This is a genomic window from Gemella cuniculi DSM 15828 (assembly GCF_000425665.1).
GTDB lineage: Bacteria > Bacillota > Bacilli > Staphylococcales > Gemellaceae > Gemella > Gemella cuniculi.
On sequence record NZ_KE384432.1, the window covers coordinates 57,672 to 115,342 of the forward strand.

Consider the following 57,671-nt stretch of genomic DNA (forward strand, 5'->3'; position numbering starts at 1 on the left):
TTCTAATTTTTTTCAAAATACAAATTAAAAAATTTTAGTTTCTTTTATTTCATTTTTATGCTAAGATATTGAATAACAAGATTAAGAAATTTTCATTTTAAATTTTTTTAATATTTTTAACTTTCTTTTTCTTAAATTACCTACTTAAGGAGTGTGTTTTATGGATAAAATTTTTGAACTTATTGAAAAGGAACAACAACGACAAAATACAAATATTGAACTTATTGCAAGCGAAAACTTTGTCTCTAATGATATTTTAAAAGCAACAGGAAGTGTTTTAACTAATAAATATGCTGAAGGATATCCTGGGAAAAGATATTATGATGGTTGTGAAGTAATTGATGAAATTGAAAGTCTAGCTATTGATAGATTAAAAAAACTTTTTGATGCAAAATACGTAAATGTTCAACCTCATTCAGGGTCTAGTGCTAATATTGCTGTTTATATGTCACTTCTTTCACCTGGAGATACTGTACTTGGTATGAGTATGGATGCTGGTGGTCACTTAACACACGGTAGCAGAGTTAATTTTTCTGGTAAACTGTACAACTCAGTGTCATATGGAGTAACAAAAGATACACATACTATTGACTATAATGAAGTACTTCTTCTAGCAAAAAAACATAATCCTAAAATGATTATTGCAGGTGCTAGTGCATATTCACGTATAATCGATTTTAAAAAATTCAGAGAAATTGCTGATGAAGTTGGTGCGTATTTAATGGTTGATATGGCCCATATTGCTGGACTTGTTGCAGTCGGTAAACACCCTACACCGCTACCTTTTGCAGATGTTGTAACGTCTACAACACACAAAACATTGCGTGGCCCACGTGGCGGAATTATTTTAACAAATAATGAAGAAGTTTCTAAAAAAATAAATAAAACAGTTTTCCCAGGTGCTCAAGGTGGTCCACTTGAACATATCATAGCTGCAAAAGCAATTTGTTTTGAAGAAGCGTTAAAACCTGAATTTGAAGTTTATCAAACTCAAGTTTTGAAAAATATGCAAGCCATGGTAAATACATTTAAAGAAAACAATATACCCGTTATTAGTGGAGGTAGCGACAATCATCTATGTTTGATAGACACTTACTCTACTTATAAAATAAATGGTCATGATGCTAGTGAATTGCTTAGTAAAGCAAATATTACTTGCAACAAAAATGGGATTCCTTTCGATACATTACCACCTATGAAAACTAGTGGACTTCGATTGGGTACTGCTGCAATGACTACAAAAGGCTATATTGAAGATGATTTTATAGAATTAACTAATTTAATTTGTGAACTTCTTAAAAAAGGGGAGTCACATGTAGACATAATTCGTAAAAAAGTTTTATCTCTTACACAAAAAGAAAGAAAAGAATTTAGATAATAGATTATAAAAAACCTAGAAATAAAAAATTAAACTTCACAATTATTAATTGTAAAGAAGATAAATTTTTTTAATTTTCTAGGTTTTTAATTTTTCTTTCCAATTCCGTTGTTAAAATATTTTTAGATTTCTTTATAAAGTAAATTTACGAACTTTATTTTTTAACTCTATACCCAATGTACGGTTTTAGAAAAATATTTTTTTAAGTTAGTTTTAAAATATTGACAACGTTCGTTTTATATGTTATATTGTATAAACTTATTAAGGAGATATATGGTTATGACAATAAAAAATATTTTTAAAGCATCTTTTTTCCATAGTTCTAATTATGGGGAGATAGAATTTGAAAAAAATGCCCTTATATTTGTATCAGAAAATGGAATTATTGAGCAAGTTATTAAAAATAATAATCCCGAATACAAAATTTTATTAGAAAAATATTCCAAAACAGAAAAATTTTATAGCTTCGGAGATAAAATCCTTCTCCCTGGTTTTATTGATCTTCATATCCACGCACCGCAGTGGCCTCAAGCTGGTCTTGCTCTTGATGATGAACTTAGCCATTGGTTAAATAACTTCACATTCCCACTGGAAGTAAAGTATGAAAACCTAGAATTCGCCCATGAAGTCTACACCGATTTAGTAAAAACTCTTTTATCAAATGGAACTACCTCTGCAATGTATTTTGGAACAATTCATAATGAAGCTACTCTAGAGCTTGCTAAAATCTGTGCTGAACTTGGACAACGTGGTTTTGTCGGAAAAGTAGTTATGGATGATAAAAATATGAATCCAGAATTTTATCGTGATTCATCTACAGATAGTGCAATTACTAATACAGAAAAATTTATAAAAGATATAAAAACTTTAGGAAAAAATGTTCCTCAAGGGATTTATCCAGTAGTAACACCTAGATTTGTTCCAAGCTGCACCAATAAGGCACTTAACGAACTTGGTAAATTAGCAAAAAAATATAATACATATATTCAAAGTCATTGTAGCGAAAGTGATTGGGAACACAATTTTGTCAAAGATAGATTCAAAAAGCGTGATACTGAAGTTTTGAATAGTTTTGGTTTACTTGGTGAAAAATCAATTATGGCACATTGTAATTTTATCAATAAAGATGATGGAGAAATTTTCTCAAAAACTCATTCCTCTGTCTGTCATTGTCCGATATCCAATTCATATTTTGCTAATGCTACACTTCCTGTAAATTATTTAAAAAATCAAGGTGTTAATATTGGTTTAGGAACAGATATTTCTGGTGGTTTTTCTCCAAGTTTATATGATAATATCAAACACACTGTTATATCATCAAGGATGTTAAATGATGGCGTCAACAACAATTTATTAGCTAATGAGCGTGGGGTAAAAAATTCTAAAGTTTCAATTTTCGAAGCATTTTATCTCGCCACTACTGGTGGTGGAATTGCACTAAAATTACCTCTAGGACTTTTTAAAGAAGGTTACATATGTGATTTCCAAGTTATAGATACACAATTTTCTTCTAATGAACTTAAAAATTATTTAACTAATGAAAAAGATAATCTTCTTCAAAGAATACTTTATCTTTCATCAAAGGAAAATATTCGAGAAGTTTGGATTCAAGGGAAAAGAGTTCTAAAGAAATAGATAATAATATTAAAAATTTAAACATAAATACAAAACTCATCTATAACTAATATTTTAATTTTTTACTTTGTTATATTTATACTGATTTTTAATAATTACAAAAAAACATTATACTGGGATTATCCCAACAATATATTTTTAAGGAGAAATTTTTATTATGACAAAAAAAAATAGTCATCTAACTATAGGCGTTGAAGAAAATATCCCATTTTCTCAGTCATTAATATTAGGATTACAGCATGTTCTTGCTATGGATGTTTATGTCCCACCCTTTATTTTAGCAACCGCTCTAGCTTTATCACCAGGAGAGGCTGCTGGTCTTATTCAATCAACATTTCTTGGTGCTGGATTAGCCTCGTTAATTCAAGTTTTATTTTATTTAAAATTACCAGTATGTCAAGGTCCTTCATTTATTCCTCTTGGAGCAATTATAGGGATTTATATGGGTTCAAAAAATATGGGAACAGTTCTTGGTGCTAGTATTGTCGGAGCTATTTTGGTAATTTTACTTGGCTACTCTGGCATCTATAAATACATTGTGAGAAATTTTATCCCATCTATTGTTAGTGGAACAATTATTATGATTGTAGGACTTACCCTTCTACCATCTGCTTTTGTTAGTAACATTTATATAGAAGGAAATGGATTAAGCATTAAACAAAATATTCTACTTGCGTTTATTACCGCAGCATCATTAATTTTCTTTTCAACTTTAGGAAATTATATTAATAAATTCAAAAAAATTTTTCAAATTTCATCTGTTATAATTTCATTGGCTATTGGAACATTTTGTGCATATTTAATGGGAGGCTTTAGTACTCAAGCAATTAAAGAGGCTAGTTTCTTCAGTCTTCCTAAGATTTTATTTTTAGATTATAGCATTCATTTCGAAGTTTCTGCTATTATTACTATGATTATTATTTACATAGTTCTTCTTGCTGAAACTACTGGAACTTGGTATGCAGTCAGTTCTGTAATTGATGAGCCACTAAGTGATAATCAAATCAATAAAGGAGTGATTGGGGAAGGTATTGGCTGTTTCCTTGCTGCACTTGTAGGAGCTACTCCTGTAACTGGTTATTCTACTAATGCTGGTATTATTTCTATTACAGGTGTTGCGAGTAAAAAAGTTTTTGTTGTAGCATCTGGATGGTTTATTGTACTATCATTTTTAGGAAAACTTTCTGCTATTATTAATTCTATACCTGCAGCAGTTATAGGTGGAGTTTTTTCCGTTGTATGTATTATTATTCTTCTTAATGGATTTAGAGTTGTTAAAAACTTAGATTTTTCTGAAAGAGAATTATATATTATTGGTGTTCCATTAATGTTTACAATAGGACTTCTATTCATTCCAACAGAACTTAAAAATAGTGCTCCTCAATTATTACAATATTTAATAGGTTCTCCTATTGCTGTTGGTGCTATTGTAGCAATCATTATGAATAAACTAATTCCCAATAAAGATTAAACATAAACAGAGCTAGAAAGAAAAATAGAAAATATATATTTATCTTTCTAGCCTTTTTTATTTTAAAAAAATATAGTATAATACTTTTAGAATTTATACTAGAAATGGAGAATACTCATGACAGAAAAGAAGATGAATGTTGAAAGTTTTAACTTAGATCACACAAAAGTTGTTGCACCTTACATTAGATTAGTTGGTGTCTACAGTGGAGAAAATGGGGATAAAATTTATAAATATGATATAAGATTTTGTCAACCTAATAAAGAGCATTTGGAAATGCCTAGTCTCCATTCATTAGAACATTTAATTGCAGAATTGATAAGAAATCATCTGGATAATGTACTTGATTTTGGACCTATGGGCTGTCAAACTGGATTTTATCTTTCAGTAATCAATAATGACAGTTATGAAGATGTAGAAATTGCTCTTACTAAGACTCTCGAAGATGTTTTAATAGCTACTGAAGTTCCTGCCTGCAATGAAATTCAATGCGGTTGGGCAGCTTCCCATTCATTAGAAGGTGCAAAAAAAGAGGCAAAAAAATTTTTAGATAAAAAAACTGAATGGAAAAATGTTTTTTCTAGACAATAATAAAAATCTATAAAAAAATTCGAGATATGAAAAAATCATAAACTCGAATTTTTATTTTATTAATTTACTCAATGGCTCGATAAAGAGCAATCCAAATATTGATTTACAGTTTTTTATCAATATTTTGTTTGTAAAACTTCAACATCATTAATTCGTAATTATAGAATACAATAATTACCATAATTCCAAAAAATCTAAATATAAATTCCCAACATAAACTAATTCAAATTATCTCTACATTGTTCAATATAAAATTTAATTCTTTAACCACTACTGAATAAAGTTAGCTATGATTTGAAGAAATTTTTTACATTAGCGTATTTTTCAACTTTGGCAATTGAGACAAATTGTTGTTATTACTCAACAACGCCAAGTTTCTTAAAGAATATTTTATACTTTGAGTTTGTGCTGGTAAATTTTCACCTTCTTCATACACAAGAATCGGAACTTCTATTTCACTTTCTGTCTTGTCTGGATAAATAATTTTGACTTTAACACTAGCTTTTCCAATTTTTTCTAAGTCTATGTCTTCTGTTATCTCATACTTAGTACCTTCTGGCAGATTTGATTTGTTTATTTTATTTATTATCTCTGAGTATTCTATCTTACTACCTTTTTTTACTGATATAGGATTATCATCAGTTAGACTTACCTTGTATTTTTCAGAATCATTTAACTGTAAATCACCTGTTTTTTCAATAAAATCTAACCCTGCTTTTGCTAATTCTTTTTTTATTTTATTTACATCAGCTTGTGAAGATGATTTATCATCTATAATTTTTTGAGCATCAAGTAATTTTTCAGCTAAGATTCTTCTACTTTCCAAATATTTCTTAGATGATTCTTTAGTTTTATCACTTATGTCTCCATTAATATCTAGTAATTTCCCAACTTCATTCATCACTGAAATTAATTCACTTTTATCCGCTTCATTAACTAAAATAGGTATATCTATCTCACTTTCACTATTATCATCTTGATATAAAACTTTTACCACCGCTTTTTTAGTTCCTGGTGTAGTTAATTCATCTTTTTTTAGTACAGATAATTTTACATTTACTGGTAATTTTGTTTTATCGACTTTATCTAAAATATCTCTATCTTTTACTTTATCTCCCACTGTCATCGAAATTGGTTTTTTATCAACTAAACTTGGAGGAAATGTTGCACTAAGACTTCCATTTTCAGGTGGAACAATTTTTAAATTCCCTAAATTCGGATCTACATATCCTTCTTTATCTAAACCTTGTCTTTTACCAAAATTAAAATCTGGATTCTTATTTATTATACTTTCAAAGTAAGAAGTAGAACTATGTTTACCAGCACTATTACCTATATTTTTCGAATATTTTAGTCTAAGAAATGATGGTATAACGTTATCATTATTTGTAGTATAATTAACTACTGTTCCAATTTGTGCTAGCTTATCTGTTAAATCACTAGCTCTGCCAAATTCTCCTCTTCCCCAAAAATTAAGTATTCCCGAATATATTTTCGGAGCATTAAAAGTGTACGTCCCTTTGTATGCCTGATTATTTTTTTGTACAGCTTCTGCTGTTGCTCTAAGTGATAAATAACCTCCTAAAGAATGTCCTGTTAAATAAAGATTTGTTATACTGCTATCATTTTTAAAACTATTAATTAAATCTTTTGTTGCTATACTTTGATTTGATTCATTACCTAACACCAAAGCTGCATCAGCTTTTAAATCTCCAGTTTGATGTGGATTTGTTCCTTGTATAGCAAGTACCTGAATAGTACCATTTTTTAAAAAAGGATAATTTGACTTTGTCTCAAATAATACTGCATCTAAACCGTTATTTTGATGGAATACTTTCTTTACTTTCCAATAAGGAGAAAGCTCATTATGCATAACTCTATGTGACTTTTTTTGAAAAGTTATAATAGATTTTTCTGGATTTAAAATATCATTGATCACATTATCCTTTTCATAAACTAAATTCATAAATAACGCCATATCTCTTGCAGATATATTCCAAATAAGTTTATCATTATCCTCCTTATCATTTCTCCCATCTCCATCTGTATCAGCTAACTTAGGATGAACATCATAGCCAAGATATGTTCTACCATCTTTTTTATAAATATAAATTTCATCTTTATTTAAGATACCATCACCATCGTCATCTCCATTTGGATCCAGTGGTTTTTTCTTATACAATAGACTATCATACTTTCCACCTTCTAATCCTATATAACCTTTAGAAATCAATTCTGCATACTTTGGAGTTAACCTTGATATTATTTTTGTCCCTTTTTCCTCACTACTTTCTGTAATATCTTTTTTTTCATCAACAGTTGATTTTACATCTTCATTTTTTTTAATAATATCATTTAATAAATCTTTTATACTTTTAATATCGTTTGATTTTTTATCTAAGACATTTAAATTTGTTTTATCATTTTTATTTTTTTCTAAATCTGAATTATTTCCTTCACTTTTTTTTACATTCGAATCTTGTTTTATAGTATTTTCTAAATTCAATCTACTATAATTCTGATTTGCTTGTATCCCTGGATTAAAAAATAAAAATGTTCCTACAGCAACTGAAATTATCCCTACACTAAATTTTTTTATTGAATATTTTACAATTTTCTTTTTATTAAACATATTTTTCTCCTTATTTATTATTTAGTAAATAAAAGTATTATTTCTAACTACTTCATAAATTTCCCAAATTAAAAACTCAATACAAAATTAAAAAATAGTTTCTAACCTCCCATATAATTAAATTTTACTTCTTATTCTCAAAAACTATCTCCTCTACAAAAATTAAATTTGTATGTCTTGTTTTCAATATGTTATATTCATTAACACTTGATATAATAAATAACTTTAATTATTATATAAAAAAATTACAAAATAATCAATCTTAAATTATAAAAAATAATTTCTTTTTGAAGTTATTTTTATAACACTATTATTTAAGATTAATTATTTTTAATGTATTTTAGATAATAAAAATCTCCCATTCGATTAAAATTTATCTAAAGCTATCTATCTTTAAATTCTTCATGAATTTTTCATTATAATTTTATATGATGAGTTATACTCACCTCTAATATTTTTAAATTTTCTTAGTTATTCTAATCTAATAAAAATTTCCAAAAAGATTTAAGTTATAACTTTAGCCAAACAAAAAATTATATATACTATCATAAAATTAAAAATATTTAACGAAAAATTTTTTGAAAAAATCTTTTCTACTATCATTTTATTTTTTATACAATAAAATGAAAAAGAACTAAATTTTACATAAATAAAATTTAGTTCTTTTTCTAATTTATTCTTATTTAGTTAAGTACTTTAAATTCCTCTAAAAATATCTATCTTTTATTCAGAGTTTCTAATTGTTTTCCTAAAAAAGCACCTAGCCCAATCAATACTAAAGGAATTAAATTAAAATTACTATTTAATCCAGTATTAGGCAGTCTTTTCATCATTTCTTTTTTATCAAATTGCTCATCATTTTTTATTATATTTTGTTTTTCTTTTTTTATAGATAATTGTGTCCTTTTGACATTTGAATTTAAATTAAGTTGATTATGTTTTTTTTCGTCACTATTAAGAAAAATATCATTTGATTTCTCTACTAGAGCAAATAAACTGAAATGATTAATGTTAAATTCAATCGTTCTATCAATTATCTTTGAAGATAATTTTGTTAAATTACCATTTTTCACATAGTACACACCAACATTATTAGTTTCAGAATCTAATAATTTTATACGAACTGTCCTTTCATCATTTAAAGTAGCTACCTTATTATTTTTTATAATTTTCAAATCAAGAACTCTTATGGAAATGCTTTCTCCCAATTTTTTCTTAATATTACTTATTAACATATTATTATATATCTTTTCAACTTTTAATTTTAAACCAGTCAATGACTTATTACTAAATTTAACTACTATACCATCTTCTGTTAATACTATATCTGTTCCTTCATCTAACGAACGATTTTGTAATACTGATAATTGTGATGAATTCTTCTCTTCTGCTATCCTTCCATTTACTGCTGGTACTTTATCCAATGGATATTCTTCTAATTCCCGCTGTGTTGTACTTTCTCCTTTTTCACTTACTGTTGGTACTCTATCCAATGAATACTCTTCTAATTCCTGTTGTGTTGTACCTTCTCCTTTTTCTTCTCCATATACATCAAAGGGGATATTTACTTTATCTATTGTTTTATCTGGATAGATTACCTTGACACTAACATTAACTTTTCCTACATTTCCTATATTAGAAATATCTTCCACCTTATATTTAGTACCTTCTGGAAGATCTGTTTTATCTATCTTGTCAATAACACCTGTCAATTCTATTTTTTCTCCTCGCTTTACAAGTGTAGGAGCTGTAGTAGTCAATTTTGGGTCATATTTTGCAAAATCTGCCAATTCTAATGCACCTCTTTTAGTAATCAAATCTAATCCTAAATTTGCTAATTCATTTGTTATATTACTAACCAAATTTTGCGAAGATAGTTCACTACTAACTATATTATGTGCTTCTTCCAATTTCTCAGCTAAAACATGCTTACTTTCTACATAAGAATTCACAGTCTTTTTTGTTTTATCATTTAACTCTACAATAGTATTCACTAAATTCTCAGCTGCATTTATCACAGATTTAAGTTCCGTTTTATTCGCTTCATTGACTAAAATCGGTACATCTACTTCATTAGTAGTATTATCATCTAAATATAAAACTTTAACTTTTGCTTTTTTCACTCCTAATGTATTCAATTCTACATTTTTTAGTATTGATAATTTTATATTTACTGGCAATTTACTTATATCAACTTTTCCTAAAATTTCTTTTTCTTTCAGAGTATCTCCTACCATAACAGAAATTGGATTATTATCTTTTAACACAGGTAAAAACGTTGCACTTAGTGTCCCCTTTTCTGGAGAAATTATTTGTAATTTTTTTAAATTAGGATCAATATAACCTACACCATCTACACCTTGGCGTTTTCCAAAGTTAAAATCTTGATTATTATTTATTCTAGACTCAAAATAAGATGTAGAACTATGTTTACCTGCACTATTTCCTATACTTTTTAGATTTTTTAATCTAAGAAATGATAAAATTACATTATCATTATCAGTCATATAGTTAATAACTTTACCTTCCTCAGCTAATTTGTCTGTAAGATTACTTTCTTTTTGCATTTCACCACCACCCCAAAAATTAAATAATCCTGCATAAATTTTTGGAGCGTTAAAAGTATACGTTCCCTTATACGCATTAAATTTATCTTTTTCGGCTTGAGCAGTTGCTCTTAATGATAAATATCCTCCTAATGAGTGACCCGTAATATATAAATTAGTTATACTTTCATCATTTTTTAAAGCTTTGATTAGATCTTTTGTTGCTATACTCTGATTTGACTCATTTCCTAATACTAATGCCGCATCTGCTTTTACATCGCCAGTTTGATTTATATTAGTACCTTGGATAGCTAATACTTGTATTGTATTATTTTTTAAAAATGGATAATTCGCTTTGGTTTCAAATAATACAGCATCTAATCCATTATCCTGATGATATGTTCTCTTAACCGTCCAATATGGAGAAAGTTCATTATGCATAAATTTAAATTTATTTTCCTTAAATGAATTTACAGACTTACTCGGATCTAATATTTCTTTTATTAACTCATCTTTTTCATAAACAAGATTCATAAATAATGCCATATCTCTTGCAGTTATATTCCAAATTAATTTATCTTTATCTTCACCATCAATCTTACCATCACCATCTGTATCGGCTAATTTAGGATGAACGTCATACCCTAAATAAGTCCTACCATCCTTTTTATAAATATACAACTCATCCTTATTCAAAATTCCATCATTATCATCATCTTCATCAGGTTTTAGTGTAGGATTTTTGTACAATAGACTATCATACTTTCCACCTTCTAATCCTATATATCCTTTCGAAATAGCCTCTGCATATTCCGCAGTTAAACGCGAAATTATTTTTGTTCCTTTTTCTATCTCAGGTGTTTCTTCTTTTTCTGCATCATCTGTTTGTATTTTTTCTTTATTCTTTTGAATTATATTTGTCAATAAATCCTTTATGTTATCACTATCTGTTGTACGTTTATCAAGCACATTCAATGCACTATTTTTATCGACAACATTTTCTTTAGACACATCCTCTTTTAAAACACTATCTTTTTTTTCTATTTCATCTTTAACAGATGTTAGATTACTTCTATCGATTGTATTGTTAACTGTTATATCATTCGTAGTCCCATTTGTATTTAAACTATCTTCAACTGTTGTCAAAACTTTAGTTTCTGTTGCATTTTCAACTTTATTACTAGCATCAGCATCTGTTCCTAAAAATATAACTGAACCCACTGCAACTGAAACTATACCTACTGTGAATTTTTTTATCGAATATTTCATAATACTTTCTTTATTAAACATTTTTCTTTTCTCCTTTTACAAAGACGAATTTATATATTCATCCTCAGAATAAATTCATAGTACAATTTAAAGATTTTATTTTATCATATATAAATAAATTACATATGAATATTCTAAAAAATAAAATAATAACTTTATTATATTGTAAAAATACAAATTAATCAAACTTAAATTTTAATCAATAATTGCATTTTATTAATGATTAAAATTTAAATTTTTTGAAATTCAATATGTTTTTTATGTATTTTCTCTATTAAAAATCTCCAATGCAGCTCTGTAAATCAGCTAAATTACAAAATTAACCAATTAACATTTAATAATATTAAAATAATTTTCTATATAAAATTTATTGTTATATTTTTATACTATGAACTAAAGAAAACTCTAATTTTTTTAAAATTTTTTTAAAAAAAGTAGATTGAAATTATTTTCAATCTACTTTTTTCTATTATTTTGCAACCAAACTGCGAATTGCGTTTCTATCTAATTCAATCTCAACTTTCGGAGCAATTCTAACTTTTACTGTTAAAGTTCCAACCTCTACAATTTCTCCATAAATCCCTGCAAAAGTTACGATTCTATCTCCTTCTTTTAAAGAATCTTGCAAAAGTTTTAATTCTTTATTTCTTTTTGATTGTGGTCTTATTATCATAAAGTACATAAATCCAAAAAGAAATACTATCATCAATATGTTTATATATGAACCTTGCATTTTTTACCTCCATTTTTTTCTATATATTTATTCTACTATATCATTATAAAAAAATAAACTGTTTGTAATCCTTTTTTTTATTTTATTAGAAATTTTTTGGATTTTTTTCATTTAAACCATATTTTTCAAAAAATTCTTCTTTATAATCTAGTAATCTATCTTCCATTATTGCTTGTCGAATATTTTTCATCATGTTTACTAAAAAATGAATATTATGATAGCTTGTTAATCTTGCCCCAAAAATTTCATCAGCTTTAAATAAATGTCGTAAATATGCTTTAGTATAATTTTTACAACAATAACAATCACACTCTGGATCTAAAGGAGTAAAGTCTTCTGCATATTTTGCATTTTTTACTACTACTCTCCCACTTGAAGTCATACAAGTTCCATTCCTTGCAATACGAGTTGGAAGAACGCAGTCAAACATATCCACACCTCGCAACACACCTTCAAACAATGCATCCGGCGATCCCACTCCCATTAGGTATCTCGCTTTATTAGCTGGAAGAAGCGGAGTCACTTGCTCTAAAACTCTATACATCTCATGCTTTGGTTCTCCTACTGATAATCCTCCGATAGCATATCCTGGAAAATCTAAACTTACTAAGTCTTTTGCACTTTGAGTACGAAGATCATCATATCCTGCACCTTGAACTATTCCAAATATACTTTGTGTTTTCGGATTTTTATGAGCTTTTAAACATCTTTCTGCCCAACGACTAGTTCTCTCCACTGACTGTCTTATATACTTATAATCATGATTAAAATCTGGACATTCATCAAAAGCCATCATTATATCTGAACCTAAAGCATTTTGAATATGCATAGCTTTCTCAGGTGATAAAAATAATTTTTCACCTGAAAGATGATTTCTAAAATGTACACCTTCTTCTTCTATTTTCCTCAAATCACTTAACGAAAATACTTGGAAGCCTCCAGAATCTGTTAAGATACTTCCATTCCAATTCATGAATTTATGAAGTCCTCCAGCTTTTTCAACAATATTTTCTCCTGGACGTAACCAAAGGTGGTATGTATTTGATAAGATAATATCTGCCCCCATACCCTTTATCTCCTCTGGTGACATCGCCTTTACTGTTGCCTGAGTTCCTACTGGCATAAATACAGGTGTCTCAAAGCTACCGTGTGGGGTATGCACTATCCCAAGTCTTGCACCTGATTGTTTACAAGTTTTTATATGTTCGTACCATACTGCATTTTCTTTAACATCTCGCATACTAAAATTCCTTTCGTACTTTTATTCATTACTTTTATTTTTTATCTTCTATACTATTATCATTGCATCACCAAAACTAAAGAAACGATATTTATTTTCTACAGCTATATTATAGAGTTCTAAAACTTTTTCTCTATCATAAAAAGCACTCACTAACATTATTAGTGAAGATTTAGGAAGATGAAAGTTTGTAATAAGACCATCAACACATTTAAATTCGAAACCAGGATAAATAAAAATATCTGTCCAACCAGAAGACGGTACTATTTTTCCGTTGTTATCTCGTGCAATAGTCTCCAATGTTCTTGTTGATGTAGTACCAACTGAAAAAATACGTCCCCCTAGCTCTTTTGTTTTATTAATTACATCTGCAGTATCTTCATCTAGTTCGTAATATTCTGAGTGCATATTATGATCTTCAATATTTTCAACCGAAACAGGTCTAAATGTTCCAAGTCCTACATGCAATGTTAAATGTACGATGTTCACACCTTTTTCTTCTATTTTCTCTAGCAACTCAGTAGTAAAATGTAATCCCGCAGTCGGAGCTGCAGAACTCCCTATCTCTTTTGAATAAACAGTTTGATAGCGTTCTTTATCCGTAAGTCTTTCTTTTATGTATGGTGGTAATGGCATAGTCCCCAATTCATCAAGGCGTTCTTGAAAAATTCCATCATATTTAAATTCAAAATATCTGAAACCATCATCTAATATTTTAATACATTCTGCCTCCATTATACCATTACCAAATGATACAATACTTCCTAATTTGATTCGTTTTGCAGGTTTTACCAAACATTCCCAAATATTATGTTCTTTATTTTTTAATAATAGAACTTCTATCGCCGCACCAGTATCTTTTTTTTCTCCATAAAGACGTGCAGGCATTACCCTTGTATTATTTAAAACTAAAGTATCTCCTGAATTAAAATAATCTATAATATCAGAAAAAACTTTGTGTTCATTCTTTCCAGTTTTTCTATCAACACAAAGTAGTTTACTTGTGTCACGTTTCAATAATGGAGTTTGTGCTATCAACTCCTCTGGCAAATAAAAATCAAAATCTTCTAATTTCATTTAATATCTCCTTTAAAAGTTACTTTACTATTATAGCTTGAATAGTTCAACTTAGCAAGTTTATAGATACTTTTTTATTAATTTAAAATAAAATATCATGTTATTCTTAAATAAAACCAAGAAATTTAAATTCCTCTTAATTACATTAGTTCGCCTTCATTAATAATTTCAAAAAAATAAAATGAAACCCAAAACTATACGCATTAACTATAAATACATATTAATTTTGAATTTCATTTTGTGTTACATTAGCAGTATTTACTTATTTTCTCTTAAATATTTTACATGCGACAGTATATTAGTTACGATACCTAAACCAATACTTAATATAAGAAGAGAACTTCCCCCATTACTTATAAATGGTAAAGGCACACCTGTCATAGGAATAGATGCTGTTACTCCCCCGATATTAACCACCGACTGAACTACAAGCAAACTAGCAAAACCTAATGAATACATTGCTGAAAATGTATTTTTTGATTTTGTCCCTGAAAAAATTGCTTTTCCTACCAATATACATAATAATGAAATTACAAATAAAACCCCTATAAGCCCTAGTTCTTCAGCAATAATTGCTAAAATAAAATCAGTATGTGCTTCAGGTAAATATCCTAATTTTTGAATTGAGTTTCCTAAACCACGCCCAAACAATCCACCATTACCAAATGCAATATAAGAATTAATAACTTGATCTGCAGCAGCACTTAGATTTTCTGAGAATGGATTTAAAAATACTTTAAATCGATTAGTTCTATAAGAAGATCCAGAAAATATTCCCGAAATAAAAAGAAATCCTAAAACTATAACACCTGCAGTTATTGCTATCGTTAATATTCTTTTTATATTTTTGAAATGCATATTAGAGCACAATGTCATTATTCCAATAACTGAAAGTGTAATTAAAATCATCCCTGTATCATTTTGTAGCGCTATTATTCCGATTAAAATTAATGGTATTCCAAAAATACTGACCAATTCATTGCTAGTACAAACCTGACGCAATTTTGTTTTTCTTGTCTCAAATATAAACGCCATATACATTATTATAAAAAGCTGTGCTAATGTTGATGGTTGGAAACTAAGTGATCCTAATCTTATCCATGAACGTGCTCCATTAATTGATGGCAGTAACAAGGGTATAATTAACAATCCCACCATTACCCAAAAACCATACTTTAATAAATTTTTATCCTTGAATATCTCAAATGGGACTGCTATAGAAAAAATTAAAAATACTAAATATGATAAGGCTGCCCAAGCTCCTTGTCTTTTTAAAAAATAACTAGCTTCTACTGGAATCGAAGATGTAAAGGTTCCATATTTATTCCCTATCATACTAGCACTATATACCATAATACAACTAAGTATTAATAATAAAAGTAACGAAAGCGCCACTATCAAATCAAGTCTAACATGACGTCTTTCATGTTTTATAGATTTTTGTATATTCCTTATACCCATACCTAATTCACTTTTCTACTCTGTGAATCTGTATTATACATAGCATCTGCCTTATCTTCAAGACTTTCTAATATTTCACGACCAGCATCATGCGACATACATCCTATTTCCACAGCTAAATTTATTTCTTTAGTCAATCCATATATTTGGGTATCAATAACATCTTGATAGAGTGGGCATTTTTTTTCACCTTTCACAGATAAACATGCTTCAATCATATCTTCTATTTGCATAACATCTTCTTCTATTCTTTTTCTTACTTTAATAAATATAAGATCATTCTCCATTTTTCTCACCTATCCTTCTGATAACTCATAATTAATCTCATGTTTTATTATCGCCATCGCTCTTAAAAAATCTTCTTTTGAAATTAATTCTAAACGTCTTAATTCCCTCACTTCGTATTCAACCATACTCAACGTGTGCATCCTATCCTTCATATATATTATTATACCAAAAGATTTTAAAAATTGCTGCAAATCATAAAAATTTATCATACAACCACCCTTAATAATTACTAAGTTCTTCAACTAAATTTTTATACTTATCTATTTTGTTTAGATCATATGCTTTTTGTGCATACTCTCTTCCTTTATTATAATTCCCCTCTTGCCTTTCTATTAATCCAAGATTGTAATATATAGGGGCAAAGGTTTCATCGAATTCTACTCCCTCTAAAAATACTTTTTTCGCATCTTGAATAGAAGAACTCATCATTTTAATCATTCCTAATTCATAATAAGTTAAAATCGATTTATTCTTGGAACCCAATTCTCTTTCTAAATTAAATATATCTTCATCAGTATGTGGTTTAATCAATCTTTTCTCTACTTGGCTTAATCTATAGTTATTAACCATAACTTTTGTATTTATTTTCGCTACTGACACAATAAAGCCTAATACAACAACTACAGCTATCGAAGTAAACAATACATAAATATTACGGTTACCTAAAATAAACAATTGTAAAAATGCTCCTAGTATAAAAGCAAATAAATATAAAATTATAGCCGTATCAAAAAATACAAACATACATACTAAGTATAGAAATGAAATTACACAAGAATACATAAATTTTAAATTATCATTTCTTTTACTTAGTTGATTTAAGAAAATTGATCCTAACACGCTAAAATACGATACTAACATTATATCTAATTGTCCTGAATATCCAAATATCAAAAGTAAATTAAAAATTAACGATGACAAAAAAAGTATACTCACTGTGTGCAATATATTAAGAGTTTTATTGAATAATATTGAACTTATAAATACTGTAAGCACTATAATTCCCAAACTTTTTATATCATTAACAACTAATGAACTTGTAAAGACTCTATAAAACTGCCCACTAATTATCCCCTGATAGCTATAATCAAGATATTTATAAAGTGAAAATTTTCCTTCGGTTAGATATATCAATAAATAATTTATTATAAATAACAAAATATATAAACCGGATAAAATATTAAACTTCACGTCAAATATATTTTTTTCTAAAGTTTGCTTTTTATACAATTCTACAACTCTATTTTTATACCTTAGTGTATCAGGTGTATCTTCAATAAACTTTAAATCCTTTTCCTTAATAAAAAGTTTTTTATTCTTTTCATTGTAAAGTACTCTTTCGATGGCTAAACTATCAGAAATTTTATACCTTTTATAATCTGATGATATTTCATCAAATTCAGGAGAAAAGTATAAAATTTTTATTTTCAAATTATTTAATTTAAACATTTTCTTTAGTCTAACTTCATTTCTTATAACATTAGATACTACTGTATCAATTTCAATTGTCTTAAAACTTTCACTATATATAAATCTTATTAACTCATTATCTTCATTAATAAGCCACACATCTTTTTTTTCTGGTCTATAGTAAAGTATATTATAATTATATTTAATAATGTATAAATATATTATCTTCCAAAATTTTTTATCATTCATAATCATAACACTAATATTAAAACTTAAATAGATTTAAAATCTATTTAAGTTTTAATTTTGCTACCTCTTGCATAACATCTACAGTTTCGTTAAGTTTTAATATATCTATGTTTTCTATAGAATCCATATTTGTTATTACACAAGGTGTAATAATATCCTTAGCTTTTTCTTTTACTAATTCTAAATCGTAAGTTAATAGAGTTTGTCCTACTTCAATAGTGTCTCCAGCTGATACTTTCACATCAAAACCTTCACCTTTCATAGAGACAGTCTCCAATCCTACATGTATAAGTAACTCCACTTCTCCAACTTTAATACCAAATGCATGTTTTGTAGGAAATACTTGAATAACTTCTCCTGCCACTGGTGATACCAATTTTCCTTCTTCTGGGATAATTGCAAATCCATCACCCATCATCTTTTGAGCAAACACTGGATCAGGCACTTCTGTAATATCCACTACTTTCCCTTTCATATAAGAATTTAAAACTAATTCTTGTGTTTTCGCTTCTTCTTTACCGAATAATTTTGATAAAAATCCCATCGTTATCCTCCATTAAATTATTTTCCATCTTAAGTCTTAATATATCTATTATATACTTTTATCAAAGTTTTGTAAATTCTTTTCTTGACAGATTTAAATTTTATTTTCAACCTACTTTTTTAAATTTCAATAAACTAATTTTATTTAAAATTTTACAAAATAATCTTTTATATTACAAGTTTATTTATTTTTTACTAAAAAAATTGAAGTAAAAATTTATTAAAATAAATTTCTACTTCAATTATTTATATGCTTACTCTTCTTCATTACTTTCTGAATCTTTTTCCTTGTAAAATAATCCATAAATATATTGTTCTGGATCAAATACTTCTAAATCATCAATATTTTCCCCAAGACCTACCAACTTAACCGGTATTCCTAGTTCTTTTTTTATTGCAATCACTATTCCACCCTTAGCTGTTCCATCAAGTTTTGTTAAAATTACTCCTGTTACATCACTAACTTCTTTAAAAGTTTTAGCTTGAAGTATCCCATTTTGTCCAGTAGTAGCATCAATCGTTAGTAAGACTTCATGTGGACCATTTGGAACTTCTTTTTTTATCACTCGAACAATTTTCTCAAGTTCTTTCATTAAATAATCCTTATTTTGAAGTCTTCCTGCTGTATCACAAAGTAACACATCATAACCTTTTGCTTTGGCAGATTGAACGGTATCAAAAATTATTGCAGCTGCATCTGCTCCCTCATGTGATTTTACAATATCTGCTCCACTTCGTTTCGCCCATACATCAAGTTGATCTATCGCCCCTGCCCTAAAGGTATCTCCGGCTGCTATTAATACTTTTTTTCCCTCTTTTTTTAGATTATAGGCCAACTTCCCTATTGATGTGGTTTTTCCAACACCATTTACTCCAACAAATAAAAATATGGAAAGTTCCTTTTTAGAAGCATAATTTAATTCAGACTTTACAGTCCCGTCCATATAAACATCTACTAATTTTTCTATGATCATTTCCTGAAGTTCACTTGGTTCTTTTAAATTTCTTTTTTGTGATTCTTCTTTCAAATAATCAACTAACTCTAAAACCGTATTGTAACTTACATCTGATTGAATTAGTAATTCTTCTAAATCTTCAAAAAATTCTTCATTTATTTCTCTATATGAACTTATTAGATTGTTCAATGCATTTGAAAAATTATCACGTGATTTTTTTAAACCTTTTTTAAATTTTTCAGTAACAAGTTGAGTTTCAACAAACTCCTCATACTCATCCAAAGAAATTAACTCTTCATTTAATTCTTCCTTAGTTGAGAACTTATTTTTTAATTTTTCAAAAAAACTCGCCATTGTATTCTCCTCATATTATTTTAAATTTATTATTTATATATTACAGAGCTATGCAAAAGAGGAAAATTTTTCTTTTCCCCTTCTACATTTTATTATATTATTCTCTAAGAAAATATCCAATAAAAATCTTTTCTTACTTATGCTTCATATAAGGGAACAGAAGAACGTCACGAATTGAAGCCGAATTTGTAAGTAACATTACCAATCTATCTATTCCGATTCCTAATCCACCTGTAGGAGGCATTCCATATTCTAACGCTTCAACGAAATCTTCATCCATCTCATAAACTTCTTCGTTGCCTGCATCCTTTTCATCCATTTGAGATAAAAATCTTTCCTTTTGATCAATTGGATCATTTAATTCGCTGAAAGCATTCGCATGTTCACGTCTAACTATAAATAATTCAAATCTATCAGTAAACCTTGAATCTTCTGTATTTGTTTTTGCTAGTGGTGATACTTCAACTGGATGACCATAAATAAATGTTGGCTGAACTAATGTTTCTTCAACAAATGTTTCAAAAAACTCATTAATAATATGCCCAACCTTCATATCTTTTCTTACTGGAACATTGTGTTCTTTCGCCAAAGAATGTGCTTCTTCATCGGTCATCTCCTTCCAAAAATCGACACCTGTTACATCCCTAATAGCATCTACCATATGAACTCTACGCCATTTTGGAGTTAAGTCAATTTCATCTTCCCCATACATAATTTTCGTAGTTCCATGCAATTCATTACAAATATAAGCAATCATAGACTCTGTCAAATCCATAATATCATTAAAATCAGCATATGCTTCATATAATTCTATCATAGTAAATTCAGGATTATGTCTTGTTGAAACACCTTCATTACGGAAAGCTCTACCTATTTCATAAACTTTTTCCAATCCTCCAACGATAAGGCGTTTTAACGGAAGCTCTAGTGCAATACGCATAAATAGCTGCATATCTAACGCATTATGATGTGTTACAAATGGACGAGCTGCCGCCCCACCAGCTACACTATGCATCATCGGCGTTTCAACTTCTAAATATCCACGTTCATTTAGATAACTACGCATAATTTGAATAATTCTTGAACGTAGGATAAATGTTTCTTTACTTTCCTCATTCATAATTAAATCAACATATCTTCTTCTGTAACGTTCTTCAACATCCTTCAAACCATGAAATTTATCTGGAAGTGGTCGAAGTGCTTTTGTCAAAATAACAAATTCATCAACCTTAACAGATAATTCACCAACATTAGTCTTAAATAATACTCCTGTTACACCTACAATATCACCAAGATCTAATGTTTTAAAATACTCATAAGAATCTCCTACTCTGTCTTGGCGTACATAAATTTGGATTTGTCCTCCTAAGTCCTGAACATGAGCAAAACCTGCTTTTCCTTTCCCACGTTTCGTCATAACACGACCTGCAACTGTAACAGAAATATTCTTTTCTTCTAATTCTTCTTTGCTATATTTATCAAACTCTTCTACCAATTCATTAGAAAGGTGCGTTCTCTCAAATTTTGAACCAAATGGATCAATTCCATTTTCTCGCATTGTTTCCATTTTTTCACGACGAACAAGCATTTGATCATTAAGTTCTTCTATATCATTTACTTTAATTTCTTCTGTCATCTTTATTTCCTCTCTAGTAATAATCTAGTTTATTCAGATACATTCTATTATAACATAATTTCAAGCATTTTGTTAAAACTTTTTTATTTTAATTATATTTATCAACAGCATATCTATCAAATTTTAAAACAATTATATTTCAAAATTTTCCATCTTAAGATAAATCAAAATTTTTTGTCAAATTTACGTTAGATAAATTTACATTTTTTTAATAAAAGTATTGTTAAGTAATTAAAAATAATATATAATTATTATGCAAGAAACCATTTTCAATATTTTTATGCTTAAAATGGATAAAAAATAAATTATTATATAATCTTTATCAATTTTAGTTTTATTATTAAAATTTTATTTTTAATTTTTCTCTAAATTAATTACAAGATATTTATATATAATATGTTTGCATTTATTTTATATTTAAGGAGGTTTATTATGGATAATTTAAAAAAAGATCTTGGTTTTCTCCCAGCTTTTTCCACTGTTGTAGGAATAGTAATTGGTTCGGGAGTTTTTTTTAAGGCTGCAATTATTTATAAAACAACGGGAAATGTTAGCCTTGGCATGATTGCTTGGATTTTAGGGGGAATTATTACAATATGTGCAGGTCTTACAGTTGCAGAGCTCGCTGCTGCCATTCCCGAAACTGGGGGAATGATTGTTTGGATAGAACGTGCTTATGGTCGCCCATTATCTTATCTTTTAGGGTGGGCTCAAACTGTTATTTATTTTCCAGCTAGTATGGCAGCAGCTGCGATTATTTTTTCTACACAGTGTGTAAATTTATTTCAATTAAATAAAATGTATAGTATACCTATTGCCATTATCGTAGCTCTTTCAGTTACTGGCTTAAATTTACTAGGCAGTAAAGCTGGTGGTCTTGTTCAAACTGCAGCTGCTATGTGTAAACTTATCCCAATATTTGCTATTGTAATATTCGGATTGTTCCAAGCTAATCCTCATACAGTAGAATTATTTCCTAATTCAAATACATTTTCTAATGACAATTCTTTCACTGCATTAGGATCTGCACTTTTAGCTACAATGTATGCATACGATGGTTGGATTGCTGTAGGAAATATTGCAGGTGAGATGAAAAATCCAAAACGCGATTTACCTCGTGCAATATTTTTAGGTTTATCTTTAGTGATGGTTGTTTACCTTTTAATCAATGTAGCATATCTTATGACTATGCCTATGGAACAAATTTCCGGAAATCAAAAAGCTGCTAGTGAAATTGCAACACTATTATTTGGTGGGGTAGGTGGAAAAATTATTACTATAGGAATTTTAGTAAGTGTTTATGGAACATTAAATGGATATACTATGACTGGTATTCGTGTTCCTTACGCTATGGCCATAAAAAATCAAATTCCTTTTAAACAAGTTTGGACTAAATTAAATAGATTTGCTATTCCTCACTATTCAGCATTTCTAATCCTAGGAATTACAATAATAATGATATTTTCAGGACAATTTGATGCCTTAACTGATTTTTTATTATTTACAATTTGGTTTTTCTTTGTAGCAACCTTTATTGCTGTCATTATACTTCGAAAAAAGGAACCAGATTTACAAAGGCCGTATAAAGTTCCTTTGTATCCTACAATACCTATTATCGCAATTTTAGGTGGTAGCTATATTTTAATCAGTACTTTATTTGCCCAATTTTCGCTTGCCATCGGTGGTGTTGGATTAACCCTTGCAGGATTATTATTCTATAAAGATCTTTATACAAAATTTAAAAAATAATTTAATAAAAAAGCAGATTAAAATTAAAATTTTTAATCTGCTTTTTTATTTTTTACAAATTTTATTAATTACTATCTTCTAAACAATATTAAACATTTATTTACTATTAAATATTTTTTATGAATTCTTCCACTTGAGTATCAAGTTCTAATTTTTGTGAATCAGTTAACTCTAAAATTCCTGTTGAAAAACTTTCAGGTTGAAGTACAATTCCAGTACCTTCTCCACCTATTAATTTTGAGTCAAAACCTAAAAGAGTTGCTAATTGACTACGAGAACCAGAAGCTCCAGACTTACCAGCAGCCCCACTAATAGTTACTGGTTTATTTGTCAGCACTTTTGGTGATTCAAAATCAAATGCCACTAATGGTCTTGATAACCAATCAAGCAAGTTTTTTAATACTCCTGGGATAAAACCATTATACTCTGGAGTTACAAACCAAACACCGTGTGCTTCTTTTACTTTGTTGCGAATATCTGCAACTGCTGTTGGTGCAGGATATTCTATATCTTGATTTAAAAATGGAACATTTGTGTAATCTAAAAATTTAGCTTCAATCTCTTTTTCTGATAATTTTTTAACTACATAATCCCCTACTTGTTTGTTAAATCCGTTATTTCTTAATGATCCCACTACTACTAATATTTTTTTTGACATCTTATTGCCCTCCATCATCTTTAAATTTTTTTAAAATAGTTATTAATGTTTGCTTTTCCTTATTAGTAAGCACTCTAAATGTATCTTCAATATTTTTTATATGAATAGGTAAAACCTTTTCTATGATATTTTTTCCTTTACTAGTTAATCCAATTTTAAAAGCTCTTTTATCTTGTTCATCTTTTTTTCTATAAACAAGCTCTGCATTTTCCATATTTTTTATAACACATGTCATATTCCCAGAAGTTGTGAGCATCTTTTCTATCAATTCACCTATTTTCAACTCACCTTTATTGTATAAAACATCTAACACTCCAAATTGTGTAAACGTCAAGCCGTTTTCTTTTATACTAATTATCAATTTCTCATCAATACTTTTTTGAGCCTTTCTAAATACAACCATCGCATAAGTATTTAAGTTATCTTTTAAATCATATTCCATACTTACCTCCTTAAAAACAACAAACATTTATCACTAACTAGTAATATATTATCACTAATTAGTGATAAAGTCAAGAAATAATTTTCTCTACTATTTTTTTTATTTTTATGTTACTATGGAATTATAAAAATTCAGCAGGAGATTATTATGGATTTAGTATTTAAAAATAAAATAAACTTTATTAATACAATTTACAATTTAATTTTTATTTTTACACTTACAAAAATTTTTTTCTTATATTTTTATGCTGATATAACTATTAAGAATTTTATTTATCTCATCTTAATATTTATTATTTTTATTAATAGCTGGATGATTGAAATTATTCACTTAAATAGATATGGAAAAAACTCTTTTCTAAATTTGGTTTTTATGTTAGCTCAAGGAATTACCCTACTTTTTCTAATTATAAAAAATAACTTTGATATAAAATATTTATTAGCATGTCTTGTTATTTTTTCTGCTATACTAAGTATTCAACACATATTAGAATACATATTCACTGAAAAAGAAAATCTAATTATAAAGAAATTAACAGAACCATTTTGTTATATACTTACTTGCAGAACATTTTCTTTGTTATTAGGTTTGTGGTTTACTGATTATTCTTATTTTTTTATTTTTATTAGTTTTTTAATCAGTCAATTGTTACCAAGTTTTATTTCTAGAACCCTACATGTCAAAACTATAAATTTTCCAAACTTAACATTTCAACTTTGGAAACTAATAATTACCCTGATTATTACATTGATTATATTTAATTATTTTAAACTAGGTTTTGGAAAAAATTTACTTGTAACATGTTTTTCTTTACTAATACTACTCACTATATACCAGTACAACTTTCATAATATTAATAAAATGTTAGATAAAGAATCGGGGAATAGTTTTATTTTTGCATCTTACCTTATCATTCTTTCCATATATATTATTAATTTTTCTTTTATAAAAATTGATAATTTTTGGCTTATTATGAATTTATTCTTTGGAGGAGTATTATTTTTTTCAGGAATGAAAATATATAAACAATATAGAAAATAGAGAATGACTTAAATATAAAATTAATATTTAAATCATTCTCTATTTTTTATCTAGCTTCTTCATAATCTAGTATTTCAGAAACCTTACTTGAAATATATTTCGCCAATTTCTCATGATTTTTTTCATCTAAATGGATACAATCTATAAGTGAAGCCTCAGCAACTCTTCCCGCATTTAAAAAATCAACTTCATACTTGTCACTTACTTCTTTAAATGTTTGTGCTAAAAATTTTGATTGCTTTAAACTATTTTCATCAAATTCACCAAATAAACTTTGTCTTTCTACTATTTCATCACGAAGTGGAACCGGAGATACAATTAGAATTTTTGGAATCTTGTAATTTTCTACTAAATGAGGATTTCTTATGTATTTTATAAATTCCTCTATTCCTCTTGCTAAATGCTTTGCACTTGGATTAAATTGTTTTTTTAAATCATTAGTTCCTAACATAATTATCACTAAATCAACTGGGATATGACTGTACATAATTATAGGTAAAGTATCTATTCCACATCTAACAGGTATTATAGTATCTTTGGCTGTTATAGTTCGTCCATTTAGCCCCTCTTCTATAATTGTATCGTTGGGACGAGATTCTTCCAAAATTTTAGTCCAGCGTTTTTCCATTCTAATTCCATTATTTTCAGGGTTATATCCCCAAGTATTACTATCTCCTATACACAAAATACGCATGACTACCTCCAATTTAAATTAATTTTTTCTAAACTTTTCTTAATTTTAACAAAGCAAATCACAAAAATCAATAACAAATTAAATACCTTTACTTTGATATATGAATTTGCTATATTTTTATTAATTCTGTTATTTTCTTTATAATATATGTTGGGTTATATTCTTTAGTATAATTTTCACTACTGTTTACCCAACAACTATCTATTCCAATATTATTAGCCCCCTTTATATCAGACGTCAGAGTGTCACCTATCATTAAAATTTCTTCTTTACTTACAATATTTATTTCTTCGAAAATTTTTTCAAAAAATTCTTTTTCAGGTTTGTTGCAACCCATTTCTTCTGAAATAAAAATTTTGGAAAAATATTTATTTAGATTGCTATTTTTTAGATGAGTGCGTTGGGTTATACCAACTCCATTGGAAGCAATATACAACTCATGAGATTTTGACAATTTTTCTAACATATCTATCACTCCATCGAAAACTTGATTTCCTTCTGAAAGATAAGCTCTATATCTTTTGTCATAAATTTCGCCATCAATCTTTTTGGAAAAAAGACTAAAAAATTCAATAAATCTACCTTGAGTAACTTCTTTATTACTTATTTCTCCAAGTTCATATTTTATCCACAAATTTTTATTTATAGTCTCATATTTATCAAAAATTTCTTTACTATACTCTATACCTTCCTCGAACAACAATTTTCTAAACGCTAGTTCTTGTGCTTTCCCAAAATCTAACAAAGTACCATCTAAATCAAAAAGTAAATATTTATATTTTTCTAAAGCCATACATTCCTCCTACATAATACAATAATTATAACATAGAATTTAATAGAAAATAAACTTTCTTAAAATTTCTTGAAATAAAATAATAATGTTATTACTAAAAAGAAATATGGTCTAATCATACCCCATATTTCTTTTACGATTTTATTTTTGTATAATTGTAGTTAGATATATCAATAACTTTTTTTTATAAAATTTTGTGTAATGATATTACTTATCTTTTTTGGCAAAATACTCTCGAACTTTCGGTGCTACTTCTTTACCAAATAATTTTATAGATTTCATTATGTCCTCATGTTCCATTGAACCTAATGGTAAGTGTAACATAAATCTATCCAATCCTAAAGTTTCTATCATATCAATAAGTTTATTTGCTACTGTTTCAGGACTTCCTACTAACATAGCACCATCTGACCCCACACTATTTAAGTATTGTTCAAAAGTTAATGGTCTCCAAAACGGTCTATCTTTAGATATTGCATCCACTACTTGTTTAGTTGGATGGAAATATTTTTTTATCGCTTCCTCATCAGTTTCTGCCACAAATCCCCACGAATGAGATGCAACTTTTAATTTTTTTTCGCTATGTCCTGCATTTCTACCAATTGCTCGATAATAACCCACTAACCCCTTAAACCTTTTGTATTCTCCTCCTATAATTGCATATGCAATCGGTAATCCTTTTTGAGCAATCTTAATAGTTGATTCTGTATTACCTCCTGTAGCTACCCAAATTGGAAAATCTTCTTGTACTGCACGCGGATATACTCCTTTGCTATCTACACTTTGAGCAAATTTTCCTTTCCACGTAAGTTTTTCATTATGTTTAATTTCTTCAAGCATTGCTAGCTTTTCATCAAATAGTTCTTCATAATCAGCTAAATCATATCCGAATAACGGAAATGACTCTGTAAATGATCCACGTCCTACCATTACTTCACTTCTTCCACTTGATATCGCATCAATAGTAGCATACTGTTGATATACTCTTACTGGATCCGATGAAGAAAGAACAGTTACTGCTGAACTTAATCTTATATTTTTTGTGACTGCTGCTCCTGCTGCAAGTAAAATTTCTGGTGCTGATACTGCAAAATCTTTTCTATGATGCTCTCCTATTGAGTAAATATCTAACCCCACTTCGTCTGCAAGTTTCATCTCTTCTATCATATTACGAATACGTTCATCATGTGTTGGTGTTTTACCAGTTCCTTCAATTTTTGTTGTTTCTCCAAATGTACTAATACCTAATTCTATCATTTTATTCCTCCTAAATTTATCTCGATTTTGAGATTTTTTGTTTTAATATTCAGGTTGGATATGCCAACCTGAATTTATTTTTTTATTTTTATTAATATGTTTCTCAAAGCTTTCAATTCTTCTTTTGTTAAATCTGAGAATACTTTTTTTGTATGTTTCTTATGAATAGGAAAAATATTTTCCATCAAATTTTTCCCTTCATCAGTTAACTCTATGTAAGTTACTCTTTTGTCGTCTTCATAAATTTCACGAGCTGTATAACCTTTTTTACATAGATTATCTACTACATATGTAGCACTTCCACTAGCTAACAAAATTCTATCTCGAATTTCTTGAATATTTTTTTTTCCTTTACTATACAAAAATTCCATAACTGAAAATTCTGTTGCATTTATCGGATAAGTCTTTAAAGTTTTCTTTAGATCATCTACTAATAGATTGCTTGCCCTCATTATACTTATTACAGCTTTGAATTCTTCGCCCATGATACCACCCCTTTTTACTTACTTAAATCAAAATTATTTAAATAATTTATAGTATTCTAAAAATATAAATTTCTGAATTTTTATTTTTAGAATACCGCTTCTTCATCTCAGAAAATATTTAATCTCGATTTCGAGATTATTATATCAAATTCGAGATAACATGTCAACTTTAAGTTTCTACAATATACAAAAAAATTATTTTATCTTTATTTCTTAGTATAAAAAAGAAGCGTTTAGTCTTTTACGTACCAAACACTTCTTCTAGTTAATTTATTATTCTGCAAATTGACTTTGATATAATTCAGAATAGAAACCTTTTTGTTTTAATAATTCATCATGATTTCCTTGCTCTATTATATCCCCATCTTTTAAAACTAATATTTTGTCAGCATTTCTTATTGTTGATAATCTATGAGCAATAACAAATGTAGTACGCCCCTGCATAAGTCTATTCATCGCTTTTTGAATTAAAACTTCTGTACGGGTATCTACACTTGAAGTTGCCTCATCTAAAATCAAAATTGGTTTATTTGCTAAAATTGCACGAGCGATTGTTAACAATTGTTTTTGTCCTTGAGAAATATTGGACGCATCTTCATTAAGTTCCATATTATAACCACCTGGCAAAGTTTTTATAAAATGGTGAATATGGGCCGCTTTTGCTGCTTCTATAACTTCCTCATCAGTTGCATCTAATCTACCATAACGGAGGTTCTCCATAATAGTTCCTTTGAACAACCAAGTATCCTGTAATACCATAGTAAAATATGAACGCAATTCTTCTCTATTCAAAGTTGAAATATCTTTTCCATCAATAGAAATTTTCCCACCATTAATGTCATAAAACCTCATAAGGAGTTTGACCATAGTTGTTTTACCAGCTCCAGTAGGTCCCACTATTGCAATCATTTCGCCTTTTTTCACATCACTAGTGAAATTTTTTATAATAATTTGATCTTCTACATAACCAAATTTAACATGATCAAAAATTACATTACCTTCTTTTATTCCTGATTTTTGAGGATTTTCTACTGGTTTTTCATCTTCTGCATCTAAAAATTCAAATACTCTTTCTGCGGCTGCTGCCATTTTTTGTATTTCCGTCATCGATTGAGCGATTTGACCTATCGGTTGAGTGAAGTTGCGAATATATTGAATAAAAGCCTGAATATCTCCTACTCCTATAGTTCCATTTGCCACTAACAAACCACCAGAAAAAACGATTCCTACATAACCTAAATTACCAACAAAATTAATCACAGGAAACATTAATCCTGAAAGAAATTGTGATTTCCATGACGAAGTATACAATTCTCCATTTTTACCATTAAACTCTTTTATACTTTTTTCTTTATGATTAAATGCTGCAATAATATTTTGGCCTGCATAGCTTTCTTCTACTTGACCGTTAACATCAGACAACGATTTTTGCTGTCCTGTAAAATATTTTTGACTCATTTTTGTTAGAGTCCCTAAAAGTATTGCTGAAATTGGTAAAAGTGCCAATGCTATTAACGTCATCAGTGGACTAATAGTAAACATCATTACTAAAACTCCAAGTACCATCGTTACGTTAGCAATAATTTGTGTAAAACTTTGATTTAATGATTGACCAAGCGTGTCAACGTCATTAGTAACTCTTGATAAAGTTTCACCCACTGTACGTTGTTCAAAATATCCCATTGGTAATGTATTTATTTTCTTACTGATATCTTTTCTTATATCATAAGTTAGACGTTGTGATATATTACTCATAAGCCAGCCTTCTATAAACATAAATATAGAAGATATTATGTATAGGGCTAGTACAGTTAGAAGTATTCCACCTATTTTTTCAAAATCAATTCCCCCAGTATTATTAACCTTTGCTACTAACCCATTGAACAATTCAGTAGTTGCTCTTCCCATAATTTTTGGTCCAACTATTCCAAACACTGTACTTATTAAAGCAAATGAAACAACTAGTATACTTGATACAGTATATTTCGTAAACATCAGTTTAATTACTCGCTTTAAAGTTTTTCCAAAATTATCAGATCTTTTTATTTTTTTCTCATTACTCATGATGTTTTCCTCCTTTCGCTAATTCTTCTTCACTAAGTTGACTTTCCGCTATTTCTAAGTATGTTGGACAATCTTTTAGAAGTTCTTCATGTCGCCCTACTCCGACAATTTCCCCTTCATTCATAACGATAATTTTATCTGCATTTAAAATTGTTGCTATACGCTGTGCTACGATAATTGTAGTAGTATCTTTCATTTTTTCTTGTAAAGTTTTTCGTAACTTTACATCAGTCTTATAATCAAGTGCCGAGAAACTATCATCAAATAAAAGTATTTTAGGGTTTTTTGCTAAAGCACGTGCTATAGAGAGACGTTGTTTTTGTCCTCCTGATACATTAGTTCCACCTTGCGAAATTTCACCTTTATACTTACCTTCTTTTTCATTAATAAACTCTTCTGCTTGAGCTATTAATGCAGCATTTTTCATTTCTTCATCTGTGATAGATTCATCACCAAATTTAATATTTGATTCTATATTTCCACTAAACAAAACACCTTTTTGTGGAACAAAACCTAATAAACTTCTTAATTTATTTAAACTCACATCTTTTATATCCACATCATCAATAGTAATTCTACCTTTTGTAACATCAAAATACCTTGGGATTAAATGTAATAATGTTGATTTTCCACTTCCCGTACTTCCGATAATTGCAGTTGTTTTCCCTGCTTCTGCTTCAAAACTAATATCACTTAACACTGGGTGATCAGCACCATCAAATGTGAAACTTACATTTTCAAATTTAAGAGTTCCCTTTGCATTATCAAGTTTACTATCGTCAATATTTTCTCCATCAAGTACACTAATTGGTGTATTAAGCACCTCATCAATACGACCAGCTGCTACCGTCGCACGTGGCAGTTGCATCATTAAGAAAGTGAAGAATAAAAACGACATAACTATTTGCATAGTATATGTAATAAATGCCATCATATCCCCTACTTGAATATTACCAGCATCAACATTTTTTCCACCAACCCAAATTATAAGTAGTGCAATTCCATTCATTAATAACATTATTGCTGGCATAAGTGCTGCCATAGTTCTATTTACAAACAATTGATTATCACGTAAAACCACATTTTCTTTATCGAATCTTTCTTCTTCATGCTTCTCACGACCAAAAACACGAATAACAGAAATACCAGTTAAAAGCTCACGTGTCACTAGATTAACCCTATCCACTAATTTTTGCATAATTTTAAATTTAGGCATAACTAGAATGGTAATCATTCCAATAATTAAAGCTAAAACACCTACACCTACCGCAATAATCCAACTCATGCCTGTATCAGTTTGAGTAACTTTGTAGATTCCCCAAAGTGCCATCATTGGTGAATATAATGCGATAAACAATAGCATATTTAAAGCATTTTGGATCTGTTGAATATCATTTGTACTTCTCGTAATTAACGACGCTGTAGAAAATTTATCAATATCTTGCTTTGAAAATGATAATACTTTATTATATAACTTTTCACGAAAATTATATGCGACCTTTGATGATACTCTACTAGAAATAAAATTAGATAAAATACTTGCAATACCCGAAATTAGAGTTACTAATATCATCTTTAACCCAATATTTTTCAAATAATTATTTCTTATATCATTAGTATCAATTCCTAATTCTTTATATTCTTCTTTAACAAAAGAGATACCCGCTTGTTTGGTCATCATATCAGCAGTCTGACCTAATTTTTCAATAGTTTGTGTTCTTTGTTCTACTAAACTATCTTTGTTTATAACTCCTGCTTGAACACCTTGTGATAATTGTTCGAGATTTGTGTTTTGTGATTTTGCACCAAGGACAACACTCATAGTTTCTTTAAAAATTTTATTCAACTCTAATCTAGTTTCTTCTGATATGCTATTTAACTTATAGACACCATCTTCTTTTGTAAAATTATCATTAACTTTTTTTACTTCATCATCTGACATAAAAAGTTCTAAAGTTTTTAGTGATTTCTCACTAATTTTATTTGGAACTGAATCCTCAATCCCGTTTTGTTGTATTCCTGTATCTACTATACTACTTGTATAAGTTGGTAGTTCTAATTCTGCCACTACTCTAACACCAAGTAATGCTATTAAAAATATCATTGGCAATGTGAAGCCCTTTAAATATTTTAATAATTTCATTTATTTTAATCCTCCTACTATTCTTGTAATTGTTCTTGCAATTCTTCTAGCATAATTTCATTAATTTTTTTTAGACTAAGTTCAACCGCATCTTTCTCTTCCTTATCCAACTTAGACCAAAACCTTTTAAACCAATTTTCATAATTTTCCCATCTTTCTTTCATATATTCTTCAGCTTTGGGAGTTAATTTCAAAACTTTTTTTCTTTTATCTTTTTTATCAAAACTTTGCTCAACAAACCCCTTATTTTGAAGTTCAGTAACTATCGCAGTAACTCGTGATTTCGTAACTCCTAACTCCTCTCCTAGCCTTTGCATAGTTAAATCTTTTTTTTCTAATATAAGGAGCATTGCCTGAAACTCCGAACGTCTATAAGGACTCTCATCTTTTTTATGTATTTTCTTCATTGTTAGTCGCAATTCCTCTAATAAGTTCATTGCTTTTTTATGTTCTTCCATTTTTACTTTTACACCTCCAAAATAGTTCACAAAGTTTACTTTTTAGTTAACCATGTGAACTATTATATTAAAATTTTATTATTATGTCAAGAAGATTTTTTAATTTTTAAATTATAATTTAAAAATTATCTATCTACACTCAAAAAAAAAATTAATAATTTTTTTTAATATTCTATCTCTATCTTTGTTATACAGTTTATTTTATAATCTTTCATCTTTTCATTTTTTGTAAGTGAAAATCTATCTTTTTTAAAAATTTTTCATAAAAATTATAAATTTACTAGTTATCTATTTTTCTATACTTCTTGTTATTCTTCGTATAAAATACTAAATAGTTGCATTTTTTCTATTTTCCCTTGCACCTAGTATTTATCACCAAACTATATTATTTTATTAATTTACAACAAAAAACTGAACTCTATGTTACTGAGTTCAGCTTTTTTTAAATAAATATAGAATAAAAATGTATTGTAGATCTTTAATTAATTTTATCTCCTTAAAATTACTTTTTCATACGATAATAAATATTTTAACTTCAGAAATTCCACCATTATATTGTGTAAAATAAATGACTTTTCTTGTTAAAATATACTTTCAATATCTTCAAAAGCTAGTCTATAACTCTCGTTTATATTATTTTTATTATTTTATACTAGAGTCTTTTCTTCTTTATTCACAGGCTATTATAAGCTAGAACAACAAGAACAAAAAATTTTTAAAATTAACAAGCCTCGTTTAAAAATTAATTATGTAATAATTTATTTCATTCATGTTCATAAACACTTATTGCGTTAAGATATTCTGTCAAAAAATAAAATAAAAATCAATACAACTTTATTTTTAATAATGGGGGAAAAGTAAACAGAAAATATCAAAAAACATTTTTCTGTTCAATACTTTTTTATTTTAATATCATTTTTATACTTAAAAACAAAGATTGCATAATAAATCTGTTCATGTTTTTTCATGTTCCACATTTATCATACAACCTCATTTGTAAGTTTTTAATTTATGTTAGACAAGTAAATTACTTCATTGCATAAACTATCTATGTCTGTTTTTATATGCGAAGTCAAAATTATTAATCTACTCTCGTTTATGTAACTTTTTAATAATTCTCTTGTTTTATTTGCAGATTCCTCATCAAGTCCATTAAAACATTCATCCAATATTAAAGTATTTGGATTAGACATAAATGCTTGAATAAGTAACATTTTTTGCTTTGTTCCTAAAGATAAACTTCTATATTTTTTATCTTTGTGCTGTTTTAAATTATAAAAATCTATCCAGTAATCTAAATTTATATCTTTTTTATTATCGGATAACTCTCTAATAATATCTAGATTTTCATATAATGTATAATCTTCCATAAATTTTGGATTTTCTATTACAATACCAGCATTCTCTATAAAATTATTTTTATTACGTATTTTTGTACTATCTTGCCAAACCTCGCCGCCATTCAAAGTCGTATAACCACAAAGACACTTCATAATTACAGTTTTTCCGCTACCATTTTCCCCAACTAGTCCATAAATTTTTCCATTAGAAAATTTCAAATTCAAATTTTCAAAAACAATTTTTGAATTATATTTTTTTAAACCATTTTTTATTTCTAACATAATTTCTCTACACCTCTTCTTTACTAACAACAACCTTCAAAACTACAAAAAGTAAAAATAAAATATCCACAAAACATATTAATTTAAAAAATAAATAATTAACAAAAAATATATAAATAATAATTGAAAAATAGCACATACTAAAAATCATTATTTTATTAAAATTATAGGAAACAGAGATCAAAAGTACTATCAACAATAATAATGGTAATTTTAATAGATCAGCTATCCCAAAAATATAATCAGAAAATTCATAATTCTTTGTTATAAATATATATATTGAAACTACTGCACTTATCATTACTACAGTATTACTTATTAAAAATTTCAAAAAAAATATAATCGTCTTTCTTTTTAACTCAAAAACTCTTTTACTTTTATAACGAATCATCTTTTTAAAATCATTTATATGCAGTGATAACAGCTTAGTATAAACAACATAAAAGGCTACGTACATACAAATAAGTAAAATGATTTTTTCTACATCCAACCATTTATCTTCTTCATAAATTTTATGCAAATTATAGCGAATAAAATCATTAAAATTTTCTCTAGGGAGTTCTTTTATTTTAAACATCAATCTCAGATATACTGCTATTCCTATAAAATAACCATAAATATTCTTTATTTTCATAACTAAAACTCTTTTCTTCTAGTAAATTTTAAAAATAAATATACAAATAACATATAGATATAGGATATAATAGTTGTTATATTAGATTCTCGTCCAGAAATCCAAGATAATGAACCTGATAAACTAAGTGATCGTGATACATGCATCATTATAAAGTCATTTACAATATACGACAGTAAAATATATGAAATTATAACATAAATATATCTATAACCATAATCAGTTATTGTTAAAAGTAACATTGTAGTCCAAAATATATATAGTCCAGAAGATAAAAATAATAGTATTAAGTATCCTGAAAATGAACCATTAAGAAAACTAAAGACATTTGTAGGTAAAAAATGGTTATCAAAATTAGCTCCCGCCCTTATCTTAAAATGCGTAAGAACATAACTTGCAATTGTATAAGCCCCAAACACGACATATAAAATTATTACAGGAATTATAGAAACCTTTATCTTAATTTTAAATAAGTATTTATTAAAATTTTTACTTTTTCCTATTACATATTTTAAACTTTTATTTTTTATTTTATTATAATAATATAAAGGTACCCCAAACACAACTGGTAAAACAAGCAATACATATCTTAACAAAGTTCCATACAATATTGCTGGATCGTAATACGAAGCAAAAAATTTATTTCTTAACTTTACACCATCAGATGTTAAATCAGGGGCATTCACATCAGAATTATAAAATTCTATAAGTTCTTTCAAGTCACGTAATACAAAAAATACTAGTAAAAATACAAATGATCAACTAAGTATTTGTTTAACTTTAATATATCTTTTCATAGTAACCTCCATAAATTCAGGGAGACAAGGGATAAAAATTTTAAATTATAAATTTTCTTTTATATCATTAATAATGATCTGGTGACCAAGTTCCATAAATATCGTCAAAACCTGAATTACCATTTTGCAATTTTAATCTATATAATTTCTTTCTAATAAATAATATATTTTATCTCTTCCTCAAATAAAATTATACTATAACAGTTTTTTTCTTATCAATACTTTTTTTAATATATATTTTTCACCAATACATACAAAAAATCAAAGGGAATTTTAAAAAATTCCCTTTGATTACTTTTTATTATTTACTAAACACCCATGCTTGTGCTAAGTTGTTTTTAACATCATTTTGAGTAAAACCATTATAACTAGTTAGTTTGATATCATCATCATTTGGATCATTGATATAGAATTTTTCATCTTCATATCCTCTTATAACTTTGTAGGTCACTTTGTTTCCAAATAGTCCTGATTTAAACCTCACTAATACTGGTTTATTTTCTTTTAATGCTTTTTCTATTTCTTCTGTACTATTAGCCTGAACTCTCTCTACTTTTAAACTATATTTATCAGCAAATGCCGATACTATAGTAGGTTGTGTCCCTTGATGTCTTATATAATATTTATTTCCAGCCCAACTTGCTATGTCATCCACATTAGAATTCTCTACACCTAAATAACTTGATATCATTGCTAAGGAAACTATCGCGTCTCCATTGTCTTCTATAGTCTTCTTGCCATCTAAACCATAAGATATGTTTTTATAAGCATCTTGTTTTGTGTAATACATTGGAATATTAAGTCCCTTTTGTGGAAGATTTAGAAGTTGTTCTTTTCTTTTACTGTTGTAATTATCAATATTAATTAAATAGTATAAGTAACTTTCTATACCTTCTTTCAATGTTTCCACATATTGCTTATTAGCTATTCCATCATTTAAAATATCAACATCTACTTTATCTCTCAAATTTGCTGAAATAATTTTAACTTGTGGTAGTTTTTCACTAAGTTGATCAAAATTATTAAGTTTTTCTGATGAAGACACTTTAGAAATATAATGACCTGATAAATTTTTCTCTATACTTCTTGCAATACTCGCTGATTCAGCTGTTCCATAATATACCTTAACTCCGAAATTATTTTTTGTTTCCGTATTAATAACATCTAAATCTATTAAGGCTTCTGCATTATTATCAGTTACAATTTTTTTTATCTCGTCTCTAGTTGGAATTGTATCATCATTTTCTCTAGTCAAAATCACTTTTATTCCATCTTCTGACAATTTTTTCTGAAGTTCTTTTGCTATTTTTAAATTATAGTTTTTAGGATAGTTTCCCCTATCGTCTGGAATTTCATTTTGTTTTATTATGGGATTTAAGACTATTGAATATGTTGAAAGCTTCTCTTTATTTTGATCTTCAGGACTTTTCACTCCACTTCCAAGAACACTCCAACCAGGTATCCAACCAACATAGCTATCTTTTGTTTCTATCTCATACCAAGTATCACTTTTGCTAAGCATAGTAACTACATCACCTGCCGATACTTTTCTTAGTGATGGGTAAGAATCATCAGGTCCTGTCCTCAATTCGATTTCCTTTGAAATTGTTATACTATTTTCCGCACTAGCAGTTGGATTAACTTTTTTTGAAACATAATACATTCCACCTGCTAGTAAAAATAATACAGTCATACTTGTTATTAACCATAAAATTGTATTATTACTTTTCTTTCTTCTTATTCTCATATACTACTAATTCCCTGCTGTTAATTTTTCATAAATAATCGTCACTGGTCCATCATTAACAATATTTACTTCCATCATAGTTTGAAATATTCCTGTTTGCACTTTAATCCCCTCAGCCCTCAAATATTCATTAAAACTATTGTAAAGTTTATCAGCATCTCCTGCTTTTGCTGCATTGGTAAAACTAGGTCTTTTCCCTTTTCTTGTATCTGCATAAAGTGTAAACTGCGAAATAGATAGAATACTTCCACATACATCTCTTAAACCTAAATTTAATTTCTCGTTTTCATCTTCAAATAATCTAGCCTCTGCTATTTTTTTAGCAAGATATTTTGCATCTTCTTCACTTGAATTCTTATGAACTCCTACCAATAAGCAATATCCTTTTCCTATTTCCCCTACTATTTTATTATCTACAGTTACACTAGCTTTTTTTACCTTTTGTAATACTATTTTCATATTTCACCTATTTTACTATTCTTTCTACACTATAAATATCTGGAATTTGGCGAAGTTTTTTTATCATAAATTCACACTCATTAACATTTTTCACATAAATTCCAATTGTTATTACACATGTTTTATCAATTTTTGATTCGGAATTTAATTTTTTTATTTCTACTCTGCTTTCACTAAGTGTCAATAATACATTTTGTAGTAACAAATCTCTATCAAACGCATGAAGTTGTAGTGTTACACTATATCTTCTAGCATTAAGACTTTCTACCCATTCCACATCTAGCAATCTGTCTTGATCTTCTTCACTTAAATTTGGACAATTACTTCTATGAACAGTAACTCCTCGTCCTTTTGTAATAAATCCTACAATACTATCACCTGGAATAGGTTGACAGCATTTTGATAATCTTACCAAAATATTATCTACACCTTTTACATATACTCCTGTTTCAGTAACGATTTTCTTATCTTCTTCTGCATTAACCAATTTCTCAAGTTTTTCTTGAGTCAATTTTTCTTTTCTTATTTTTTCAGTTAATCTAGCGAATACTTTATTGGCACTTATACCACCATAACCTATTGTTGCATACAATTCATCAAGATTTGAAAATTTATATTTATTTAAAGCTATTTCTATATTTTCTTCCGTTAAAACTTCATCAATATCAAAATTATTCGCCTTTATCTCATCTTTTAATAATATTTCACCTTTTACTAAATTTTCTTCTCTCGCTGCTTTTTTAAAAAATGCTTTTATCTTTGATTTTGTTTGTGATGATGTTGCAATTTCAAGCCAAGAACGTTTTGGTCCTGTTGAATTTTTACTAGTCCTTATATCACAAATCTCACCAGTAGATAACACATAGTCAAAAGGTTCTATCTTATCATTTACAGTAGCACCTATCATTTTATTACCTACTTCAGAATGAATAGCGTATGCAAAATCAACAATACAAGAACCTTTAGGTAATTCTATAATATCACTATTTGGTGTAAATACATAAATTTTGTCACTTAGAAGATCTACCTTTAATGATTCCATAAAACTTTCTGCAGTAGGCTCTGTTTCATCATTTTCTGCAATTTTTTGAAACCAATTTAATTTCTCATAAAAATTATTGTCTTTTGTTACTTTTTTACCTTCCTTGTACGCCCAATGAGCAGCAATTCCTTTTTCTGCAATTTCGTGCATTTCGTAAGTTCTTATTTGAACTTCTAAAGTTTGACCATCTGGTGCAATTACGGTAGTATGTAATGATTGATACATATTTGGTTTTGGCATAGCAATATAGTCTTTAATTCTTCCTGGAATAGGAATCCAAAGATTATTTACCAGCCCCAAAGTTGCATAACAATCAGCTACACTATCTACTAAAACACGCACTGCTAATAAATCATAAATTTGATCAAATGTTTTATGTTGTTTTACCATTTTTTTATAAATACTATAAATGTGTTTTGGTCTCCCATTTACCTGTGCTTTAATTTTATTTTCTCCAAGCAAAGTTGTAATACTCGAACAGGCCTCTTTAATACTCTCTTCTCTTGCACTTCGTTTTTGTTTCATCATTCCTACGATTGAAAAATACTGAGAGGGATGTAAATATCTTAAAGAAGTGTCTTCTAATTCCCATTTTACAGAACTAATCCCCAATCTATGAGCAAGTGGTGCATAAATTTCCAATGTTTCGCTCGCTATTTCACGCTGTTTTTCTTCTCGCATATACTTCAAAGTTCTCATATTGTGAAGTCTGTCTGCAAGTTTTACAAAAATAACTCTAAGATCTTTAGCAATTGCTACGAATAATTTTCTATGATTTTCAGCTTGGGATTGTTTTTTAGAACGATATTTTACTTTATCAAGTTTAGTAACACCATCTACTATTACAGCTATATCTTCTCCAAATTCTTCTTCGATATCAGAAAAAGTATATTTTGTATCCTCTACTACATCATGCAAAAAACCTGCACAAATTGTGGCATAATCTAATCTAAGCTCAGTTAAAATTCCTGCAACTTGAATTGGATGTAATATATATGGTTCTCCTGATTTTCTAAATTGTCCCTCGTGAGCAACCTTTGCAAACTCATATGATCTTCTTATAACTTTTACTTGTTCTTGTGTTAGATAGTTACTCGCCATGTCTTCTACATTTTTATAATCATAAGGGTATTCAAGATTCACAGAAATTCCTCCTTTTTTAATTTTAATCTATCCTTATTATAATACCACAAAACAGAAAAAATTTCCTGAAATTAATATAAATATATCTAATAGTTGAAAATTTATTTAATTAAATACCATTAATTATGGATAATAGATTTTATCATAACTTAAATTCTATATAAATTAAAAATAGAAGTAAGATGAAACTTAATGTTCATTCTTACTTCTATTATATTATTTAGCATCTTGTGATAAATCTACTTTATCCAATGGAATGACTTTTGTTTTATATTTTATTTTGTGATACAAGTAGAAAAATAGGAAAATTGGAACTCCCATATATGTTGTTAAAATTCCTTTCCAATTTACTACACCTTTTGTTATAAGTTCTGTATCTTGTCCAATAATTACGACAATACAAAGTATTAATGCAATGATTGGTCCAACTGGAAACCATTTTGCTCTATATTTCAAATCTTTTAAGTCTTTTCCTTGTGCAATATATGCTCTTCTAAATCTATAATGACTCAATGCAATTCCCAACCAAGCTATAAATCCTGTAAGTCCACTAGCTGCTACAATATATGTATACGCATTGGCGCTGGTAAGTTGAATTAAGAAAATTATAAATACAACCGCTGATGTTGCTACTAGTGAAATAATTGGTGTTCCATATTTAGTTACTTTACTAAATACTGGATAAGCTAATTTTTCTTTACTCATTGCATAAAGCATTCTTGTTGAAGCGTACATTCCAGAATTACCAGCAGATAAAATTGATGTCAAAATAACAGCATTCATAACACTTGCTGCAAATGCAAAACCAGCATTTTTAAAAACAATGGTAAATGGAGATTTTGCGATTTCTTCAGCACTTTCTGCACCTAATAAATCTGGTGAAGTATACGGAATTAATAATCCAATTACCAAAATAGCAAGTACATAAAAAATTAATATTCTCCAAAAAACTTGTTTTACTGCCTTAGGAATACTTTTTTCTGGATTTTCACTTTCTCCTGCAGTAATACCTATAAGTTCTGTTCCTTGGAAAGAGTATCCTGCAATTAAAAATACCCCAAGTGTTGCAAGAATTTGTCCAGATAACGAATTATTTTCTCCTATAAATGGTGCATCACCTATAGTTAGATTTTTAAATCCAATATATTCTCCACCTAAAATTCCAAAAATTGTTAAACAACCTATGATTAAGAAAATAATTACTACTACTACTTTTATTAAAGCAAACCAATACTCGCTCTCCCCATAAACTTTTACACTAAGTGAATTTAAAGCGATAATAATAACTAAGAATAATAAACTCCAAGCCCAATGAGGAAGCACACGCATTGGTTCCCAATAACTAATAGCCAGTGCCGATAACTCAATATCAGCTGCTACTGTAATTACCCAGTTAAACCAATAATTCCATCCAAGAGCAAATCCTAACGATGGATCTACATAACGAGTTGCATAAGTACTAAATGAACCTGATGTCGGTAAATATGTTGCCATTTCTCCTAAAGATGTCATTAAAAAATACACCATAAGTCCAATACAAAGATATGCAACAATTGCTCCTCCAGGTCCTGCACTATGAATTGCTTGACCACTTGTCATAAAAAGTCCGCTACCTATACACCCACCGATAGCAATCATACTTATATGTCGTGATCTTAAATTTCTTTTTACTTCAGTTGCATTGTTGTTATTGCTATTTGTCATAATAAAACCTCCTTGATAAAAAATAAAAAGCATAACATCTACCATATTTTGCGGAGTTATACTTATACATTATCTCTCCAAAACAAGATATTAGTAGCGCAACATAGCCATAAAGCTATGACAGTCCTATACTTATTAAATATAGTCCCAACAGCATTAATGTAGGATTAATACCATTTCGGCGACGTTTCCTTTCAGATAATATCACAAAGCCCTACACTTTCAATTAACCTACTCTTAAAAATCGCAACCTCTACCTCACCTATTTTGTGAGGCATTTATTCAATTAACTTTATTGATTATAATACAGTATAGAATAAATGTCAATAAAAAAGTTTTTACATTTTCCTACTGATTTATTTTATAATATTTTACCTATAGCAATTTGTTATTTTTTAAAATATTAAACTTATCTTCAAGCATCGTTGCTAATAATCTATATGTAGTAAATGCCCATAACACAGTATTTTTATCACTTTCATTCCAGCCATCAGTACCACTCATAAGTAATTTCCAATCAAACATATATAAAAATGCCATTGCTATTATTATTCCCCATGTCATAAAAATCTTAGCAAGTTCTCCTTTATGACCAAAGTACTCCCAAAGACCAGTTTTAGGAATAATAAAAGTTACAAGTTTATCAGACAATATCATAAAAATTACCATAACCGGATAATAAACATTAAAACTTTTAAAAGGATTTATTGTACTTATTATTTCCCCTACTTGAAACGCTAAAAGTATCATAGTCAAAAGTAAAATCGAGGCTACAAAAACTACAAGTACAAATAATCTATATTTTTTTTTAACAAAAATAAATATTATTCTTAAAGGTAAAGCCATTATTCCAATATACAAAGCCAAAGTTTTATTAATAAGTTTCTTCTTGTATAATATATATTTTATAACTACTATTAATGTATATACTGTAAAAAATCCAATTGTATCTATAAGTGCATATTCACTCAAATTAAAATTTGTACGTTTTTCTATTATTTCATAAAATATTAACGATATTACTGTCGTCCATAAAAAACTATCTAGTAAACTATTCGCAATTTTTGCCAAAAATAATTTTTTACTAGATTTTTTTGCCATGATAGATATTAAGACTTTTCCTATTATACTCAATAAAATTCCAACTAATATAGAACCTATTCTCGCAAAATAAGTAACTTTCTCTTCTGCATAAAAATAATAAATTCCACCTACAATAAAAGCTATACCAGCAAGTTGAATCAAGTATCCAATTATATTTCCATACTCAAAAGGCTCAACCTTTTTTATTATATTTTCTAATTCTTTATTAACTAGCTTAAACCACTTTTTTAACACAAAAACCTCCTTAATTTATAACAACTTTCTCTTAATTATAGCAAAATATATTTTTTTAAACAATTTTTATTAAGTAAATTACAAAAAGAGTACAGAAGTAACTTAAAAATGAACTAACCCTCTGTAATTTGCTTAACTTTTGAGGGCTAGTCCATTAATCTGTACGAGAAAGCTTTGCAAAGTTATCTAAATGAATACGAGCAAAGGTAGTAGATTCATTTGCTGACGACTACCTCCCAACTTACTTTTTAGCCAATGAGCCAAGAAAAAAGTTTAGTTTCACTCTTCAACTAAGTAACTCTTATAAAATCCTTGTAAGTCTTTTCCTTTTGAGTCACCATCACTATCTCTTCATAATATTTTTTACTTATTTAACTGATAATTAGCAGAACAAATTATCCTTGTTTTAAAATTTTTCTACCATTGTTCCTTTGCGGTATTCTTCTAACAATAATTTTAAAACTTCTATTTGTTTTTTTGTTCTTAAACCATTGTCCGTATCAGAAACTTTTTTTCTAGATAATTTTTTATCTACGACTCTTCTTGTAGAAACTATATCCGTTTCATCCTTCAAAGCTTTTTTCTTACTTTGAAAAATATCATGACTCATAATCTGCAAACCATAGGAATTGTAAGTAAGCGTATATCCACCATGTCCTGTTGTTTTATGATACGCTTTAGACATTCCACCATCTATAACAATAGTTCTACCATTTGCTTTGATGGGATCTTCTCCTTTTGTTTCTTTCACAGGTGTATGCCCATTTATTATATGTCCTTCTCCTGACAAACCAAATTCCTTTAGTAATTTTACACAAAACTCCTCATTGTCACGTAATTTATAATATGCATTTTTAACTTCTTCATGAGTAGTTTTATCTTCTACAAAATATCTTTCAAAAGTTGTCATATCACGTTTCCCAAAAAGTGGTGAACATTCTCCTTGCCACAAATAAAAGAATAATCCATTATCTTCTCTTCTATCGCTATAAAAAATACTTCTGACTTTTTTATCAAAAAAATCTAACAATTCTCTACCAGAATATTTTTTCTTTTCATAAATAAATTCTTGAAAATTCCCTTCTTTATCAACTGGCATGCAACCATGAATAAGTAAGTTTCCATTATAACACTTATACATTGCTCCTTTATTGATAAATAATTCAATATGCTTTTTTAATTTTTCGCTTGTAATAAATAACTCTTTAAGTTTGGTAACTACCTTTTCTTCTTCTTTTGTTAATTTATAAGGATTTTTTATATCGATAGTTGGAAAATCACATGAACTCATTGGATAAATTTTCCCACGAATTAAAACAGTCTTCTTATTAAAATCAATATTCCCCAATAACGCTCTACTTTCTAGATTAAACTCTGGATATTTATCAATAATTTGTTTTTCTAGCTTAAACTGAATTATTGCCATCGCTTTGTGCATTCTTGCTATTTGCATTATTTCATGTTCACTATATTTTAATTCATCATTTTTTGATAATTTTGGTAAAAATTCCTTACATGGATCATCTTTGTAAACTGTCTCACTAAGATTTAATAAACTTCTTAAAGATATACCGTACCTATCTTCTATAATATCTAAATTATCGTATCTTGCACAAATACGAACCACATTGGCTATGGAAATTCTATCTCCCAAATATGCACCTATCCACAACATATCATGATTTCCCCATTGAATATCTACAGAGTGGTATTCAAGAAGTCTATCCATAATTTTATCTGGAAATGGCCCTCTATCATAAATATCACCTACTATATGAAGATGATCAATTATTAATTTATGAATACTTAATGATAGTTCAATAATAAACTTATCTCCCGCACCTAATTCAATAATATTTTCCAAAATTTTTTCGTAGTAATCTTCCTTATCCCTAGTTTGCATTTTATATAAAAGTTCTTCGATAATATAATCAAAATCTTTTGGCAAAATTTTTCTTACCTTTGAACGAGTATATTTTCGTGCGGCAATTTGTGTGACTTCCAAAAGTCGTAGCAAAAGGATTTTCTGATATTCCTTATACTCCGAGATAGTAAACTCCTTTTTTAAAAGATTCAATTTTTCTTCTGGATAATAAATAATAGTTGCAAGTAAATTTAATTCTTTTTTTTGTAACCTGTTTCCAAAAACTTCTTTTAATTTTTCTTTAATAACACCTGATCCATTTCTAAGTATATGATCAAACGCTTCATACTCTCCGTGTATATCACTTATAAAATGTTCTGTTCCTTTAGGTAGTGATAAAATAGCCTCAAGATTTATAATTTCTTTTGTCGTTTCATTTATATTTCTAAAATTTTGTGATAATAATTCTAAATGCTCCCTTGATATATGCATAATTTTCTCCTTGTAATCGTTTTATAATCATTTAAATTCTACCACTTTTTTTATTTTATTTCAAATAGAAAACATGTGTTAATTAAAACCTAAATCAAGATATACCAACTTAATATATTTTTAAAAATACATTATTCTAATTAAATCAATAATTTTAAAAATAAAAAACACTGCGTTTTAATTTTCAATGCAGTGTTTTTTATTTATACAATTTCTCATGATTTAAAAAATCACACCTCTAAATATAAATTTTTATCTTTTATTGATCAGTAATTTATTCTAAACTACATAATCGGTTTTAAAAATTCTGACCACGTTTCGTAATTTTCTTCCATTTTTGCTTCTGCTGAAGTAGCCCATTTTATTACTAAAGTATCATCTTCTTTAACCTCTATTTCATCTTTATTAACTTCACATTCATAGATAGCACCAATATGAACTTCTCCAACTTCTGAATTATCATCATTTATAAGTCCTATAAAATGTAAATTTTCCAAGGCATAATCTTCTTGCACTCCGATTTCTTCATTAAGCTCACGAGCAGCATTTATTTTTAACATTTCATAGATTGATTTATCTTCTATTTCGTTCATATGCCCTCCAATTCCAACCGATGCTTTTCCATGAAGTCTCGCTTCTCCTCCGCCTACTAATCGTTTATACACTAAAACTTCTTTCGTTTCCTTATCTTTCACTATTACATAGCTGATAAGTTGTTTATAATTTTTATCTTCCTCCATATCACCACGACGTTTCACTTCATACGAAACAAAAGTATTAACAATTTTTTTCACTTTTTCGTCTTCTTTAGCTAGAAATCCATAAAAATGATTTTCTTCATCATTAAAAAGTTCTACTCTATTTACTACTAAAATTTGTTCATCCCATTTACTCATTTTTATTCTCCTTTATTTCGCTTTATAAGTTCCTTCTTTTAACTCTTTAGCTATTTTAGCTATCTTCCTAAATCTGTGATTAAGCCCTGACTTTGATAACTTACCATCTTCAATCATTTCTGCAATCTCTTTTAATGGATACTCTGGATATTTTAATCTAGTCTCCGCTACTACTCTTAATTTTTCATCAAGATTATCAAGCCCCAATCTTTCCTCTATTACATTAATATCTTCAACTTGTTTTGCTGATGCATTAACTGTTTTATTTAAGTTTGCCATATCACAATTTTGCATTCTATTTACAGAATTATTTATATCACGTACAATTCTTTCATCTTCAAATTGAAATAACGCTTGATAAGCACCTACAAGATTTATAAATTCAGCAATTTTTTCAGATTCTTTTATATAAACAATAAATCCTTTTTTTCGCTCTAGAGTCCTAGAATTAAGATTAAATGAATTTAAAAGTTCCATTAATTCTTTATTGTGTTCCTCGTAGTAAGAAAAAATTTCCATATGATAACTAGATGTTCGTGGATTATTTATTGATCCACCTGCCAAAAATGCTCCACGTAAATACGATTTTTTCTTCTCTGCATTATCTATCAACTCTTCTGCTATATCTGTTCTCATCGTATAATCATTATTAAGGATATAAAGATCTGTTAAAATTTCTTTTACATTCTGATCTAAACGACAAATATACACATTATTCTTTTTTAATTTCAATTTTTTTCTAACTGAAATATTTATATGAACATTATAGAAAAACTTTATTAACGAATACACTCTACGTGCTATTGAAGCATTTTCTGTTTGAAAGCTAAGACTTAGTCTGCCGTTAGCTATCGTTAACATACCATTCATTTTTATAAGCGCTGATAACTCTGATAAAAACTCTCTATCTTTCGTTATCTCAATCAGCGTCAATTCCTTTTTCATATCTGAAGCATATGACATACTAAATCCTCCTTGCTTACTTTATTTTAAAATAGAAAAACTAATACTTCTTTTTTCCATAACTTATTTATTTTATCATGTAAAAGAACAAGAAACAACTTATTTGGTAAATCATACTATAAATTTTTGTAAATAAAAAAGTTACTACTATATTACCAAAATAATTAATTTATTCTTGAAATTTATTATATCTTTATAATTTATATGATTAAAATATACTTCATCCATACTGCACAACTCTTCTTTATTACATTATTAATTTCACTATAAATAGCCCTCTAAAACTTTTCTATGTTTTGGGGCTAAATCATATTAACTCATTATTTCTAATATTTTATTTTTTGAGTCTTCATTTACTTCTATTCTCTCTTTTATTCCATTGTTATCAAAATACAAGACTTCATCCGCTATTGTACATAAAAATTCATAATCATGAGTAATAACAAAAACTATTACGTCTTCTTTTGCTATTTCTTCTATGAGATTACTAAGTTCTATCATATTTACATAATCAAGCCCACTAGTTGGCTCATCAAAAATCAATATTTTTTTATTTGATAATAATGCTGAAGCAATAGCAACACGCTGCTTTTCACCGCCTGAAAGTGTATTTGGATGTCGTGTTAAAAATTTTCTAATGTTTAATTTATCAACTACATTATCAAATAATTCTAAATTTTTACTTCCTAATTTAATTTCTTTATCAACTGAATTTGTAAATAATTGATAATTAACATCCTGCATTACTTGAAATGTATTCTTTAACAAATCTTTTCTACTTAGATTTTTATTATTCAAAAATACAGAATGATTTATTTTTGAGAGTCCACTTATAGCATTAGCAAATGTCGTTTTCCCACAACCATTATCACCAATTATTGTATAAATTTTTGAAGAACTAAAATTTTCATTTTCCAATTTTATTTTTTTATTATTTACCTTATATTCTAAATTATTTATTTGTAAATAATTCTTTTTAATTGTACGTTCTTTTTTTATTCCTAATTCTACCTTATTTAAATCTATTTGACGAGTTTTACAAACCTTTCCATCGAAATGTACTAGTTCTTCTTTGCTTACCTCATGAATTAGCCTACCATCTTTTATAATGTACATTTTATCAATTAAATCTTTTAGATAATATATTCTATGTTCTGCCACAATAATAGTTTTTTCTTGTTTTTTTAAATTTTCTATAATTGAAGAAATCAACTTTATAGCCTTTAAATCTAAATTACTGGTAATTTCATCTAAAACATAAATATCAGCATCAAGCATCATACTCGCCATAAATGCTAATTTTTGTTTTTCTCCTCCACTTAACTCTAAAATATTTCTATCTATAAGATGCTCTGCAGAAAAATCTTTAACTACCTTATCTATTCTATTTTTAATTTCTTCTTTCGAATAACCAAAATTTTCCATACTAAATGCTAATTCACTAGTAGAATCCAGATTAAAAAATTGATTTTTAGGATTCTGAAAAACACTTCCTACTATTTTAGAAAAATCTTTTAATTTATCTCCAATTTTCAAATGAGCAACATTTAAATTTCCGCTATAACCTCCATCGAAAAATTCAGGTGCTAAACCATTTAATGTCCTAAGTATAGTTGTTTTTCCACAACCACTTCTTCCAGTAAGAAGTACACACTCGCCTTTTCTTATATTCAGTGATAAATCATCTATATTTAATTGTTCTGATTCTATATATTTATAATTAAAATTTTTAAATGTAATCATATATCACCTCATAAACATAATATAACTAAAAGCGACTATACTAAATAATACCAATAAATAATCTTGAAATTTAAATCTCATTGTTATAAAAGATGTTGGTTTATTTTCATTATCAATTCCTCTACATAAACAAGATACTGAAAGTTCATTAGCTATATTAGTGCTTATTATTACATAAGGTACAAATACATACTCAAAAAACTTAAAAGGATGAAGTAAGTAATACCCCTTACTTACCCCTATACCTTTCATTTTCAAGGAACTTTTTATGAGTTTATAATCTGTCATTAACACTGGGAAAAATCTATATAAAACCGCTAAAACTATTATAACTTTTTTGGGCAATTTTATACTCCTTAAAAAACTAATAAGTTCAGAAACTTTCGAGCTGCTAACTAATCCCATTCCTGCACAAAGAGGAAAATAAAGCGTTTTGTACATAAGTGATGTTAATAACAAGAAACTATCAATAATTTTTAATGTAACTGTATGTGAAAAATATAATTCATAAATTGTAAACAAAATATAAACTATAAACAATTTTGACATTCTTTTAAAATTTGAACATAATCCAAGATATAACGTAAAAAATACTGCAACAATAAAATGCATATTAATACTCATAGTTTTAAACATAAGAACATTAGCAAAAATAAGAATCAAAATTTTTACCCTTATATCCAACTTTAACATTTTTACAGTCCTGCTTTATTAAAATTTTTAAAGTATAATTTTCTTCCTAAATAAGTACCAATTATAGAAAAAATAACTGTAAGTACTATGATTAAAATAAAAGTTTTCAAATCCGAACTTCCCATTACTAAATCTATTTTCTCTTGAGAATAATTGCGACCTTGAAGATGTTTTACATAACTATCTTTCATAAAAAACATTGGTAAAACTATTCCTATATTCCCCAAATTAAAAAATAAATATGATAAATATTCACTTTTTCTTCTATAAAAGAACTCTGCTATTATCGCTGCCAATAACATAGCAATAGAACCCACTATTGAATGACCAGATATAGTCAAAAATAAAGCTACTATAGCTATCATAATAAAAATAGCCATGTTTTTATTGATTTTATTAAAAACTAAACTATATGCACTTCCACATATTAATGCTGTAACCACTGAAGTATAAGTTGAAAAATACACTTTGCCTCCAAAAACTAAAGAAGTAAAAAGCGTACCTAATCCTACCCCAACTCCCATTAATAAAATCAATAATATCGTATATAATCCCAATGTTATTAAATCTTTAGTTTGGAGATTTTTATTCTCTTCTCTATTTATATATTTTAATTCTGACATTTACTACCTCTTATTCTAATATTTTCAAAATTTCTAGTGCATTTTCGTAATTCGGTTCATTTCCTACTTCTTCGCATAACTCTTTGTAGCGGACAATGCCATCTTTATCAATAATAAATACCATTCTAGATAATAAACCTAACTCTACTATTAAGCCACCAATATTATTCTCAAATTCTCTATACTTGTAATCAGAAACTGTTACCGCATTTTTAATTTCTTTATCTGCACAAAAACGCCCTAATGCAAATGGAAGATCTTTCGATACTGTTATCACTATTACATCACTAAAATTTTTCATTTCTTGATTAAATCTAATAGTTTGTAACGCACATATTCCTGTATCAACTGATGGGAATGCATTTATAACTAAAGTTTTCCCTTTGTAATTTTCTAAATTAAAATCAGTTAAGTCTTTATTTACAGCTTTAAAATTCGGAAAAACGTCGCCAACATTTATTCTATCTTCTATCGTTACTGGAGTGTTTTTAAAGGTAATTGTTTTTTTCATAATCAATAAATTTATGATTCAAAGAATCATAACTCCTTTCATAAATTATTTATACTTAATGATAACATATTTCAATTAGAATGGTAAAGTTTTTTTATTTAATTAGAGCTATTTTAATTGTTTTTTATGTAATAATGGTATAATTTTATGATATAATATAGTAGAAGTGTTACGTGAAAGGATTAATATAATGACTAAAGAAGAAAAAGATAAGTTAAACGATAGTAAATTATCTAGTCCCGATTCTAAAAAAGACATAAACATATCTTTTTTTAATCGTCTAAAGCATCAGATAGAAAATCTAAAACTAAAAAATGAAAATAAAAAAATTGTAAAAGCCGAAAAAGAGGCTTTAAAAGAAGCTGATGATGCTAAACAAAAATTGGAAAATTTTGATAAGCTGAAAACTAATACTACTGTTCAAGAAAAAGAAGCATTAAAACAAAAAGAAAAAGAGGCTAGATTTAGAGCTTTTCAGCTAGAACAAGAAAGAAAAAGATTTGAAGAAAAACAGCGAAAAATAGAAGAAGAACACGAAAAAAAAATAAAAGAACTTGCTGAACGTGAACGCATTGAGCGTGAGCGTATTGCTCGTGAAAAAGAACTTGAACGCCAAAGAATTGAACGTGAACGTGCTGAAAAACGCGAACAAGAACGTCTTGAGCGTGAACGCATTGCTCGTGAAAAAGAACTTGAACGCCAAAGAATTGAACGCGAACGTGCTGAAAAACGTGAACAAGAACGTCTCGAGCGTGAACGCATTGCTCGTGAAAAAGAACTTGAACGCCAAAGAATTGAACGTGAACGTGCTGAAAAACGCGAACAAGAACGTCTTGAGCGTGAACGTATTGCTCGTGAAAAAGAACTTGAACGCCAAAGAATTGAACGTGAACAAGCTGAAAAAAGACGAAAAGAATTCCAAGAAAGAGATCAAGCCTTCAAACTAGCTGGCGATAAGAAAAAAGTAGAATTTTTAGAAAAGGAAAATGAGAAAAAAGAACATGAAAATTCTTTATTAAAACTTGAAACTTCATTAATCGTCATTGATGACAAAATTGCAGAGCAAAAATTGTTAATTATAAATCTTAAAAATCAAAAAGCTGATAAAGAAAAATTAGCCCCACATGAAGAAAAATTAGCAGAATTTGTCTCTGAAAAACAAAAACTTCAAAAAGATATTTCTGCTAAGAAAAAAATAATCGATAAAATTCAAAAAAATATTGAACTAGAACACAAAATTGATGGTATTAAAAAAGAAATTTACAATATAAGAAAAGAAGTTGTTAACGAAGACGAAACTTTTTTTAAAGTTAAAGATCACGATAATAAAGTAAAAAATATTTTTCTAGTTTCAATTTTTTCTCTTAAATCTTTTATTCAAAAAAATATATTTAGAAAAAAGGTTGAAGATTATGATAAAATCAAAAAAACATCAAAAAATATAAAAGTAAAAATCGCAACCTCTCTTATTTTGGCAACATTACTTTCTTTGTGTTTTCTTGTTACGCTAAAGTTTATATCTTCTGCTAAGGAGCATTATGTAAGTTTTGATGATTTACAAACTACCTCCGTTGATTCAACAGAGCAGATGAAAAAACAAAAGGAAGAAGAGGAGAAAGCAAAAATATTAGAGGCACAAGAAAAAGCTAATGCAGCTCGTATTGATTCTGCAGCACAAGAGGAAGAAATTACTGCAAAACTTGCTGGAACATTTGTTAGTTACTCTTTTGATGTTAAACGTGAAGTTACTACTACAAAAAAAATTCATACATTCAATTCCGCTAACTGGTCAGATCCAGCTGATGCTATTGAAGCAGGAACTAAATTTACTGTAGACAAATTAGTTTCTCCTGCTGGCTACATGATGTATCGTATTTCCTCAGGAGATCATTCAGGTCAATTTATTACAGCAAACGAAAACTTTGTTTCTGTAGATAGTAAAAGTGACCAATTCTCTAACTATATATCAAGAGCAGTTGCAATTAAATTCTTAGCTTCTCAAAATATTTATACCGATGAAGCTATTAGCAAAGTACGTGTTACTATGAGTTCAGGAGCTGTCTTAAATATCAATGGTTACGGAATTTCAAAAAATAATAGATTAGTTTATCATATCTCTGATGGTTCGTTTGTTCCAGTAAATCCTGTAAGATTAACTGAAATAAATCGTGAATCTGCTAAATCGAAAAATATTGACAAAGAGGATAATAACAAATCTAATAGCCAAAAAAATAGTACAACACAAAATACTACTCAAAAAAATAAAAATAGATAACAAATAAAAATAGAACTCTAATTTAGAGTTCTATTTTTATTTGTTATTAAATAATATTTTTATCTTATTTCTGCACCATTAGGGATATCTTGATTTATTTCTACAACACGTAAGATACCATCTTTTTCAGCTGAAAGAATCATTCCTTCACTAAGTTCTCCACAAAGTTTAACAGATTTCAAATTAGCGACAACCGCTACCTTTTTACCAATTAACTCCTCAGGTTTGTAATATTTAGCAATGCCTGAAATAATTTGTCTTTGATGATTTCCTAAATCTAACTTGAATTTTAAAAGTTTCGAACTTTTCTTAACTTTTTCACATTCAAGAACTTGTGCAACACGAAGTGATGTTTCAAAGAATTTGTCTATTGTAATTTCTTCAGCTAAATCTACATAAACATCATTTTCTTTATTTTCTGCTTCCAAGTTCTCAAGTGCCTTAGGTGACATTTGTTTCTTAATATATTCCACTTCTACTTCCTTATCGAAACGCGGGAAAATTGGCGTTGGTTTTTCTACAACTTTTATAGTTCCATCAAATACACCAAATGTTTTTACTGTTTCAAATGTCAACATATCCTCTGTTAAACCTAACTGAGTTGCAATCTCTTTAGGTGCGTTTGTTAATGCTGGACTAATAAGTATTGTCGCAATTCTTATGCTTTCTGCTAAATAATTCATCACTTTATCTAGCTCATCCTTATTTGCTTCATCTTTAGCAAGAATCCACGGTGTTGTTTGATCAATGTATTTATTAGTTCTTGAAACAAATCTCCATACAGCTTCTAATGCCTTAGAAAATTGCATATTTTCCATATACTCTTCATATTCTGTAACAACTTCTTTTGATAAAGCAACAAGTTCACTATCGAACTCAGTGCTTGGCTTAGCAAAATGCGGAATAGTTCCACCACAATATTTATTAATCATAGAAATAGTTCTATTTAATAAATTTCCTAAGTCGTTAGATAAATCAGAGTTAATTCTATCTAGAAAACTTTCTGGTGTGAAAATTCCATCTTGTCCAAATGGGACTTCACGAAGAAGATAATATCTCGCAGCATCTAATCCATATCTTTCTATAAGCATATATGGATCAACAACATTTCCTTTTGATTTGCTCATTTTACCATCTTTCATCAAAAGCCAACCATGGGCAAATACTTTTTTCGGAAGTGGTAGATCGAGTGCCATAAGCAAAATCGGCCAGTAAATAACATGAAAACGAACGATTTCCTTACCTACTACTTGAACATCTGCAGGCCAATATTTATTAAATAACTCTTCACTTTCTCCAGTTGCATATCCTAATGCTGTAATGTAGTTAACAAGTGCATCTATCCAAACATAAACAACATGTTTCGGATTTGATTTTACTTTAACTCCCCAATCAAATGTTGTTCTAGTAACGGCTAAATCTTCTAATCCTGGCTTAATGAAATTATTTAACATCTCGTTTTTTCTACTTTCAGGTAAAATGAATTCTGGATGTTCATCATAATATTTCACTAAACGATCTGCATATTTACTCATTCTAAAGAAATAACATTCTTCGCTTACCAACTTTACTTCATTTCCACTCGGTGCTATTCCACCAATCATATTTCCGTTCTCATCACGGAATACTTCCTTAAGTTGAGTTTCTGTGAAGTATTCTTCATCACTAATTGAATACCACCCTTTATACTCACCTAAATAAATATCTCCCTTTTCTACTAAACGTTCAAAAATTTCTGCAACAGCTTTTTCATGACAAGAATCAGTTGTTCTAATAAATTTGCTATAATTGATATCCATTGATTTCCATAATTTTTTGATATCTTTTATCATAGCATCAACATATTCTTGTTCACTAATCCCTTTTTCTTGAGCTTTTTGTTGAATTTTTTGTCCATGTTCATCAGTTCCAGTCAAAAAATAAGTATCAAATCCACTTAGTTTTTTATACCTAGTTAATGCATCACATGCTACAGTTGTATATGCGTGCCCAATATGTAAATTACCACTCGGATAATAAATCGGTGTAGTAACGTAAAATGTTTTTTTAGTCATTTCACTCGAACTCCTCTCTATAATATTCTCAATTAATACACAGTAACTATTTTACCATATATTCATCCTAGTTGCACAATTTTTTCATAACTTTTTTATTATTTTTCAATACTTACAGTCTATTAATTATCATCTAAAAATTTATATTTATAAATTAAGAGTAGAATATTGAAATTTACTTTATCAATTATTCTACTCTTATTAAAATTTTTTTCTTAGTTAAAATTCTCACTAAAAATCAAGAATTTACTTTTTATCTTTGACACCAAGGCGTAATCTTTTCTACTTTTTTGCTAATTTTGCAATTTCCACTATAATATCTGCTGCTTTTTCCATATGTTCTAGACAACTAAATTCATATTGTCCATGGAAATTTTCTCCCCCAACAAAAATATTAGGTGTTGGAATTCCCATGTAGGAAATTTTAGAACCATCTGTTCCTCCACGAATAGGTATTATTATTGGGGTTACTTCTGCATTTTTCATAGCTTGTTCAGCTACATCAACACAACGTTTATCGTCTTTAATAACATCACCCATGTTATAATATTGATCAAACATGTCGTACTGAACTACATTACCATATTTTTCATTAATTTTTTGAGCAACCTCTTTTGCATATTCTTTTCGTTCCAGAAATTTCTCTCTGTCATGATCGCGAATTATATAAACCATTTCCGCTTCTTCTATACGTGCTTCCATATTGTGAAGAAGGTAAAACCCTTCATATCCTTCAGTATGTTCAGGAACTTCTTTTTCCGGAAATAATAAAGCAAGTTCTGCTGCAATTGTATTAGCATTTTTCATTTTCCCTTTAGCTGTTCCTGGATGCACACTTACTCCGGTTATTTTATAAGTAATTTGTGCAGCATTAAAACTTTCATATTGAAGTTCTCCTAGCACTCCTCCATCCATAGTGTACGCATACTTTGTTGCAAAGTTTTTTGCATCAAAATGGTCAGCACCACGTCCGATTTCTTCATCTGGTCCAAAGGCAATTCTAATGTCGCCATGCTCAATTTCAGGATGTTCACTCAAATATTTTACAGCTTCCACAATTTCTACAATCCCAGCCTTATCATCTGCTCCTAGTAAGGTTGTTCCATCAGTTGTAATTAACGTTAAACCTTTGTAATTTTTTAAATTTGGAAATTCGCTTGTAGTCATAACGATATCTTTTTCTTTATTTAAAATAATATTTTCGCCATTATAATTTTTTATTACTTGTGGACTAATTCCCTCTACGTTGAAATCAGCAGTATCAACATGCGAAATAAATCCAACAGTATCATATTCCTTATCGGTATTAGAAGGAAGTGTTGCAGTTAAAAACCAATTTTCCTCGTTAAGAACTACATCATCTAATTTCAAACTTTCCAGTTGACCTTTTAACATTTTTAAAAATTCTTTCTGCTCAGGTGTCGATGGAATAGTTGTACTACTAGCATCCGATCTAGATTTAAAATTAACATATCCTAAAAAACGCTCTAACATTGTTTCATATTTCATTATTCTACACCTCTAAATTTATTTTAATTATATTATAATATACTTTCCCTTGAAATGTAAGGGTTAATCCATATTTTTATAATTTAATTAAAAAATTTTATTAATATTTTTTAAATTTTTTATAAAACATTAATAGATTTTTTTATGATAATTATATTTTATTCTTATAAAAATTATATATTCAATTCAATAAAACTTTATCCTTAATATATTCTTAGTAGTATGGTAAAATAAATATGTATTTTAAGGAGGAATTATTTAAATGGAAAAAGTTATGAACTATGAAGACACAAAAATAGTTAATTTTCA

45 protein-coding genes and 1 riboswitch (1 of these 46 only partly in view) are annotated in these 57,671 nt (G+C 28.1%); of the genes, 7 read left to right on the plus strand and 38 right to left on the minus strand.

Annotation, left to right across the window (positions count from 1 at the left end; translation table 11 throughout):
- Window positions 1–160: 160 nt before the first annotated feature.
- The 4 genes from glyA to H612_RS0106545 all read left to right on the plus strand — a co-directional run bounded on the left by glyA (window position 161) and on the right by H612_RS0106545 (window position 5,075).
- Entirely contained in the window at window positions 161–1,378 is a 1,218-nt protein-coding gene (glyA, locus tag H612_RS0106530; RefSeq protein WP_027130707.1) for a serine hydroxymethyltransferase, read from the plus strand.
- Between the two features lie 279 nt (window positions 1,379–1,657).
- Window positions 1,658–3,013, plus strand: coding sequence for a guanine deaminase (gene guaD, locus H612_RS0106535; RefSeq protein ID WP_027130708.1), 1,356 nt, complete (start codon window positions 1,658–1,660; stop codon window positions 3,011–3,013).
- 157 nt (window positions 3,014–3,170) lie between these two features.
- Entirely contained in the window at window positions 3,171–4,484 is a 1,314-nt protein-coding gene (locus H612_RS0106540) for a uracil-xanthine permease family protein (protein WP_035500432.1), read from the plus strand.
- Between the two features lie 117 nt (window positions 4,485–4,601).
- Window positions 4,602–5,075 carry an S-ribosylhomocysteine lyase gene (locus H612_RS0106545; protein ID WP_027130710.1) on the plus strand — a complete coding sequence of 158 codons (474 nt, stop codon included), beginning with the start codon at window positions 4,602–4,604 and terminating at the stop codon, window positions 5,073–5,075.
- Between the two features lie 307 nt (window positions 5,076–5,382).
- Here H612_RS0106545 and H612_RS09590 read toward each other — a convergent pair whose 3' ends face one another.
- The 12 genes from H612_RS09590 to lysS form a co-directional block, all read right to left on the minus strand.
- A complete protein-coding gene (locus tag H612_RS09590; RefSeq protein ID WP_051210177.1) occupies window positions 5,383–7,707 on the minus strand; it encodes a Rib/alpha-like domain-containing protein in 2,325 nt (774 codons plus the stop codon).
- Window positions 7,708–8,423: 716 nt separating this feature from the next.
- On the minus strand, window positions 8,424–11,543 hold the full coding sequence (locus H612_RS09265) for a Rib/alpha-like domain-containing protein (protein ID WP_051210179.1): 3,120 nt from the start codon (window positions 11,541–11,543) through the stop codon (window positions 8,424–8,426).
- A 448-nt stretch (window positions 11,544–11,991) separates the two neighbouring features.
- Window positions 11,992–12,255 carry a preprotein translocase subunit YajC gene (gene yajC, locus H612_RS0106560; RefSeq protein WP_027130711.1) on the minus strand — a complete coding sequence of 88 codons (264 nt, stop codon included), beginning with the start codon at window positions 12,253–12,255 and terminating at the stop codon, window positions 11,992–11,994.
- Between the two features lie 85 nt (window positions 12,256–12,340).
- Entirely contained in the window at window positions 12,341–13,495 is a 1,155-nt protein-coding gene (gene tgt / locus H612_RS0106565; RefSeq protein WP_027130712.1) for a tRNA guanosine(34) transglycosylase Tgt, read from the minus strand.
- Between the two features lie 48 nt (window positions 13,496–13,543).
- Window positions 13,544–14,572 carry a tRNA preQ1(34) S-adenosylmethionine ribosyltransferase-isomerase QueA gene (gene queA / locus H612_RS0106570; RefSeq protein ID WP_027130713.1) on the minus strand — a complete coding sequence of 343 codons (1,029 nt, stop codon included), beginning with the start codon at window positions 14,570–14,572 and terminating at the stop codon, window positions 13,544–13,546.
- 258 nt (window positions 14,573–14,830) lie between these two features.
- Complete coding sequence (locus tag H612_RS0106575; protein WP_027130714.1) at window positions 14,831–16,033, minus strand: FtsW/RodA/SpoVE family cell cycle protein; 1,203 nt, start codon at window positions 16,031–16,033, stop codon at window positions 14,831–14,833.
- Window positions 16,034–16,035: 2 nt separating this feature from the next.
- Window positions 16,036–16,320: a DUF1507 family protein gene (locus tag H612_RS0106580; protein ID WP_027130715.1), complete on the minus strand. Its 285-nt coding sequence runs from the start codon at window positions 16,318–16,320 to the stop codon at window positions 16,036–16,038.
- Window positions 16,321–16,329: 9 nt separating this feature from the next.
- The gene (locus tag H612_RS0106585; RefSeq protein WP_027130716.1) at window positions 16,330–16,530 is read right to left on the minus strand and encodes a YqgQ family protein; all 201 of its coding nucleotides are present in this window, start codon (window positions 16,528–16,530) and stop codon (window positions 16,330–16,332) included.
- A gap of 10 nt (window positions 16,531–16,540) precedes the next feature.
- Window positions 16,541–17,980 carry a tetratricopeptide repeat protein gene (locus H612_RS0106590; RefSeq protein WP_027130717.1) on the minus strand — a complete coding sequence of 480 codons (1,440 nt, stop codon included), beginning with the start codon at window positions 17,978–17,980 and terminating at the stop codon, window positions 16,541–16,543.
- A 40-nt stretch (window positions 17,981–18,020) separates the two neighbouring features.
- Complete coding sequence (locus H612_RS0106595; protein ID WP_027130718.1) at window positions 18,021–18,524, minus strand: PTS sugar transporter subunit IIA; 504 nt, start codon at window positions 18,522–18,524, stop codon at window positions 18,021–18,023.
- 253 nt (window positions 18,525–18,777) lie between these two features.
- Window positions 18,778–19,833, minus strand: a complete 1,056-nt coding sequence (ftsY, locus tag H612_RS0106600) for a signal recognition particle-docking protein FtsY (RefSeq protein ID WP_027130719.1) — start codon at window positions 19,831–19,833, stop codon at window positions 18,778–18,780.
- Window positions 19,834–19,966: 133 nt separating this feature from the next.
- Window positions 19,967–21,469 carry a lysine--tRNA ligase gene (lysS, locus tag H612_RS0106605; RefSeq protein ID WP_027130720.1) on the minus strand — a complete coding sequence of 501 codons (1,503 nt, stop codon included), beginning with the start codon at window positions 21,467–21,469 and terminating at the stop codon, window positions 19,967–19,969.
- Window positions 21,470–21,901: 432 nt separating this feature from the next.
- Between lysS and H612_RS0106610 the strand changes: the two genes are divergently transcribed.
- Window positions 21,902–23,218, plus strand: a complete 1,317-nt coding sequence (locus H612_RS0106610) for an APC family permease (RefSeq protein ID WP_027130721.1) — start codon at window positions 21,902–21,904, stop codon at window positions 23,216–23,218.
- Window positions 23,219–23,324: 106 nt separating this feature from the next.
- Here the strand turns inward: H612_RS0106610 and H612_RS0106615 are convergent, their stop codons facing one another.
- From H612_RS0106615 to tpx, 24 genes are all read right to left on the minus strand, one after another.
- Entirely contained in the window at window positions 23,325–23,876 is a 552-nt protein-coding gene (locus H612_RS0106615) for an NADPH-dependent FMN reductase (protein ID WP_027130722.1), read from the minus strand.
- 1 nt (window position 23,877) lies between these two features.
- Window positions 23,878–24,318 (minus strand): MarR family winged helix-turn-helix transcriptional regulator, encoded by a 441-nt coding sequence (locus tag H612_RS0106620; protein ID WP_035500434.1) that lies wholly within the window; start codon window positions 24,316–24,318, stop codon window positions 23,878–23,880.
- A 1,087-nt stretch (window positions 24,319–25,405) separates the two neighbouring features.
- On the minus strand, window positions 25,406–26,053 hold the full coding sequence (locus H612_RS0106630; protein WP_027130725.1) for a GDSL-type esterase/lipase family protein: 648 nt from the start codon (window positions 26,051–26,053) through the stop codon (window positions 25,406–25,408).
- Between the two features lie 109 nt (window positions 26,054–26,162).
- Entirely contained in the window at window positions 26,163–26,846 is a 684-nt protein-coding gene (locus H612_RS0106635) for a YjjG family noncanonical pyrimidine nucleotidase (RefSeq protein WP_027130726.1), read from the minus strand.
- 207 nt (window positions 26,847–27,053) lie between these two features.
- Entirely contained in the window at window positions 27,054–28,103 is a 1,050-nt protein-coding gene (locus H612_RS0106640) for an LLM class flavin-dependent oxidoreductase (protein ID WP_027130727.1), read from the minus strand.
- A gap of 74 nt (window positions 28,104–28,177) precedes the next feature.
- On the minus strand, window positions 28,178–28,588 hold the full coding sequence (locus H612_RS0106645; RefSeq protein WP_027130728.1) for a MarR family winged helix-turn-helix transcriptional regulator: 411 nt from the start codon (window positions 28,586–28,588) through the stop codon (window positions 28,178–28,180).
- Window positions 28,589–28,861: 273 nt separating this feature from the next.
- On the minus strand, window positions 28,862–30,652 hold the full coding sequence (locus H612_RS0106650; RefSeq protein WP_027130729.1) for an ABC transporter ATP-binding protein: 1,791 nt from the start codon (window positions 30,650–30,652) through the stop codon (window positions 28,862–28,864).
- Entirely contained in the window at window positions 30,645–32,795 is a 2,151-nt protein-coding gene (locus H612_RS0106655; RefSeq protein WP_027130730.1) for an ABC transporter ATP-binding protein, read from the minus strand. The genes H612_RS0106650 and H612_RS0106655 overlap by 8 nt, the downstream gene beginning before the upstream one ends.
- A 17-nt stretch (window positions 32,796–32,812) precedes the next feature.
- Window positions 32,813–33,253 (minus strand): MarR family winged helix-turn-helix transcriptional regulator, encoded by a 441-nt coding sequence (locus H612_RS0106660; RefSeq protein WP_027130731.1) that lies wholly within the window; start codon window positions 33,251–33,253, stop codon window positions 32,813–32,815.
- A gap of 1,004 nt (window positions 33,254–34,257) precedes the next feature.
- Window positions 34,258–34,875, minus strand: a complete 618-nt coding sequence (locus tag H612_RS0106665; RefSeq protein ID WP_035500436.1) for an ATP-binding cassette domain-containing protein — start codon at window positions 34,873–34,875, stop codon at window positions 34,258–34,260.
- A gap of 7 nt (window positions 34,876–34,882) precedes the next feature.
- The gene (locus H612_RS0106670) at window positions 34,883–35,509 is read right to left on the minus strand and encodes a hypothetical protein (protein ID WP_027130733.1); all 627 of its coding nucleotides are present in this window, start codon (window positions 35,507–35,509) and stop codon (window positions 34,883–34,885) included.
- Between the two features lie 2 nt (window positions 35,510–35,511).
- Entirely contained in the window at window positions 35,512–36,228 is a 717-nt protein-coding gene (locus H612_RS0106675) for a hypothetical protein (RefSeq protein WP_027130734.1), read from the minus strand.
- A gap of 379 nt (window positions 36,229–36,607) precedes the next feature.
- The gene (locus H612_RS0106680; protein ID WP_027130735.1) at window positions 36,608–38,053 is read right to left on the minus strand and encodes an N-acetylmuramoyl-L-alanine amidase; all 1,446 of its coding nucleotides are present in this window, start codon (window positions 38,051–38,053) and stop codon (window positions 36,608–36,610) included.
- 6 nt (window positions 38,054–38,059) lie between these two features.
- A complete protein-coding gene (dtd, locus tag H612_RS0106685) occupies window positions 38,060–38,512 on the minus strand; it encodes a D-aminoacyl-tRNA deacylase (RefSeq protein WP_027130736.1) in 453 nt (150 codons plus the stop codon).
- A 7-nt stretch (window positions 38,513–38,519) separates the two neighbouring features.
- Window positions 38,520–40,697, minus strand: a complete 2,178-nt coding sequence (locus H612_RS0106690; protein WP_027130737.1) for a RelA/SpoT family protein — start codon at window positions 40,695–40,697, stop codon at window positions 38,520–38,522.
- A 216-nt stretch (window positions 40,698–40,913) separates the two neighbouring features.
- Window positions 40,914–42,401 (minus strand): amino acid permease, encoded by a 1,488-nt coding sequence (locus H612_RS0106695; RefSeq protein ID WP_027130738.1) that lies wholly within the window; start codon window positions 42,399–42,401, stop codon window positions 40,914–40,916.
- A gap of 86 nt (window positions 42,402–42,487) precedes the next feature.
- Window positions 42,488–42,665, minus strand: a riboswitch (Lysine riboswitch).
- A 111-nt stretch (window positions 42,666–42,776) separates the two neighbouring features.
- Window positions 42,777–43,739: a hypothetical protein gene (locus H612_RS0106700; protein WP_027130739.1), complete on the minus strand. Its 963-nt coding sequence runs from the start codon at window positions 43,737–43,739 to the stop codon at window positions 42,777–42,779.
- A gap of 406 nt (window positions 43,740–44,145) precedes the next feature.
- Complete coding sequence (locus tag H612_RS0106705; RefSeq protein ID WP_027130740.1) at window positions 44,146–46,095, minus strand: fructose-bisphosphatase class III; 1,950 nt, start codon at window positions 46,093–46,095, stop codon at window positions 44,146–44,148.
- Between the two features lie 284 nt (window positions 46,096–46,379).
- Window positions 46,380–46,991: an NUDIX domain-containing protein gene (locus tag H612_RS0106710; protein ID WP_027130741.1), complete on the minus strand. Its 612-nt coding sequence runs from the start codon at window positions 46,989–46,991 to the stop codon at window positions 46,380–46,382.
- 12 nt (window positions 46,992–47,003) lie between these two features.
- A complete protein-coding gene (gene whiA / locus H612_RS0106715) occupies window positions 47,004–47,954 on the minus strand; it encodes a DNA-binding protein WhiA (protein WP_027130742.1) in 951 nt (316 codons plus the stop codon).
- Between the two features lie 312 nt (window positions 47,955–48,266).
- On the minus strand, window positions 48,267–49,697 hold the full coding sequence (locus H612_RS0106720) for an ABC transporter ATP-binding protein (RefSeq protein ID WP_027130743.1): 1,431 nt from the start codon (window positions 49,695–49,697) through the stop codon (window positions 48,267–48,269).
- Window positions 49,698–49,700: 3 nt separating this feature from the next.
- Entirely contained in the window at window positions 49,701–50,390 is a 690-nt protein-coding gene (locus H612_RS0106725; RefSeq protein ID WP_027130744.1) for an energy-coupling factor transporter transmembrane component T, read from the minus strand.
- A 2-nt stretch (window positions 50,391–50,392) separates the two neighbouring features.
- A complete protein-coding gene (locus H612_RS0106730) occupies window positions 50,393–51,013 on the minus strand; it encodes an MptD family putative ECF transporter S component (RefSeq protein ID WP_027130745.1) in 621 nt (206 codons plus the stop codon).
- A gap of 10 nt (window positions 51,014–51,023) precedes the next feature.
- Entirely contained in the window at window positions 51,024–51,524 is a 501-nt protein-coding gene (gene tpx / locus H612_RS0106735) for a thiol peroxidase (protein ID WP_027130746.1), read from the minus strand.
- Window positions 51,525–51,714: 190 nt separating this feature from the next.
- Between tpx and H612_RS0106740 the strand changes: the two genes are divergently transcribed.
- On the plus strand, window positions 51,715–53,799 hold the full coding sequence (locus H612_RS0106740) for a coiled-coil domain-containing protein (protein WP_027130747.1): 2,085 nt from the start codon (window positions 51,715–51,717) through the stop codon (window positions 53,797–53,799).
- Window positions 53,800–53,858: 59 nt separating this feature from the next.
- Here the strand turns inward: H612_RS0106740 and metG are convergent, their stop codons facing one another.
- The gene (metG, locus tag H612_RS0106745; protein WP_027130748.1) at window positions 53,859–55,853 is read right to left on the minus strand and encodes a methionine--tRNA ligase; all 1,995 of its coding nucleotides are present in this window, start codon (window positions 55,851–55,853) and stop codon (window positions 53,859–53,861) included.
- A gap of 282 nt (window positions 55,854–56,135) precedes the next feature.
- On the minus strand, window positions 56,136–57,362 hold the full coding sequence (pepT, locus tag H612_RS0106750; protein ID WP_027130749.1) for a peptidase T: 1,227 nt from the start codon (window positions 57,360–57,362) through the stop codon (window positions 56,136–56,138).
- A gap of 262 nt (window positions 57,363–57,624) precedes the next feature.
- Between pepT and H612_RS0106755 the strand changes: the two genes are divergently transcribed.
- A protein-coding gene (locus H612_RS0106755; RefSeq protein ID WP_027130750.1) for an acyl-CoA thioesterase crosses the window boundary here: on the plus strand, window positions 57,625–57,671 show its beginning. 454 nt of this gene lie beyond the right edge of the window; only the first 47 of its 501 coding nucleotides appear in the window; it begins with the start codon at window positions 57,625–57,627; the stop codon falls past the right edge of the window.

Coding starts and splice junctions, on each gene's coding strand:
- glyA (WP_027130707.1), top strand. CDS start 161: ATGGATAAAATTTTTGAACTTATTGAAAAGGAACAACAACGACAAAAT.
- guaD (WP_027130708.1), top strand. CDS start 1,658: ATGACAATAAAAAATATTTTTAAAGCATCTTTTTTCCATAGTTCTAAT.
- H612_RS0106540 (WP_035500432.1), top strand. CDS start 3,171: ATGACAAAAAAAAATAGTCATCTAACTATAGGCGTTGAAGAAAATATC.
- H612_RS0106545 (WP_027130710.1), top strand. CDS start 4,602: ATGACAGAAAAGAAGATGAATGTTGAAAGTTTTAACTTAGATCACACA.
- H612_RS09590 (WP_051210177.1), bottom strand. CDS start 7,707: ATGTTTAATAAAAAGAAAATTGTAAAATATTCAATAAAAAAATTTAGT.
- H612_RS09265 (WP_051210179.1), bottom strand. CDS start 11,543: ATGTTTAATAAAGAAAGTATTATGAAATATTCGATAAAAAAATTCACA.
- yajC (WP_027130711.1), bottom strand. CDS start 12,255: ATGCAAGGTTCATATATAAACATATTGATGATAGTATTTCTTTTTGGA.
- tgt (WP_027130712.1), bottom strand. CDS start 13,495: ATGCGAGATGTTAAAGAAAATGCAGTATGGTACGAACATATAAAAACT.
- queA (WP_027130713.1), bottom strand. CDS start 14,572: ATGAAATTAGAAGATTTTGATTTTTATTTGCCAGAGGAGTTGATAGCA.
- H612_RS0106575 (WP_027130714.1), bottom strand. CDS start 16,033: ATGGGTATAAGGAATATACAAAAATCTATAAAACATGAAAGACGTCAT.
- H612_RS0106580 (WP_027130715.1), bottom strand. CDS start 16,320: ATGGAGAATGATCTTATATTTATTAAAGTAAGAAAAAGAATAGAAGAA.
- H612_RS0106585 (WP_027130716.1), bottom strand. CDS start 16,530: ATGATAAATTTTTATGATTTGCAGCAATTTTTAAAATCTTTTGGTATA.
- H612_RS0106590 (WP_027130717.1), bottom strand. CDS start 17,980: ATGAATGATAAAAAATTTTGGAAGATAATATATTTATACATTATTAAA.
- H612_RS0106595 (WP_027130718.1), bottom strand. CDS start 18,524: ATGGGATTTTTATCAAAATTATTCGGTAAAGAAGAAGCGAAAACACAA.
- ftsY (WP_027130719.1), bottom strand. CDS start 19,833: ATGGCGAGTTTTTTTGAAAAATTAAAAAATAAGTTCTCAACTAAGGAA.
- lysS (WP_027130720.1), bottom strand. CDS start 21,469: ATGACAGAAGAAATTAAAGTAAATGATATAGAAGAACTTAATGATCAA.
- H612_RS0106610 (WP_027130721.1), top strand. CDS start 21,902: ATGGATAATTTAAAAAAAGATCTTGGTTTTCTCCCAGCTTTTTCCACT.
- H612_RS0106615 (WP_027130722.1), bottom strand. CDS start 23,876: ATGTCAAAAAAAATATTAGTAGTAGTGGGATCATTAAGAAATAACGGA.
- H612_RS0106620 (WP_035500434.1), bottom strand. CDS start 24,318: ATGGAATATGATTTAAAAGATAACTTAAATACTTATGCGATGGTTGTA.
- H612_RS0106630 (WP_027130725.1), bottom strand. CDS start 26,053: ATGCGTATTTTGTGTATAGGAGATAGTAATACTTGGGGATATAACCCT.
- H612_RS0106635 (WP_027130726.1), bottom strand. CDS start 26,846: ATGGCTTTAGAAAAATATAAATATTTACTTTTTGATTTAGATGGTACT.
- H612_RS0106640 (WP_027130727.1), bottom strand. CDS start 28,103: ATGATAGAATTAGGTATTAGTACATTTGGAGAAACAACAAAAATTGAA.
- H612_RS0106645 (WP_027130728.1), bottom strand. CDS start 28,588: ATGGGCGAAGAATTCAAAGCTGTAATAAGTATAATGAGGGCAAGCAAT.
- H612_RS0106650 (WP_027130729.1), bottom strand. CDS start 30,652: ATGAGTAATGAGAAAAAAATAAAAAGATCTGATAATTTTGGAAAAACT.
- H612_RS0106655 (WP_027130730.1), bottom strand. CDS start 32,795: ATGAAATTATTAAAATATTTAAAGGGCTTCACATTGCCAATGATATTT.
- H612_RS0106660 (WP_027130731.1), bottom strand. CDS start 33,253: ATGGAAGAACATAAAAAAGCAATGAACTTATTAGAGGAATTGCGACTA.
- H612_RS0106665 (WP_035500436.1), bottom strand. CDS start 34,875: ATGTTAGAAATAAAAAATGGTTTAAAAAAATATAATTCAAAAATTGTT.
- H612_RS0106670 (WP_027130733.1), bottom strand. CDS start 35,509: ATGAAAATAAAGAATATTTATGGTTATTTTATAGGAATAGCAGTATAT.
- H612_RS0106680 (WP_027130735.1), bottom strand. CDS start 38,053: ATGAGAATAAGAAGAAAGAAAAGTAATAATACAATTTTATGGTTAATA.
- dtd (WP_027130736.1), bottom strand. CDS start 38,512: ATGAAAATAGTATTACAAAAGGTAAAAAAAGCTAGTGTAACTGTAGAT.
- H612_RS0106695 (WP_027130738.1), bottom strand. CDS start 42,401: ATGACAAATAGCAATAACAACAATGCAACTGAAGTAAAAAGAAATTTA.
- H612_RS0106705 (WP_027130740.1), bottom strand. CDS start 46,095: ATGCATATATCAAGGGAGCATTTAGAATTATTATCACAAAATTTTAGA.
- H612_RS0106710 (WP_027130741.1), bottom strand. CDS start 46,991: ATGAGTAAATGGGATGAACAAATTTTAGTAGTAAATAGAGTAGAACTT.
- whiA (WP_027130742.1), bottom strand. CDS start 47,954: ATGTCATATGCTTCAGATATGAAAAAGGAATTGACGCTGATTGAGATA.
- H612_RS0106720 (WP_027130743.1), bottom strand. CDS start 49,697: ATGATTACATTTAAAAATTTTAATTATAAATATATAGAATCAGAACAA.
- H612_RS0106725 (WP_027130744.1), bottom strand. CDS start 50,390: ATGTTAAAGTTGGATATAAGGGTAAAAATTTTGATTCTTATTTTTGCT.
- H612_RS0106730 (WP_027130745.1), bottom strand. CDS start 51,013: ATGTCAGAATTAAAATATATAAATAGAGAAGAGAATAAAAATCTCCAA.
- tpx (WP_027130746.1), bottom strand. CDS start 51,524: ATGAAAAAAACAATTACCTTTAAAAACACTCCAGTAACGATAGAAGAT.
- H612_RS0106740 (WP_027130747.1), top strand. CDS start 51,715: ATGACTAAAGAAGAAAAAGATAAGTTAAACGATAGTAAATTATCTAGT.
- metG (WP_027130748.1), bottom strand. CDS start 55,853: ATGACTAAAAAAACATTTTACGTTACTACACCGATTTATTATCCGAGT.
- pepT (WP_027130749.1), bottom strand. CDS start 57,362: ATGAAATATGAAACAATGTTAGAGCGTTTTTTAGGATATGTTAATTTT.